The 41,319-nt window shown below is 38.6% G+C and carries 34 protein-coding genes; 11 read left to right on the top strand and 23 right to left on the bottom strand.

What is annotated here, in order from left to right; all coding sequences use genetic code 11:
- From FJR11_RS22500 to carA, 3 genes are all read right to left on the bottom strand, one after another.
- The coding region (locus FJR11_RS22500; protein ID WP_168507777.1) for a ribonuclease III domain-containing protein at positions 1-461 on the bottom strand (461 nt) is incomplete at its 3' end.
- 635 nt (positions 462-1,096) lie between these two features.
- The gene (locus FJR11_RS22495) at positions 1,097-1,468 is read right to left on the bottom strand and encodes an STAS domain-containing protein (protein WP_371417610.1); all 372 of its coding nucleotides are present in this window, start codon (positions 1,466-1,468) and stop codon (positions 1,097-1,099) included.
- A 129-nt stretch (positions 1,469-1,597) separates the two neighbouring features.
- Positions 1,598-2,755 carry a glutamine-hydrolyzing carbamoyl-phosphate synthase small subunit gene (gene carA, locus FJR11_RS22490; RefSeq protein ID WP_168507776.1) on the bottom strand — a complete coding sequence of 386 codons (1,158 nt, stop codon included), beginning with the start codon at positions 2,753-2,755 and terminating at the stop codon, positions 1,598-1,600.
- A 231-nt stretch (positions 2,756-2,986) separates the two neighbouring features.
- Here carA and FJR11_RS22485 point away from each other — a divergent pair, with 231 nt between their 5' ends.
- Positions 2,987-4,039, top strand: a complete 1,053-nt coding sequence (locus FJR11_RS22485; protein WP_168507774.1) for a TIGR02281 family clan AA aspartic protease — start codon at positions 2,987-2,989, stop codon at positions 4,037-4,039.
- Here FJR11_RS22485 and trpD read toward each other — a convergent pair.
- Together trpD and FJR11_RS22475 are read right to left on the bottom strand one after the other, a co-directional pair.
- Positions 3,969-5,015 (bottom strand): anthranilate phosphoribosyltransferase, encoded by a 1,047-nt coding sequence (gene trpD / locus FJR11_RS22480; RefSeq protein WP_168507772.1) that lies wholly within the window; start codon positions 5,013-5,015, stop codon positions 3,969-3,971. The two genes, FJR11_RS22485 and trpD, sit on opposite strands and share 71 nt — an antisense overlap.
- Before the next feature lie 116 nt (positions 5,016-5,131).
- Positions 5,132-5,983 carry a DNA adenine methylase gene (locus FJR11_RS22475; RefSeq protein ID WP_168507770.1) on the bottom strand — a complete coding sequence of 284 codons (852 nt, stop codon included), beginning with the start codon at positions 5,981-5,983 and terminating at the stop codon, positions 5,132-5,134.
- 92 nt (positions 5,984-6,075) lie between these two features.
- Here FJR11_RS22475 and FJR11_RS22470 point away from each other — a divergent pair, with 92 nt between their 5' ends.
- Positions 6,076-6,801, top strand: coding sequence for a cytochrome b/b6 domain-containing protein (locus FJR11_RS22470; protein WP_168507768.1), 726 nt, complete (start codon positions 6,076-6,078; stop codon positions 6,799-6,801).
- A 273-nt stretch (positions 6,802-7,074) separates the two neighbouring features.
- On the opposite strand, the gene FJR11_RS22465 is transcribed toward FJR11_RS22470, so the two are convergent.
- The 4 genes from FJR11_RS22465 to FJR11_RS22450 all read right to left on the bottom strand — a co-directional run bounded on the left by FJR11_RS22465 (position 7,075) and on the right by FJR11_RS22450 (position 15,300).
- Positions 7,075-8,169 (bottom strand): hypothetical protein, encoded by a 1,095-nt coding sequence (locus FJR11_RS22465; RefSeq protein ID WP_168507766.1) that lies wholly within the window; start codon positions 8,167-8,169, stop codon positions 7,075-7,077.
- 167 nt (positions 8,170-8,336) lie between these two features.
- On the bottom strand, positions 8,337-11,750 hold the full coding sequence (locus FJR11_RS22460) for a virulence factor SrfB (RefSeq protein ID WP_168507764.1): 3,414 nt from the start codon (positions 11,748-11,750) through the stop codon (positions 8,337-8,339).
- 124 nt (positions 11,751-11,874) lie between these two features.
- Positions 11,875-14,433 (bottom strand): dynamin family protein, encoded by a 2,559-nt coding sequence (locus FJR11_RS22455; protein WP_168507762.1) that lies wholly within the window; start codon positions 14,431-14,433, stop codon positions 11,875-11,877.
- A gap of 111 nt (positions 14,434-14,544) precedes the next feature.
- Positions 14,545-15,300, bottom strand: a complete 756-nt coding sequence (locus FJR11_RS22450; RefSeq protein ID WP_168507760.1) for a GDSL-type esterase/lipase family protein — start codon at positions 15,298-15,300, stop codon at positions 14,545-14,547.
- A 344-nt stretch (positions 15,301-15,644) separates the two neighbouring features.
- On the opposite strand from FJR11_RS22450, the gene FJR11_RS22445 reads away from it, so the two are divergent.
- Positions 15,645-16,841, top strand: a complete 1,197-nt coding sequence (locus FJR11_RS22445; protein ID WP_168507758.1) for a family 10 glycosylhydrolase — start codon at positions 15,645-15,647, stop codon at positions 16,839-16,841.
- Between the two features lie 49 nt (positions 16,842-16,890).
- Here FJR11_RS22445 and FJR11_RS22440 read toward each other — a convergent pair whose 3' ends face one another.
- Entirely contained in the window at positions 16,891-18,849 is a 1,959-nt protein-coding gene (locus FJR11_RS22440) for an FHA domain-containing protein (RefSeq protein WP_168507756.1), read from the bottom strand.
- Positions 18,850-18,881: 32 nt separating this feature from the next.
- On the bottom strand, positions 18,882-19,433 hold the full coding sequence (locus FJR11_RS22435) for an FHA domain-containing protein (protein ID WP_168507754.1): 552 nt from the start codon (positions 19,431-19,433) through the stop codon (positions 18,882-18,884).
- 85 nt (positions 19,434-19,518) lie between these two features.
- Here FJR11_RS22435 and FJR11_RS22430 point away from each other — a divergent pair, with 85 nt between their 5' ends.
- Positions 19,519-19,953, top strand: coding sequence for a hypothetical protein (locus FJR11_RS22430; protein WP_168507752.1), 435 nt, complete (start codon positions 19,519-19,521; stop codon positions 19,951-19,953).
- An 8-nt stretch (positions 19,954-19,961) separates the two neighbouring features.
- On the opposite strand, the gene FJR11_RS22425 is transcribed toward FJR11_RS22430, so the two are convergent.
- The 9 genes from FJR11_RS22425 to FJR11_RS22380 form a co-directional block, all read right to left on the bottom strand.
- The gene (locus FJR11_RS22425) at positions 19,962-20,498 is read right to left on the bottom strand and encodes a salt stress protein, Slr1339 family (RefSeq protein ID WP_371417609.1); all 537 of its coding nucleotides are present in this window, start codon (positions 20,496-20,498) and stop codon (positions 19,962-19,964) included.
- A 129-nt stretch (positions 20,499-20,627) separates the two neighbouring features.
- Positions 20,628-21,233 (bottom strand): VWA domain-containing protein, encoded by a 606-nt coding sequence (locus tag FJR11_RS22420; protein ID WP_168507750.1) that lies wholly within the window; start codon positions 21,231-21,233, stop codon positions 20,628-20,630.
- Positions 21,234-21,268: 35 nt separating this feature from the next.
- The gene (locus tag FJR11_RS22415) at positions 21,269-21,874 is read right to left on the bottom strand and encodes a VWA domain-containing protein (protein WP_168507748.1); all 606 of its coding nucleotides are present in this window, start codon (positions 21,872-21,874) and stop codon (positions 21,269-21,271) included.
- Between the two features lie 139 nt (positions 21,875-22,013).
- On the bottom strand, positions 22,014-24,644 hold the full coding sequence (locus tag FJR11_RS22410; protein ID WP_168507779.1) for an HD family phosphohydrolase: 2,631 nt from the start codon (positions 24,642-24,644) through the stop codon (positions 22,014-22,016).
- Between the two features lie 662 nt (positions 24,645-25,306).
- Entirely contained in the window at positions 25,307-26,209 is a 903-nt protein-coding gene (locus tag FJR11_RS22405) for an ADP-ribosylglycohydrolase family protein (protein WP_168507745.1), read from the bottom strand.
- 101 nt (positions 26,210-26,310) lie between these two features.
- On the bottom strand, positions 26,311-26,754 hold the full coding sequence (gene aroQ, locus FJR11_RS22400; RefSeq protein WP_168507743.1) for a type II 3-dehydroquinate dehydratase: 444 nt from the start codon (positions 26,752-26,754) through the stop codon (positions 26,311-26,313).
- 449 nt (positions 26,755-27,203) lie between these two features.
- Positions 27,204-29,849 carry a type I DNA topoisomerase gene (gene topA, locus FJR11_RS22390; RefSeq protein ID WP_168507740.1) on the bottom strand — a complete coding sequence of 882 codons (2,646 nt, stop codon included), beginning with the start codon at positions 29,847-29,849 and terminating at the stop codon, positions 27,204-27,206.
- Between the two features lie 455 nt (positions 29,850-30,304).
- On the bottom strand, positions 30,305-30,706 hold the full coding sequence (locus FJR11_RS22385; protein WP_168507738.1) for a type II toxin-antitoxin system VapC family toxin: 402 nt from the start codon (positions 30,704-30,706) through the stop codon (positions 30,305-30,307).
- Positions 30,697-30,897, bottom strand: a complete 201-nt coding sequence (locus FJR11_RS22380; RefSeq protein WP_168507736.1) for a hypothetical protein — start codon at positions 30,895-30,897, stop codon at positions 30,697-30,699. The genes FJR11_RS22385 and FJR11_RS22380 overlap by 10 nt, the downstream gene beginning before the upstream one ends.
- A 280-nt stretch (positions 30,898-31,177) precedes the next feature.
- Here FJR11_RS22380 and FJR11_RS23685 point away from each other — a divergent pair, with 280 nt between their 5' ends.
- The 3 genes from FJR11_RS23685 to FJR11_RS22365 all read left to right on the top strand — a co-directional run bounded on the left by FJR11_RS23685 (position 31,178) and on the right by FJR11_RS22365 (position 33,619).
- Complete coding sequence (locus FJR11_RS23685; protein WP_168507734.1) at positions 31,178-31,471, top strand: DUF6516 family protein; 294 nt, start codon at positions 31,178-31,180, stop codon at positions 31,469-31,471.
- The gene (locus tag FJR11_RS22370) at positions 31,468-31,821 is read left to right on the top strand and encodes a MarR family transcriptional regulator (RefSeq protein WP_168507732.1); all 354 of its coding nucleotides are present in this window, start codon (positions 31,468-31,470) and stop codon (positions 31,819-31,821) included. Before FJR11_RS23685 ends, FJR11_RS22370 begins: the two co-directional genes overlap by 4 nt.
- Positions 31,822-32,056: 235 nt before the next feature.
- Entirely contained in the window at positions 32,057-33,619 is a 1,563-nt protein-coding gene (locus FJR11_RS22365; protein ID WP_168507730.1) for an NAD(P)H-quinone oxidoreductase subunit N, read from the top strand.
- A 133-nt stretch (positions 33,620-33,752) separates the two neighbouring features.
- On the opposite strand, the gene FJR11_RS22360 is transcribed toward FJR11_RS22365, so the two are convergent.
- A complete protein-coding gene (locus tag FJR11_RS22360) occupies positions 33,753-35,063 on the bottom strand; it encodes a response regulator (protein WP_168507728.1) in 1,311 nt (436 codons plus the stop codon).
- A 163-nt stretch (positions 35,064-35,226) separates the two neighbouring features.
- Entirely contained in the window at positions 35,227-35,805 is a 579-nt protein-coding gene (locus FJR11_RS22355; RefSeq protein WP_168507726.1) for a response regulator, read from the bottom strand.
- A 333-nt stretch (positions 35,806-36,138) separates the two neighbouring features.
- Between FJR11_RS22355 and lipA the strand changes: the two genes are divergently transcribed.
- Both lipA and psaX read left to right on the top strand, forming a co-directional pair.
- A complete protein-coding gene (lipA, locus tag FJR11_RS22350; protein ID WP_168507724.1) occupies positions 36,139-37,035 on the top strand; it encodes a lipoyl synthase in 897 nt (298 codons plus the stop codon).
- A gap of 190 nt (positions 37,036-37,225) precedes the next feature.
- Positions 37,226-37,345, top strand: coding sequence for a photosystem I protein PsaX (gene psaX / locus FJR11_RS22345; RefSeq protein WP_096663287.1), 120 nt, complete (start codon positions 37,226-37,228; stop codon positions 37,343-37,345).
- Between the two features lie 21 nt (positions 37,346-37,366).
- Here psaX and FJR11_RS22340 read toward each other — a convergent pair whose 3' ends face one another.
- Positions 37,367-38,245 carry a branched-chain amino acid ABC transporter permease gene (locus FJR11_RS22340; protein WP_168507722.1) on the bottom strand — a complete coding sequence of 293 codons (879 nt, stop codon included), beginning with the start codon at positions 38,243-38,245 and terminating at the stop codon, positions 37,367-37,369.
- Positions 38,246-38,451: 206 nt separating this feature from the next.
- Between FJR11_RS22340 and hrmK the strand changes: the two genes are divergently transcribed.
- Positions 38,452-40,290: a hybrid histidine kinase/response regulator HrmK gene (hrmK, locus tag FJR11_RS22335; RefSeq protein ID WP_168507720.1), complete on the top strand. Its 1,839-nt coding sequence runs from the start codon at positions 38,452-38,454 to the stop codon at positions 40,288-40,290.
- A gap of 182 nt (positions 40,291-40,472) precedes the next feature.
- Positions 40,473-41,297, top strand: a complete 825-nt coding sequence (larE, locus tag FJR11_RS22330; protein WP_168507718.1) for an ATP-dependent sacrificial sulfur transferase LarE — start codon at positions 40,473-40,475, stop codon at positions 41,295-41,297.
- Positions 41,298-41,319: the final 22 nt, after the last annotated feature.

The raw sequence follows: 41,319 nt of genomic DNA, 5'->3' as shown, positions 1-41,319 counted from the left end.
GGTTGTAATAACTCGGTTAAACGGGGGTAATCAGTAAGATATAAGTAGCCAACTAAGGTTTCTAGACTAGTTGCCTGTTGATAAATTTCGGGATTCAGTCGTTTATGACGACTTGTGGCAGAGTTACGACCTCTGCGAACAATTTCTAATTCGTTACTCCTCAAGTAAGGAGTTAACATTCGCAAATGTAGCGCTTGTGTTTCTGCTCTTACCTGATCCACTACGGAACGATGGTAATTTTCCAATCGCTGTTGTGGCCACAGATAAAACATTCTAACATATAATTCATAAATTGCATCCCCCAAGTAGGCCAAGGCTGAAGGAGTTATCTGTTTTATTTGATCTGGGGATATTTGCTGGGGCAGTTGCGTCGCATTTACCAACCATTGGTTAATATCTGATGAATGCTGTGTAGCAGTTTCATCTTCTTCGTGTTGGCCTGTTTCCTCCTTCGACTTCACAGATTAATCATTCCTTAAAAAAGCACTACATCGGGAGACAATTTTTGCCAACATTACTCTGATTGCAAAAGTAATGTTCGCGTACCTAGCATATTCCAAACTAGCAACAATTACCAAAAATTACTGATCTTGTTTGATTGACCCTTGGGATTTATTCTTGTCTGTTGCCTTAATCAAATAACCTTTCCAGTTATCTGGTGTGTTTTCTGATAGCGTGGCGGAAGCCATATAATTCACGATTATCAACATCCAGTATTTTTGACTGGGAAAGTCAGGCTATCAAAATTTAAGAATTCCAATTATATTCCAATATGGTTCAGTGAAAAATAAAGCCTAAAATTCCAGGTTTATGTAGGTTGGGTTGACGAACAAAACCTCATCAAGTCTTGCAAATGTTGGGTTATGGCTACGGAAATCTCCGCTTTAGCATAGCTTCTCGGAATGAAGCACACTTCGTTGAACCCAACCTACATTTCTCTAAATGAACTGTATTGAATTATATTCAACTTTTAAGATAGCACATTAAATTAGGTGTGATTACTTTATCATCAAGAGATAGATTTTTTCTATAGCTAAAAATTAAGCTATCCAGATGTAACATCGGATAGCTTAATTTAGATTTTACAGCCAAGCAATCAAGGTGCTTTGATGTTATCTAGGGCTGCATCAACTGATACTTGTAGGGAGAGAAACTTTTCTAAACGAACAAGCTTAACTGTTTGGGTAACGCGGGCATTCGTGACAATTTGTAAAGTGCCTTCAGCGGTTTGCGCCTGTTTGGCAAGCTGTACCAACGCACCTAAACCAGAACTATCGACAAAGTCAATCTGTGAAAGATCCAAAATTATGTTTTTTGGACCTTCATCAATTTTACTACCGAGTACCTTCCGAAATGTCGGCTCAGAGAAAGCGTCTAATAAACCTGTGAGGCGGAATAGCTGGCAGTTTTCGCGGGCTTCGCGTGTACCTCTCAGGCTCACGGTTAGATTTAGTGGTTCAGCTATGATTTCCTCCTCATTCTCTTTTACTAAAAGTAAACGTTCCAGTGTAGATGATTTGCAAGCAAGTTGTCTATGTTGGTTATTGGCAAAGATTTTTACTAATCACCAATCATGACATTTTTATTTTTACTCAAGTTAGGCTATCGCGCCTTGACGTGCTGCTTGCATTTTTAGCACAAACTGCTCAAACAAGTAATCAGCATCGTGAGGTCCAGGACTGGCCTCTGGGTGATACTGGACAGAAAACACAGGTAGAGACTTGTGACGGACTCCAGCGACAGTTAGATCATTGAGGTTCAAATGGCTGACCTCGACTGTGGCTGTGGGTAAGGAGTCTGGGTCAAGGGCGAAACTATGGTTTTGGCTGGTAATTTCCACTCTTTCTTGCAAGCCAGCAGGTTGATTTAAACCCCGATGTCCAAATTTTAGTTTAAATGTTTCTGCACCAAGGGCATGACCTAAAATTTGGTGTCCCATACAAATGCCAAACATGGGTTTTTGGCTTGATAGCAAGGCTCTAGTGGTGTTGATACCCTCTGTCACTGCTGCGGGGTCTCCTGGCCCGTTGGAGAGGAAAATACCATCTGGATTGTATTTGAGAATTTCTTCTGGTTGTGTATCGGCAGGAACAACTATGACGCGACAACCATAACTGGCTAACCGACGCAAGATATTCCGCTTGACACCAAAGTCTAAAGCTACGACGGTGAAAGTTTCTTTGATTTTAGCTACTGCTTCGGGGTTGAATTCCCAAGGAGCGGTTGTGGCTTCTTCCCATTCATAAACGGCGGGTGTCGTTACTTCTTTAGCTAGGTTTAAGCCTGTCATGTTGGGGGCAGCTTGTACCATTTCTAACAATTCTGTTTCGTCCAGAATTGCTGTGGAAATGCCGCCATTCATCGCTCCAAACGTCCGAATTTTCCGAGTCAGGGCGCGGGTGTCTATGCCGTAAATAGCTGGAATTTGGTGCTGTTGCAGGTAGTTAGGTAAGGATTGGGTGGAACGCCAGTTACTGGGTTTGTGACATATATTACGAGCGATCGCTCCCTTCACATGAGGTTTTGTTGATTCCTCATCTTCGGGATTAATACCAGTATTACCTAATTCGGGATAGGTAAAAATGACAATTTGACCACAGTAACTAGGATCGGTTAACACTTCTTGATATCCGGTCATGCCAGTGTTAAACACGATTTCTCCAATTGCGGTTCCCGTAGCACCGAAAGACCAACCGCGATAAGTAGAGCCATCTGCTAAGACAAGTAGAGCAGGTATTGCGTCAGATAGGGGCATAGGTAATTGGGGGGCAGGGGGCAGGGGCAGGGGGTAGGGGCAGTTTTTTTAAATTTTGAATTAATTTTTTTCCCAGTCTCCGACTGCGACTGTTTATTATCCCATGAGTTGAGGCTTTTAGATTTGTGACGGGAATTAATAAAAAATTAAATGATTCAACAGTCAAGCATTTTTAATTCGGTGGGAGGAGTACACTTGGTAAGAGCAGCCAGGGCGGTTAAAACATTCACTATGCTTCAGTCTTTTTTGTCCCGCACAGCCCTCATTTCTTGTTCCGTTAGTTTAGCGGTTTTGACTGTTGCCTGTAGTCAAGATCAACAGACAACGACAACTGGTGAATCTCAGCAATCTTTGTCAAATGGGAGTTTGGCCGCGATCAGGTCTTCTCGTCCAGCCAAACCATTATCAGGTAATCTAGCACCAACCCCCATAGAACCTTCTCCCACTCAATTAAGTGCTTTTGAAATGGCACTGGATAAAGCTGCTGGGGCTACAAGTATTAGCCAATCCGCTGTATCTAAGGATGATTGGAATTTGGTGGTGAGTCAGTTGCAAGATGCGATCGCTTTGATGAAACAAGTCCGGCGTGATAGTGGCAATTTTTCTTTTGCTCAACGCCAAATTGTTGAATACCGCCGTCAAATTGCATTAGCCCGTCGAAAAGCTCAACCTAGAACTTTGGCATCTTCCGTAACTCCGCCACAAACGGTGGCAATTGATGTTCCTAAACCACAGAGTAATGGGATAGTTCCCTCCCGTCCCACTGTTAAAGCTCTGAAACCATCTTTATCTAAGTCTACTTCGCCACCATTAGCCATGCTCCCCCGCAATAATGAGGTATTTATTGCCCCCATTAAGCGGCGAATTGGTGGTACACCGATTATTGAAGTTACCTTCAATGGTACACAACGATTTGAGATGATTGTGGATACAGGGGCGAGTGGGACTGTAATTACCCAGAGGATAGCAGCGGCTTTGGGAGTAGTAACTGTGGGAACGGCTAAAGCTAATACGGCTAGTGCTAAAGCTGTGGAATTTCCCATTGGCTATCTTGATTCTATGGAAGCTGGGGGAATGACAATCAATAAAGTTCCAGTAGCGATCGCTGGTAAAGAGTTAGAAACAGGACTTTTAGGACATGATTTTTTTGGTAACTACGACGTAACTATCAAACGGAATGTTGTTGAATTTCGCCCTCAAGCTTACTCAGAAGCTAATCCCCCAAGAATTCAATTAAATGTTCCAACTTTGTCCAGGGACTACCGCTTTGTAAAATTTCTTTAGCTAAAGTCACTCCTTGACTATGATTTAGCCAGGGAACTGCACCTGCTACTTGCAATGCTAAGGAAGCATTTAACGCCACTATATCCTGTTGCGCTTGTGTTCCTTTCCCTTGCAGAACTTCTTTGAGAATGATGGCATTTTCTTGGACGTTACCACCTTTAACAGCGGTAATGGGAGCAGGTGTCACACCTACTTCTTGAGGATCAACAGTAGTTAAGTATACTTTGCCATCGTTTAATATTGCCAAATCGGTAATATCTCCTAAACCAGCTTCATCTAATTTTTCTCTCCCATGGAGAACAATTGCTGTTTGTGTTCCTAAAAGATTTAAGGCTTCGGCCATGGTTTCTATCAGTTGGGGATCAAATACACCAATTACCTGACCTGTGGGATTCAGGGGATTTACTAAAGGGCCAAGTAAATTAAACACGGTTCGCACTTTGAGATTTCGCCGTAATGGCGCAACTGCTTTCAGGGCTGGATGCCAACCAGGGGCAAATAAAAATGTAATTCCTACCTCTTGGACTGCTGCTTGAATTTTGTCACTGGCAGCAGTCAAATTAATTCCCAAGGCTTCTAAAACATCGGCGCTTCCTGTGAGACTGGAGGCAGAACGACTACCATGTTTAGCTACAGGTACTCCAGCAGCAGCCACCACAAAGGCCACTGCTGTGGAAATATTAAATGTTGATGCCCCATCTCCACCTGTACCACAAGTATCAATTAACGGGACAAATGGGGTATTCTCGCTTTTATTTATGGGTACGGAAGACAGAGATTTTAAGACTTCTGCCATTCCTGTTAATTCTTCTGCACATAAGCCTTTGAAGTTTAAGGCCATTAAAATTGCCCCTGATAATTCTGGGGGAATTGTTTCTTTGATCCATCCCTGCATCAGTTCTGCTGCTTGGGTGCGGGATAGTGATTGGTGTTCTAATAATTGTTTGAGTAAGTTAGACCAAATAGTAAAATCCATTGTTCGGGTTTTTTATGATGTTGAATGTGATTTTACCGAAAAATGGCTTTTTATTTCGCGCTATTGCTGTTGGTGGATATTTTATGGAATGAGAACGAACCGCAGAGGCACAGAGGTCACAGAGGTAGAGAAGGAAGAGATTTTTCGGGTTTTGGTTTTATTTCATAATTACTAATGAATAGTTCTTTACCTTTTTCGGCTTTTTTTTGTTTATAGTTATTCATTCCATATTGTAATTCCCATTCAATGATATTTGCCCATTGAAAGTTTTCTCTAATTTCTGGGCAATCGTCATAGGTAATTAACCAGTTATGGGGACATTGCTTTAATATTTCTGCAAGTCTTTGATGATCAAATCCTGTATGTAAATCTCCTTTTTTACCATATAATTTGGATTTTTCAGCTTTAAAATAAGGAGGATCTAAAAATATGAATACGTCTTTTCCTGGTTCATTAATAAGATGACTATAATCTAAGTTGGTAATTTTGATATCTTGTGTTAATATACTTTCTAATTTTTCCAGCCTATCTATTGATGAGTTAGTAAATCTTTTATGAAAAGATTCTAGAGAAAATCCTCCTGATTCTATGGTTCCCGAAAATGTAATTCTGTTAAGAACAAAAAAGCGCACTGCTCTTTCTAAATCTGATAAGGTGTTAACGTCTACATGAGCTAATTTGGTAAAGAGTAATTTTCCATCTTGGGAATTTTCTTTAACTTGAATAACTTCGGAAACTAATTTCGATAAATCAGATTTTGCTAAATACCAAAACAGAAATAATTCTGGGTTTAAATCGTTAATGGCAATCTGGAGATGAGGAAATTGTTGTTTGAGATAAATGAAGACTGAACCACCACCAACAAAGGGTTCTCGGAATTCGGAAAACTTTTCTGGGAGACATTCAGAGATGCTTTTAATTGCTCTGGATTTACCACCAGGATAACGGAGAGGACTTTTAATATTCATGTTATTTTAGTTTCAATAAGTGATAATATAAATCCTATATTTTAATGTACTAAGATAAAACTAGCCTTCTTGAAAACTTACCACATCAACTTATGAATCGTTCAGCCCCCTATCAACCATTAATATTACGAATCCTGCATGGTATGAGCGGGATTTTAGTTATTGGCGCAATTATTAGCGGATTCTTAGTTTACAACACTTTTGATAAAAGATTTGGATATATTCCCATTCCCAAAATTAATTCTATCCAGGATATTCACGGGACATTGGCAGTGTTTTTCTTGATTTTACTGCCATTTTTTGCTGTTTATAGTTTTCATGCTGGGAAAAGACGACTATTACAACCAGACTCTATCCAAAACCTAACTCAATTTGGTAAACCAATTTGGTGGGTAAGTCTACAACGTTTAGTAAATACTAAAATGTTACTTGCTGCTGTTTTGGCGGTAGTATCTGGGAGAATGATGAAGGAAGAATGGCTACCCACAGGAGAACTTGATCATATTTGGTATTATGCTCATTTAATAGCTTGGTTAATCATGATTTGTTGTTTAGCAATTCATGTTTTGATGTCAGCTAAAGTTGGTGGTGTGCCATTATTACTGTCAATATTATCATGGAAATTCCGCCCAGAAGATAGCCCCGCTAACTGGTATAGTCGTTTACGTGGTTGGTTGGGTAATTTTTCCAATCATATTAGGGGAGAAATTAATCAGTTTATGGGGGGTAGTTTATTATTGAAAATTATTGAGGTGGTTGTGTTGGGGGGAATTATCACAGCGTTTATCTTACCGTTGTTTTTTTCTGGTGGTCAATAAAAAATTTAATAGTATTATCTTCTTCTTTAACAAGTCGTGTATGTTGCTTGTTAAAGATTATTCGTAAACACAAGAATCCCTTGGATCATACACCTAAATAATAGCATAAAAAGTCAAGAGGTCAATACCCTAGTAACTTCGTTCAATTATTGACAGTATTCTCAATATTCTTGATAATGACCTAGCTATATTCTCAATAAACATAGAAATGCGATTTCTTTGAAAAAGGCATATTTAAAAAACTTATGTTTAGGGAATCTTGTAGATATTATCTTACCTTAGAGTCCTAAATATCACCCTTCCTGGATACTGTTGTTGATTAATTCGGGCATAGACTCGCAAACAAGTTAATACTTCACCTGGATTACCACCACAGTCTAATTGCAAGTCATCTTTAGAAAATTCACAAACATCAGCATACAGTCCTGATAACTGTTTGAGTCGCACTTCATTACCTGCTTTAATAGCTTTGTCAGCGGCTTTTCTAAGCAGACGACGGGATTCTTTTTGTAATTTTCCCCACCAGGAATAACGTTCAGCCGGGGGGATAAATACTAAAGAATGAATGGCTTCATCCATGTCAATCCAAGCACATAAGTTTAAAACTGTATCAGTATTTTCTTCTGATTTTTGAATGCGGTGAAAGCGATCACTTAATGCGTCAATATATTGATGGCGTTGTTCTGATTTAGAGTGTAAAGAAACCACATCAAAGCTAAAAACACTTTTCAAAGCATGATGTAATTCTGTATCTATCTCAATAAATTTAATATATAAAAGTAAAAATCCAGCGATTAAATGTAAATTTTCAGAAAGATGAGTTTGGGCAATTCCTGAATTTACCAAGGCTGTTTGAGATAAACATAGTCCTTTGGCTTTAACTGTACCACTTAACCCCGGATAAATAATTTCATCACGCACAAAAGGCAATTCCTCAAGATTTCTATTATCTACAACTGCACCTAATTCCTGTGCTAATTTTAAAGCTATTTGTCGCCAAGATGTCGCTAAATCTTCAGGGACTTGCAATAGTTTTTGATGAATTTTATTCCATATTTCTGCATCGGTTTGGCTTTGGATAGGAGAATTACCTAGATAAAAATTTAATTCTGAATCACAATTAAAAGCTTCTTGTAATTTCAATAATTTTAATTCATTTTTTTTCTGAGGTAGTTCCTCTATAACTGGTGTAGGTTGTAATAAATAATTAAGTTCTTGGAGGATTTCTTCTGATGTCTGAAATCCGGTATCAAGCGGATATTCTTGATTTGCTTTTGTTAAAGTTGCGGCTAATCCATATAAATTAAACCGTAATATTTTGGCTAATTCTGAGTTTTCTGTATTTAGTAGTTTATGTAAATTCTGCATGATTTTGTCAGGATGAAAATAGCAAAAAGTAGGTTGGGTTAAGCGACAGCGCAACCCAACAAAGGGCGAGAATTGATAATATTGGTTTAAGTGATAGTGCAACCCAATAAAAAGCGAGAATTGATAATGTTGGGTAACATACGTCAACCCAACCTACGGAATTAAAGCTAATGAATACCGCAAAATGGATCACGTTCTTTATCAACTTCATTAGGTTGTAATTCCAATTCTGCCCGATAAACACATCCTTCTTGTTCTAGACATTCTTGATTATTAGATGTCCAATAAGGAACTGCACCGGCGTGCATTCTTAATATGCCTGTATTATCAAGAGTTACATGATATTGACAAGGATAATCTGTGATAATATCCGGTCTGCTGAGTGTACCAATCCGTAGCCATTTTTTAGTATTTGTCTCACTATCAGTTTGATAAATATAGAAGGTATGTTGACCACTTTGGGGAAATGGTGGCAAGGGTTGACTAATTAATCCTGTTCCTGGTTGCTTTACACCGTCTTGTAAATAATGAAATGTTTCCATAATTTTACTATGATTATTATCAACTGCAAATACTAAATGATAAGCATGAGGTTGATCAACTGTGGCTGATTCTAAAACATTGACAGCAATATCACCATGATTTAAGTTATGTTGATGATTTTCAATAGCGATATTCCATTTCAAATTGCCATCACTAAATAAGGTATTTTCAGCAGTTTTAGATATGACTGAATTAATATCAATGCCAGCCACATCTATTAAATAATGGGGATTACCTCGACATAGCAAAACGCTAAATTGTAAAGCTTGGTCAATCTCAAATTGCACTTTAATTTTTTTGAGAAATTCCTGTTCTTCCATGCCTAATTTATCCATCAATACTTTACCATCGAAACTACCCCAGAGGCGAAAAGTTCCGTTTTCATAATCTTGACGATGGATAATATTAGTTAATTGTATCCCCTGCCAAGGTGTCCGCACTTTAGCCACAGTGTCCCAAGGTGCAAGTTGATATAGTTCTTGTCCCGCACTAAAAATGGCTAATGGTTCATTACTTTGGGTTTTGCGTTTGAAGTTGCAAGGAAGATAATAAAACAGGTTTTTGACATCAATTTCTAATTGATTTGCACCCTTGCGTAACAGATTTTTAGATTCTTCTGGATCAAATCGAAAGCGCCGCAGTTTTTCGGCATAACAAGCACCTGCGGAAGTGGCAATTTTTGTAAATTCTAAAACAAAGGTAATTCGTTCAGGATTCCAAACAAAATAAGGTGATTGACTAAATTCTTCGTAAATTTGTTGTTGAACCAGATCAAGACTACAAGTTTTTCCAGAGAGAATCAACCAATCTACTTTTTGATTAGTTTCCGAACTGAGACGGCTTTCCATTAAACCTTTAGCAATACCAATTGCTTCTTTAATGGAAGACATGGCAGCCCGATCAAATTGCTGGTTATCTAAAGTTAGAGAAATAGATTCAGAACTTCTAACTTGAAATTTAACGGCACTTTGGGCAAGAAGTTCGCCAATTTGTTGTTCATTTAAAGTGAAGGTTAATAAAGAAGTATCTGTGGGTAGTTTTTGTCCTAATTTGAGTTTAGCAGCTTCGGCATGATCCCACAATGTGTAAAAGGTTTGCAGGCGTTGGGTTGCTTGTTGCCAACGAGTTGGTAAGACTTTTTCGGCTGTATCTAGGGCATCTTTAAAGGCAACGTCACCTTCGGGATTTTCTTTATCTATACATTTCAATAAACTACCAGTTTTAAATTTTCCGTCTTCTAAAAAACGTTCGTTTAATTCGGAGTTGATTAAGTCTTCTAATTTGTCGCTTTCGATGTCACCTGTAGTAACTGCGGTGAGAAGAAAATCAGAAATAGCCACTTTTAATAGGCGGAAAATTCGTAAAGTAATTAATTCACCACCTAATTGTAAATGTCCAGAAGAACCTAATAATTTAGGGGTAAGTTTATAGTAACGTCCTCCTAAACCTCGATCTTCATTATCTGCAAAGAAGGGCGTTTTATCTTCCAGGGTAAGTTCAATTAAAGCTAAGTCGGTTGTTCCCCCACCAATATCTAAAACTAGGACATTTTGTGACCATTTATTGCCATTTTGACGACAGCGAGTTTTAAAAGATTCAATGCCAATATTGAGATTTCCGCCAAATTCTCGCCACAGGAAAAAGATAGCCACAGAAACAGCTTCGTCATAAGCTGTTTGCACATCATCAATGCCTAATTCCTCTACTAATTGCCTGATTTCTTTGCGAACTATGGGAGGGGCAACGGTGGGATAGGTAACAACTGCTGTTAAAAAATCGCCTTCTGAAAATCTCCGTCTAGCCCGTTGCCGATAATCTTCTGTTAATTCAATTAATTGCGCCCAAGCTGCTTGAATGAGGCGATTAACTTGAATATTTTCTTCATCTTCTTCTAAGATAATGGGGAAAGATCGATCTTGTCCAAAATAGCGTTTGGGTGAATGGTGAAATCTGCTAATAATTTCTTTAACTGAAACAGTTGTTCCTTGGGCGATGGCTTTTTTTCTATTATCTCTAGCATCTCTTCCCATGCGTAGTTTTAAGGGAATTAATTGCGATACTTCCATTTCACTGGGAATTTCTGTACTGCGTCTATCAATATCTAAAACTACGGGAATTAAATTTTGTGATTCTAATGTGGGAACACGGAAAACTTCATGATATATCGCATAAAGTTTTTTACTAACAGCCCGCCGAAATCTATCACTTGTTCCTAAACATAATTCAATTTGCCGAATTGCTTCTAAAAATAATTCTTTGTTATCACTTTCAAAAATTTCACTTAATTCATGTGATTCTATTTCTAAGTTTTTGCTAATATCAGCCAGAAATTTGTCCCATTCGCCGCCACTCACATCTGGTAAGGCTAAATCAGAAGAAGAATTTAACCATTCAGCCATGCGTTCTCTTAATCTCAGTTCTTGTTCTCTGGGTAAAACTTCGGCAATGGGGACTTCTATGGGGTCAAAAAGTGTCACGGTGGAGTTAGAAGTACCAAAATCTAAAGCTAACCAACCAGGAAATCTTTTTCTTTGTTTTTCGTTGAGTTTTTCACTGAGTTGTTGACTTAAATTATGCAGGTAGTGATCAAATTGCGAATTGTTCATGGCCGGATAATTTTCTGTAGGTGGATTTGATGATTCTTGTAAATTGGGTATAAACCAAAGATCACATTCAGCACATACATGATTAGATATAGACAAATTTGGTTTTCCCCCAGCGTCGGAATCAAAATATTCCACAATTACCTTTAAAGTACAGTCAACTATGGTGATTAAAGGTGAATCTAATTGACAGGAATCTTGTCCTAATTGACAAATATTAGTAATTTGTTTGGGTGTGGCTGAGTGAAATTGTCTATAGGTTCTTTGAATTTGTGCTGCTAATACGTTTGGTGTGCCTCTAACTATGCAGTTAATCCGAGAAATGTGCGGAATGTTGCTGTTAATAGGGATAATTTGGATGGAGGGTAGATGCAACTGTGCATTTTCTTTTACACCTAATTTAAAGCTAGGTAGAAGCCGAATTTCCACAGGCATTTTTGATGTTCCTTATCTAATTTAATGACAAATAATTCATTGATAGTAAAAGCCCCTAATTTTATCTATGAAGTCAATCCAAAATCCAAAATCCAAAATTGTTTGATGACTGAATATTCACCAATTAAATACAGGTAAATAATTCAGCTTCATTAATTGCGGCAATATCTGCTAGAATTTCCAACCAAGCGGGAATAGCTAATTCAGTTTGTGAATCTCTCGCAGCAATATATCTGAGTAGTGCTTCTTTTTTGGAAAGGTTTTGCAAACTGGGAATAATTTGATCTAAAATCCCATTGATTTCTATATTTACGTGCTGATTGCTTTCGCTGACATATTGCACAAGGTGAAGACTAGCACTAGCAGTAATTTCATCTCGTAGTCGTAAAACGAAAAGTTGATGATTCGTGCTTCTAGATGGGTTTTGATTCCTTTCTGGAGACCAATCAAAAATTTGTCCTACACTGTGTTTTTCATCTTGTCTGGCTAGGGGAAAAATATTTTCTGGTTTGATAGTTTGATCATGGTTATTGATTTCGGCAATAATGGCTTCTTTCCATTGACGAGGATCACATCCTAATAAAAGTTTATAAAATAAATCGGCTTCTTCAAGTCCAAATTTCTCTTCAATTTCTTGTTCCATTTCTGGGAGAAGAATGGCTTGCAGTTTTTCCCGTTCTAAGGTGATTTGATGTGCCAAGGAGCTTAATAAGTCTATCACGGCTTGACGAATGCGATCGCTGGCAAAGTTCTCCAGTTCTTTAACTGTTTTTTCAAAGGCTGGATAAAAGTCATCACTTTTAGTTGGTAGAGAAGTATTTACGCGATTTCCTCTATCAAATAATTTCCCGGCTGCACCTTTAAATTCAGCTAAGGTAATTGTGCCATTTTGGACTTTATTAAATAGTAATGTCCACTGACTCCAATTCAAAATTCTCAAAGTTAGCTCATCTTTAATAACATCACTAACTACAATTCCTCTCCGATCTTTCAGTTGTTCTTTACCTAAATCTTTTTGGAAGTTTCTGTAGATTTTATCTAAACTTTCTATGGCTGTTCTCAATTCCATTAAAGCCGGAGTATCAAGTGTGGGTATGCCTTGTTCGTGAATTTCGGCAATAATTTCTTTGAGATATTCTTGTTGTTGACGGATACCATCAGCAGCCCGCCGGGTATCTTCATATAATTGCTTTAAGCCATGATTAGTAACATGAGTTTGAATTAATTCTCTTAATTTACTAATCCCACCATCTTGAGCAAAATAACCTAATTGTTTACCTAATTGATTCCTCCCATCTACTGCTAATAAAGCCTCACTTAAATCACCCCATTTCTGTTGTAACTTTTTCGGTCTTTCCAGATAATCGGGATAATCTAAATTAGCGAGAAATTCCTCTGAACCTGCTTTTACTTGACTAGAACGTTTGGCAAATTCAGCTAATCCTAACAGTGGTGATAATAAAACAATTCTGTCTTTTTGAGTAGTAAAAGCCTCAGCCCCATCAATAATGGTTTTGAGAACTTTCAATTTTTGGAAAACTGTATTGGTTTGTAACGGTTGAGAATTAGATTGATTAGCAATTAATAAATCTAGTTCCCTTTCCCCACCTTCACTTTCTAAAGGTAGTTGATCAAAACGTCCCACACCGACAAGAATTAAATCCTTCAGGTCTTGTCCTGGGCGTTGTTGCTGCATCATTGTGAAAATTTTATTGGCGCGATCGCTCCCTGGCGATTTACCATTAAGTAAGACTAAAATTGTCTGTACCTGTGCCAATTCTCGCAATGATAAAAATGTATCTCTAGTCCCAGAATTAGCTGCACCTAAACCCGGAAAATCTAACAGGACAAATTCTTCTGCACCTGTAACATCCCAAATTTCTCGTGATATTTTCACTTCAATATCAACGCGACGAATTAAGGGAAAACTGTTTTGTAATAATTGCGTTCCTAACTTTTGAGGAGCATTAGGTAAGCGAATATGCGCTGCTGGTAAATCCTCAAATTTGAGAGATTGAATCGCCATGGGCATTTCTGCCAGTTGTAAACCTTCATGGGAGGTGATAGCATCAATTTGGTAAAAGCGACCGCATAAAGCCTCACCATAAGCCTGATAAGCCCGCAAAAATGACACTAACTCCCGCACCAAATAACGCAATTCTAAATTATTTGAGCTTTTCCAAACTTCCTCACACCAAATACTGATATCTTTACCAGTTTTAATTTTAGCTACCTGTAAAGGTGTCACCCCGGCAGACGTAGCGCGACGGTTTGCTTCTTTGAGCATGAAGTGTAAGCACTCGTTTACCCCTTCATGGGATAAATATTCCACCGTGTAATTATCTACTTGGGTAGTTGCAAAACCATCCTGGGGTTTAATGTGAATCGCTGTAACATTACCAGTTGTCGGATTTTCACTCACTGGTAAAGCGTCTGCGTAACCAATGAGACTTCCTAGCAGCAAACTTTTACCGCTGCTAAATTCCCCCATTACGCCAATTTTTACCGGTGAGTTGGCCAATTCTACAGTTTTCTCCGCCGCCTCTCGCAGCCGTAGCAAACAATCATCAAGGCTAGTGGGAACCCAATCTTCCTCTTGGGAAGGGCGTTGGGGTACAGAGTCAATTTTGCGGAGGATAAATTCACCGTACTCTTTCAATCGCGCCAGCTTATCTGGTTCCATAGAGTAGTCTTTCGTTTGAGTTCATTTTCACAACTGGGTTATAACACAAAACTCAAAAACTATTCCTATGTGGTACAACGCGTCCGGGCTAGAAGCAGGGGAGAAATATTTTTAATTTTTAATTGGTATGACTCCTGACTCCTGCTGTAATTCTGCCCCATAATCAGCTTGACAATGATATTGTGATAATTCTCTCCAGTTGAGTACAGCTTCTAATAAGTCTTGATAACCCAGGGTGTTGGGGTGCAGTCCGTCACTGGTAATGCGATCGCTTCTCCAAGCTTGACTACGTTGCATCCATTGATCAAAAATGTCTAAATAGGGAATTTGTCTTTGTTCACAAGCTTGCCGTGTTGCTTCTTTGTAGCAGTATTGGTCGGCGTGATTGTAGAATAAACAATCAAGGAAAGGCATTTTGGTTTCGTCTACGGGAACCATCCCCACAAACAGCACAGGACAGAGTTGTTGGGCTTGGTCTAGTAACGTGGCGATTTCTGATTCAAATTGACTAAAATCTGTGTAATTTCTGCCGTTGGGACTTCTTAATCGGGGCGTATCGTTGACACCGACAGATAAAATAATCAAGTCTGGTACACGATTGCGGATTTCTCCCCGGTGACGAAATTCTCCTTCTAATCGTTGGGCAATTTGCTGTGTGCGATCGCCCCTGACTCCCAAATTATAAAGTACATGACCCACGCTATCCGGTAACATCCACCACCGTCGCAGTTGTTCCACCCAACCGCCTTTCTCTGGATCACCGTATCCATATACTAAGCTATCTCCCAAGGCGACGATCTTTAAAGGTTGACAGAGTTTTGGCGATACAGATAGTTGCATGGATTTATAAGGCTGAAAACTTGGCATTTTAAACAGCAATGTAATGGATATTTGGAAAATATTCTATATATTTTTACACTATTATATGGTATATTTATGATCTTTTTACGGAATCATTCCCCAGCTACCTTGTTAAAATTCATGATTAAAGAGCCGCAGGCATAAACCACAAGACTTAGATCCTCGACTTATTTTTTGATCTTGTTAATAAATTATGAATTGATACAAGAAGTTAGGGATATTATTTTATTCAAGAATTTATTTTGATGATCATTTAGTAAAAAAAAATTGCAATTCAGGCACTACTTCTGATTAAATACGTCAAAGATATTGAATGCTAGTAAATCTCATTAGAATATTATCAAGTTAAAATGAAATTCAATTTCCATAAGTTCTTTTCCCAGAAATTACTTAAACAGCTATTTCTGCCTTTGTTCTTAATTTCCTTACTCACAGTCTTTTGGGGAAATATTTTCACACCCGCTATTGCTCAAATACCACGTCAAGAAATTCGTGGTGTGTGGATGACAAATAATGATCTAAATATTCTCAGAGATAAAACTAAAGTTCAAGAAGCTGTAATACAACTACAAAAACTCAATTTTAATACTATTTATCCTGTAGTTTGGAATTCTGGATATGTCATGTATCCTAGTGAAGTAGCCAAACGGTTAGAAATTCAGCCCTTTGTATTTCGAGGCTTAGATGGCCATGATATTCTCGCTGATTTAATTGAAAAATCTCACCGTCAAAATTTACTGGTAATTCCTTGGTTTGAATTTGGGTTTATGGCTCCACCAACTTCAGAATTAGCCATGAATAAACCAGAATGGTTTACACAAAAACAGGATGGTAGTCAAACATCTATTAGTGCTGCTGGTGAAGTTAAATGGTTAAATCCATTTCATCCAGAAGTACAAAAATTTATCACCGATTTGCTGGTAGAACTTAGCAATAAATATGATCTTGATGGTATTCAATTTGATGATCACATGAGTTTACCTCATGAATTTGGCTATGATAAATATACAGTTGCTTTGTATACCAAAGAAACCAAAAAGACTCCACCCAAAGATCCTCAAGATCCAGAATGGGTAAGTTGGCGGGCAAATAAAATTACAGATTTTATGGTGAAACTTAACCAAACAGTTAAGCAGATAAAACCCAAAATGATTTTCTCTGTCTCTCCTAATTACTATGATTTTGCTTACAAATTTCAACTACAAGATTGGTTAAATTGGGTGCGATTAAACATAGTAGATGAATTAATTGTGCAAGTCTATCGGGAGAATTTGGATCATTTTACTGCTAAACTTTCCCGTCCAGAAATGGAAGAAGTTAAACAACTAATCCCTACTGGGATTGGCATTATGGCAGGTTTAAGAACTAAACTCGTCACAATTCAACAAATTCAAGCTCAAGTCCGAGCCGCCCAACAGCAGGGACTTGGTGTAGCTTTTTTCTATTATGAAAGTCTTTGGAATGCTGCACCAGAACCATTAAAAGAACGCTTGGCTGGATTTAAAACCTTATTTCCATATCCGGCATTACGAACAGCATTAGAATGAGAAAATGAAGAAACAAAAGACCAGGAACAGATTAAAGGTAAATTTTGGTTCATGATGGTGACTGGTTAAAAACCCACTTTAACCATTGTCCCAAAGAACTAACACCATTTAATCTTTTAACTCCTGGTGCATGGGCAATGTATAATCCATCAACTGCGACCAATGCCGCATATTGTAAACCCAAAAAACTATCAACAGCGGCATAGGGTCCGCCCAGGGTAATTGCTCCGGCTGCATACATTTGTCCTTTAGTATTTCGCATTTCTACTAATTCAAAATTATTCGCTACTATTAATCTTCCTAAATAATTTAGAGGTAAATTGTAGTGTTTAACTAAATCTTCTAATAAAGGACTAGCTTCTACTTTGGCATCTAATCCGGTAGCATCAATAATAAAGTCTGCGGTTAATTTTATTTCTCCTAAACCTTCCGATTGAATGTCGGTAATAGTGCGATTTTGTCCATCTTTTTCTACTCTTAATACCTGACCAAAGGTGATTTGATACCAACCTTCCTTTAAACCTTGTTCGGTGATATTTTGCCAATCTAAACGGTCAGCAGTAGTTGTTCCTCCCCAGTCGGCTAAAAAGCTTTTACGTTCTTCCGGAGTAGCTTTTTCTAGCATTTCCCGTAGTTCACCACCCCAACAGGCCTTTGGCCAGTTAAAGGGTTGAAATTCATAATGATTTTTAACAGTCCGTTGTGCTTTTTGAAATTTATTACCTTGGGGTTTAGGCGATCGCATTAAATGTAAAACTGTAATCTGCTGATTTTGTTTTCTCGCTTCATAAATTCGCTGGACAACCCGTGAAGCCACAATTCCCCGTCCTCTAATCAACACCGTACCACCTTGGCGTTCTAATTTTTCATAAACATGATTGTGATCTTCATAGGCATTCACTACAGCTTGAAAATCTTGATATTTTTCTCGATAAGTTTGCAAATCTGGAAGAAACTGAATGGCTGGGTATCCCGTAGCTAAATGTAAATAACGACTAACTATAAAAGCATATTCTCCTTGTCCTAAAGCATAAGCAATACAATATCTACCATCTTCCGTTTTGCGGATTCCTCTAACTCTGCCATAATGATAAATTTGCTCCCAACCAATGCGTTTTGCTTCCCTATCTAGAGAATTAAAAACATTCCCAGCCCTGGGAGTATAGGTTTGGGCAAAAGTTGGTTCACTAAAAACTTGCCATAAATGTTTAAACGTCGATTTAAAATTACCTTGCATTAAATCATGCCAAGATTCCCGCAAAGCATAACTCGGCCAACCCCAAATATTATCAGGACAAGAATCAGAATTAGAACGCAATCTTTCCTGTAAAGGAATTTGGGAATTAAGACAAAGGCGTTGATAACGGGCATAGGGTTGCGCTTCTAATCCCACCGCCATAATTTTATTAGCTTTGACACCACTAATTCTGAGTAAATTAACCCAAATAAAACTACCCAAACCTGCACCAATTGCCAGATAATCACATTCATTAACTGGTAAACCTGTAGCATGAATTGCCTGAATTTCTACTTTTTCGGCTTGAAAAAATGGGGGTGGAAAATTACTACCTACAGGTGTAACTACAGGTAAAGGTGATACACTAGAATCTGGAAGATTAGTATGGGGATTAAATTGAATTGTTGAAGGATTACGAGGAGGAGAAATAAGAGTATTAATACCAAACTGGACAATAATTAAATATGGCCCCATTTGCACAGTATCGCCATTAGCTAACTGACAGCGTGTTTGTTTTTGACCATTAACATAAACTCCATTCGCACTATTTTGATCAATTACAACTAAATGGTTTTCTTCCCACTCAATTAGTGCATGATAACGAGAAACTTCGTGACTATTTAACAGCATTCTCGAAACACGCTGTCCTTGAATTTCTGTAGGTAAACGCGCAAATTCTCGACCAAAAGCAATAGGTATATTTAACTTTGGTTCTCTTCTTTCTCCTGTTGCTGGATCTTCCCAACTTAATTGAATTTGTAAGTTAGTCATTTGTTCGTTGTTAATTGTCAATTATCAATTGTTTAATTGCTGGGTGCAAATAGAACACTAACTGCTGCTGCTAAGGATGTACCACACCAAGGACAACCTATTTTCAAATTTTCGGCTGGAGAAACTTTATGGCATCTGGAACATTGCAAACCATAAATAGGTTTTGGTTGTGTCACTGGGGTAGGAGAGTGTTGTGGATATCGAGGGTGTATTTGTAACTGTGGTGGTGTAATAATTGTTGGGGTAATCTTGTGAACAGAAATAGCAGTAACTTCTAATTTTTGTTGTCCTAAATAAATTAGGCTACCTTCTCCTAAAGCCATTTCTCCTCGAATTAATGGTTTATCATTTATCTGAGGAGGATTTGATTCACGTAAGTTTCTGAGATAAAATTGTTGCTGTTGTGAGTGAAAAAATATTTCAACGTGCAAACCAGATACAGTTGGATGAGTTAGAATAATGTCGCATTGCAAGGGATCTCTTCCAATACGGACAGTACCTGGATTCTTACTGGGCTGTTGTTCGTAAATGTTGTGAGTAATATTTTGATTTGTATCTTGCCACTGTAAAGTTAATACGTTCATTGTCTGTCAGTAATTGTATATTTCCCTAGTTTAATTTTATGTGGTGTAAATGTTAATTAAAAGTTAAGTAATTCAACACATTTTTATGACTCCTACTTTACTTGGTCGTTGGCAAACGCGATTATTATTACTAGCAACCGTAGGTGTATTGGTATCTATTCCTTTCGCCATAGGTTTAATTAGTAACAAACCTAATTTAATATATTTTTGGATACTTGCCTATGTCGCCATTTTCGGACTAGGTTGGGATATTTTATATAATTATCTGCAAAAATCTCGTTGGGATAGGGACTGGCCAGCAGTTTATCAGCTTTTCGCTGGGATTTGGGAAATGGTATTTGTATTTTGTGGGGTAAAGATATGGGGATTTTTACCCATACCTATGCCTAAAAATGAATTATCACCAAGTATATTTTTGCTGCATTATAGTATTGTTTGGTTAGCAGTTTTTATCAGTTCACAAAGCTTAATGAGAATTATTTTCCCTCGGTGGCGGTTTCGAGGGGGAAAATGGTTGTAAATTGAGAGTTAGGAATTAGTTTGCAAATAATCAATTGCGGCTGCTAATTTGTCAGGATAACCTTCAGCAAATCTTTCAAACCACAATCCTTCTGATGATAATGGATCTAATTTAGCTAACCATGCTTTGGCAGGTTTTTGTAAGGCTAATTTTTGTTTAGCTTTCAGTTTTTCTTGACGGATTTTCTCCTGTACTAATTCTTCCTGTTTTCTTATTTCCTCAGCCGCATCTTGTTCCAAAAAATCAGCTTGTACATCTGCTAATAAGTTATCTATAAATCGATCTGACTTAGTAGCAGGTGATTGTACAAATTGAATGGGAGGTAATTTATTGTTTGATTGGGTAGACTTGTATTGAGTATATTCAGTTTTGGTTTCTGGAAAATCCGCTTCCACTTCTGATAATAGGCTATCTATGGATACATTAGATTTTGGAGTATTTGAAATCACAGATTTAACTGGGGTTAAATTATTCTGTGGTGGTATGGTTTTTGATTCTGTATATTCAGTTTTAATTTCAGTTAATAACTTATCAATGGAATCCATATTTATAATTCCTAACTAGAGATAAGATCCCCGACTTTTTTTATTTATCAATAAATTATGAATTGATGTCAGAAGTCGGGGATCTAAATTTTTTAATTTCTAATTTCTAATTTCTAATTCACAGAGATACTAGTCATTAATGGCATTGAGAAGAACTTCTGATAAACTCATATCTTCCATATCATCCATTGTGATAGTGTCGCAAATATCAAATTTAGCCCCTGCACTTTGCAGTTCATCATCCAAGATTTTCAAGAAGCGGGTAGCTTGAGCATCATTACCGACTTGAATAAAGGAAATAGCTAATTCTTCATCTCTATCGAGACGACGAGAAGCTTCAATAATTACCTTCATTACGGCTTTACGATCATCTGGTTCACCATCAGTAACTACTAAAATTGTTTCCCCATTGGGTTTAGTTGTACCGGAGGCTTTGCGTTGCAGATAATCATCGGTAGCGTGTTTTAAAACTCCAGCTAAATCTGTTGTTCCCGACGGATCATTTTCCATGAAAATTTGTGAGACTTTGGCTGATGTGACATTTTCATAACGTTTAAATCTTCCAGAAAACAAATAAATAGTAATGCCATCTGGATCAAATTGTTCACATTTACTTGCTAGTGCTAAAGTAGATTCTTGGGCTGTTGCCCATCTAGTTCTACCACCTTTTTGATCTGGGGTAGCCATGCTACCGCTTTTATCAATAATTAAGGTGTAATCACGGTTTTCTAGCATGACTAAACTCTCCAGATATTAGTAATTTTTCTTAATTAATCAGTGATGGCATTCATTAAAACATCAGCCAAACTCATGTCTTCTAAATCATCTAAAGTAATGGTGTCGCAAATATCGAATTTAGCACCAACACTTTGTAATTGATCGTCTAAGGCTTTGAGAAATTTGGTTGCTTGAGCATCTGAACCGACTTGAATCATGGAAATTCCTAATTCTTCATCTTTTTCCATTTGTCGGGTAGCACTGATGATAATTTCAAATACCGCTTTGCGATCATCTGGTTCACCGTCAGTAATGACTAAAATTGTTTCTCCATTAGGTTTAGTTGTACCTGCTGCTTTGCGTTGAAAGTAATTATTCAGGGCATCTTGTAAGACACTGGCTAAGTTAGTTGTACCGGCGGGATCATTTTCCTGAAATATTTGGGCAACTTTGGCAGTTGTTACATCATCGTAACGTTTAAATTTGCCAGAAAACACGTAAACTGTGATGCCATCAGGATCAAACTGTTCACACTTTCTCGCTAAAGCAATGGTAGATTCTTGGGCTATTTCCCATCTACTTCTCCCACCCACTTGGTCGGGGGTGGACATACTACCACTTTTGTCAATAATTAAGGTATAGTCACGATCCGTCATCATAATCTTCCTTTTGTTATTTTTCTATCTCTAGTTTAACTGTTAAAATCCAAATATAATTCATCCATCTTTATCTGCGTTTATCTGCGTTTATCTGCGGTCAATTATTCCTAAAGTCTGATTCTATGCAGCTTCATCTTAATTACGAATTACCAGCTTTCGCTTTAGGGTAAGCAATCCGTTTGTGATGAAATTGTTGCCAAACATCCACAAATATTTGGGCAATTTTTGGCATTTCTTCCCTGGTCAATCCTGAATCTATTAATTGATCATCTTGCCATTTTGCCCGCAGAATATTATTCAGCATATTTAATGCTTTTTCTGGAGTTGCATCTTTAAGACTACGTAATGCGGCCTCACAAGAATCTGCTAACATGACGATTCCTGTCTCCCGTGATTGGGGTATAGGTCCGTCGTAGCAAAAATCTGCTTTATCTACTATTATACTAGGATTTTCCTGGGCTATTTGCTGGGCTTGGTGGTAAAAATAGGCGATCGCCATTGTTCCTTGATGTTCGGGAATAAAAGCCTGAATTGCCGTGGGTAAACTATGTTTCTTGGCCATTATCAACCCTTGAGTCACGTGCTTTTTAATCAGTTTTGCACTTTCCCAAGGATCTTTAATTTCTGTTTCATGTTTATTCGGACTATCAATTTGATTTTCAATAAATCCCAAAGGATCGTGCATTTTGCCAATATCATGATATAAAGTTCCCGCCCTCACTAATTCCACATTACACCCCAATTGTTTAGCTGCGGCTTCAGCAAGGGTAGCTACTAATAAAGTATGTTGAAAAGTTCCTGGAGTTTCCGTAGCTAGTCGCTTTAATAATGGGCGGTTGGGGTTAGCTAATTCTGCCAAACGAATGGGGGTAATAACATCAAATAACGTTTCCAGATAAGGACTTAAACCCAAAGCGACAATACTCCAAGATAAGCCAGATACTGCAAATAAACCTGCTTCTTGGAAGATATACCAACCTGAACCGAATACCCCACCAGTGAGGATTTTTAATAATAAGAATACACCCCCTTGGGTTAATGCAGTAATCACACCTAATAATGCTAGTTCTTCACGCGATCGCAATCTATGGGCTACATAACTGCAAAACATTCCACCCACAGCCCCAGATAGTAGTAGCAGAATACTTGTATTTACGGTAATTGGTAGTATGAACGATAGTAAGCCGATCACCACTACACCTACAGTTGGTCCATAAAAACTGCCCAATAATAAACCAATAGCACTCCAGGTAGTATAGGGTAAACCCATTGCTAATACTCCGGGAACAGTGAGGGTAAGTAGTAAAACTAATAAGCGATCACGTTGTCGTAAATAGTTATTACTTTTTGTTTCTAACCACACAAAAACCTGAATTCCTACAGTCATAATCACTGCTAGAATTGTTAACCTCATCCAATTTATCTGGCGGCCAATCAGGTGATAATGTTCTAATACCTGAAATTTCCATTTTGTAATCTTTTCTCCTTTACTAACAATTACTTCTCCTTTTTTTACTTGCAGGATTATAGATGGTATTTCTTGCGCTGCTAATTGAGCTTGTTGTTTGGTTTGTGCTTCATCTTGTTTGAGGTTTGGTTGTATTACCGCTAATAATACATTGGTTGCTAAAGATTCAGCTTCACTAGGTACGGATAATTGCACCTGCAAATTCACGGCATTATTCAAAATATTTTTGGGTAATCCAGCCGATATACCTTGGGCAAGAATTCGCTCTGCACTTTTACGGATTCCTACTTGTGTTTTCACCCAATCATTATCAGATAACTCCAAAATAACGGGTTGTGTATAAATTTGTTTGAGTTTTTCAGTTTCTATTTGTGATGCTTTCGCAATAGCTTGACTATATCCTTGCCTAACTTGTGATATTTGAGTAATTAGCTCTGAAAAATTAGCTTCTGATGCCGTAAATTGATAAATTTCTATTTCTGATAATGCCTGAATAAAGGCAGCTTCATCACTCTGTTTTTCATGATTGGGAGCAGGTATGGCTAATGATAATGTGGGAGAACTTGATGAATCAGGGGTTTTTTTGCTATTTCCTAAACTTCGCTGCGATAACAAAAATTTTGCATTTTGTTTTTTTAAGTTTTGGTTTCTATTCTTTTCTAAAGTTACTTTGAGCTTTTGCCATTCCGATTCAGGAAAAGCTCGAAGATAACGTTGGCTAAAAATTGATAAAACTGAAGTATCAAAAAATGGAAAAGTGCCAGCTATCCCGCGAATTTTATTACTTGTATCTAAAATTATTTCCAATTCATCATTGATTTTTTCATTTATATGGTTATCAATCATCAAAATCGGTACAGACTTATCTATAGCATCTTTTCTTTTATCTTCTGTCTCTTGCCGATCTTCAATATTATCCGTATAAGGAGCAGTAAATGTTTGTAAGGCAATATTATTAACTTTCATTCTTGGTTGATTATATAAATCATGACCCACCACAGTTGTCAGTGATAATATTGCCAAAACCAAAATTATTGAGGATCGTTTTTGATGTACCCATCTGAAAATAACTTTATCAATGCCAGCTTTTTTTTTAACTAATTTAGCAGTTGATTTTTGTGTCTGTTTCTGTTTGCCTTGTTTTCCTTGATGGTTATTTGCTGATAAATACAGAAGTAGCTTGTTGAAAAAATTCCTATGCAGTTTCTGATGGTGCTTTCCTTGACGGAATAGCACTTTATACTGTCGCTGCCATTGCCTTAATTGCTGACTCAAGGACTGCAAAAATTGCTGCGTTTTCATCTTTCCTGCCGCGAAATACCCCAAGTATGGCTGATGCCTCTGGCACGCTACCGCGAAAGCTACCCAAGCTATGACAACTTGGGGAGGGATAGCGATTCGCATTTAATCCCATTCAGGATTAAATACAACAGTCTCTAAGTTTACTACACGATTAATTTCGTGCTTCGCAAAAATCATAAGAATACCCGGTAAGTAGGAAACTCAGACACTTCAGTGCTGAGAGGGAAACGACACTTTGACAAGCTCAGTGACCGCTCGTGCGGTTTTAACCGTCTTGAATATTTTTTCATTACCGCCTTGGAGTTGGGAAATTCGGGGTACTGTTGTGATGTACTTTCAACGGGACAATTACCGATTCAAATTTTCCAACTCTGTACGCATAATGTTTTGCTCCCAAGAGCCTCCCATTTCTGGGGTAATGTTAGCTAGATGCCTCCGGCACGCTGGCGCGAACGACCTGTTATAAGAGCTTGTTAGACTTGCAACACTGTTTCAGTGACCTTAAAACTGTTTAATTGCAAATGACAGAGCAGGGAACTAGCTTCGCATTCCGGGGTGTCGTGACTCAAATAACGGCTACCCTTCGACTAGGCTTAGGGTGGTCTGGTCAGTACGGCTTGCTTGATTACTCTTGCAAGCCCAGTTGGGTTACTGACATCACTTCAACGTCTACGGATAATATGAGGAGCCGCAAAGATAGTATATCCTGTCTCTGCAAATTCGCCATAATTATCGCTAAAGTCATAGACTCCAGACCACACCGCCATCATTGTATCCGTTAACTTTAACATCTGCTCAAAACTGTCAATTCCCCATCCCGGAGAGTTGTTGAGTGCAGGAGAATTTTGCCAATTTACAGGTATACCTACTGTACTGTTATATGCGCCTGATAATGCTCCAGCAATGGCACCTGTAACACCTTGATTTTGATTAGCTCGTAATACAGTGAGGGAAAAGTCTTCTAAGGTACTCAGAAAGCAGTAAAAAGCTAAACCAATATTGCTAGTTAATTTTTCCGATAGTTTGTATGGTGTAGCCATACTACTCAATTCCCTGACTGCTGTTTCTAGTCCCGCCCCTTTTTTTAATAAATCATTGACTTTTATTAATTGTTGTGATGTAGAAGTTGATGTTTTATCTAAAAAACTAACTATTTCTAAAATCAGGGTGCGGGGATCAAGTTTTTCATTGAGGGATTGAGCGATCGCATATCCTAGGATTAAACTAGCATCTGTTATAGCTGGCTCATATTGCCAGTTGCATATTTTTAGCAGTTCTAAAATATTTTCTCGCATTTTTACAGGATTTTCATGAAAAAAGATCACCACTGGTAATGTAGCGAGAATGATTTGTCCCCAGGAGTTAATATTTGTTTCTAATTCAATACCTGCTTGTTGTTGACGTTTTAACCAGTCATCTACATCTAACTTACCCAAACTGATTAAACTTTCCGTACCCAAAACAGCAATTTTACCCAAATTACAAATCTTCGGGTTAGATAAACTCTCTCCTAAGAAAGCTCCTAAAAAAGCACCCCTAACCCGATTGAGGAGAGAATAACGCATAATTTAAATTGGTAATTGGTAATTGGTAATTGGTAATTGGTAATTGGTAATTGAAATAACTCTTTCTTGCCTCTTGCCTCTTGCCTTTTGCCTCTTACCTCTTACTGCCTTAAAGAGTACACCAGTGCTTGCAAGCCTAACAAATAACTTTGAGCGCCAAAGCCACTAATTTGGCCAATTACCACTGGTGCGATATAAGAATGATGGCGGAAATCTTCCCGACGATAAATATTACTTAGATGTACTTCGACAGTAGGTAAATTAACAGCAGCGATCGCATCTCGCAAAGCTACACTAGTATGAGTGTAAGCCCCAGCATTAATAACAATCCCCTGATGTTTTCCTAATGCCCCGTGAATAGCATCTACTAAAACCCCTTCATGATTTGACTGCACGGGTAATATTTCTACTTGTAGTTCCATAGCTTTGGACTCTAACAAGCGATTAATCTCTGCCAAAGTTAAAGAACCATAAATTCCAGGTTCTCTGAGTCCTAGCAAATTTAGATTTGGCCCGTGCAATACAAGAATACTTAAAGCTGGCAAATTCAACCCTCACACCTTCAGGATTTTAGCGACGGCGCATAGAACGTTCATGTACAGGAATCGGAATCAGTTCCGGTTCCGGTTCACCCTCCGGACCTAGCAGGCTATCAATTAACTTCCGGGCTAATTCTTTCAGCTTTTCCAGTACCTTTTCTATATAATCCATTAAACTGACCGCTCCTGAGATACTACCTCAATTTTATTTAACAGGGTCGCAGAAACTGGCGTATTATCGCACCTTTAGCCTATAACAAGGTTGACACATCTCCATCGGTATGGTATTGACTACTAGGAAATTTTAATTCTGTGTTCTGCCTTACTTATTAGATTATCACATCCTTAATTAGTAATGGGTAATTAGTGATAAGGAATAGAAGTTTGGGAGTCAGTGGTCAGTTATCAGGAGGAAGAAAACAGAAAAAATTTCCCCTGCTCCCTGCTCCCTAACTCTAACTGGCTGCGTCTTTCTTTTTTCCTCTAGTAGCTGTGGATTTAGTAGTAGTTGTTGACTTAGTAGTTGATTTAGTGGTTTTGCGCGGAGATTTTGTAGATGCTTTGGCTGAAAGTAATTCAATAGCGGTAGATAACGTAATATTTTCTACTGATTCACCTTCAGGAATGCTGACATTAGTTTTCCCGTGTTTAATGTAAGGCCCATAGGGTCCATCATAGATATTGATTGGTGAATCATCTTCTGGATGTGTACCCAACTCCCGTAAAGCTTCTTTAGACTTACTCTTGCTGGCCGCACGTCCTTTTTTGGGTTCTGCCAATAATTCTAAAGCACGATTCAAGGAAATTGTCAAGACATTATCCGTGGATTTTAGAGAACGGTAATCTTTCCCCTCTTTCCCTTGATCATGAACAACATAGGGGCCAAATCTTCCTAAACTAGCTTGAACTTTGCCACCAGTTTCTGGATGAGTTCCCAAGGCACGGGGGAGGGATAATAGACCCACAGCCATATCTAAAGTGACCGTTTCCGATGTCACACCTTTGAGCAAAGAAGCTTGTTTGGGTTTAGGATTTTCCTCAGTTTTATCGCCTAACTGAACGTAGGGACCATAAGTACCAAGTTTGATATAAATTGGTTCTCCAGTTTCGGGGTGACGACCAAGTTGGTCAGGTCCGGAAATTTTTTGTTTGAGCAGGATTTCCACCTGTTTGGGGTTCAGGTCAGCCGGAGTCAGGTTTTTAGGGATAGAAGCGGTAATTACTTCCTCACCATTGGTAACTTCGATGTAAGGCCCATATTTACCAATGCGGACTTTAGCATCTAAATTTTCTAATTCTACAGTTCTAGCTTTACTAGCATCAATTTCGGTTTCCCGTTCCCGCACTAAAGTTTCTAAACCTTGTTCACCAAGATAAAATTTCTTTAAGTATGGTAGCCATTGCGCTTCACCTGTGGAAATTTCATCCAAGGTTTGCTCCATTTTAGAAGTAAAACTAGGGTCAACAATATCTGGAAAATGTTTTTCCAGTAAATCAGTCACAGCGAAAGCGGTGAAAGTGGGAATTAGGGCATTATTTACCAATTGGGCATAATCTTTATCAATGATTGTGCCAATAATGCTGGCGTAGGTACTAGGACGACCAATACCTTCACTTTCTAAGGTTTTCACCAAAGTTGCTTCAGTGTAACGGGCGGGAGGTTGGGTTTCGTGTCCCACTGCTTCCAGTTCATTACATTTAGGATGATCACCAACTTTAAGAGCAGGTAGAATTACTTCTTGATCTTCTAAAGCGGCTTCAGGATCATCAGAACCTTCGACATAGGCGCGGAGGTAGCCGGGAAAATCTATGCGCTTACCAGAGGAACGAAAACCAGCGTCTTCAACTTGAATTTGCACAGTAACTTGAGTTTGGCGAGAGTCAGCCATTTGACAGGCGACGGTACGCTTCCAAATCAAATCATAGACAGCAAATTCTCGTCCACCTAAGCCGGTGTCTTGGGGGGTGCGGAAACTGCTACCAGCGGGACGAATGGCTTCGTGAGCTTCTTGTGCGCCTTTAGACTTGGTGGTGTATTGCCGAGGCTGGGGACTAAGATATTGTTTCCCGTATTTTTGTTCTACACAAGCACGGGCGGCGGTAATCGCTTGGTCAGATAGATGCACCGAATCTGTTCGCATATAGGTAATATACCCTTGCTCATACAAATTCTGTGCCACCCGCATCGTATCCCGTGCCGATAAGCGCAATTTGCGGTTAGATTCTTGTTGCAGTGTGGAAGTTGTGAACGGTGGCGCTGGTTTGCGGGTGACGGGACGTTCTTCCATGTCCGCCACTGTCCAAGGTTTCCCTTCTAGGCGGGCTTTTAGGGCTTCTGCTTGTTCTTCGTTGAGTAAGACGACATTGCGCCCAGCAGTAATTCTGCCTGTTGTCGAGTCAAAATCACTGCCTGTAGCAACTTTCGTGCCGCCAAGAGTTACCAGAACTGCGCTAAATGGACTTTTTTCCTGTTCTAAACTGGCTTTTAAATCCCAGTATGCACCTTCATGGAAAGCCCGACGTTGACGTTCTCTAGTAACTAATAATCGCACTGCTACAGATTGCACTCGTCCAGCGGATAACCCCCAGGCAATTTTTTTCCACAGCAGTGGCGATAGGGTATATCCTACTAATCTATCTAAAATTCGCCGGGTTTCTTGGGCGCGAACTACCTGCTCATCAATGTTACGGCAGTCTTTCAAAGCTTTTTGAATGGCTTCTTTGGTAATTTCGTGAAATACCATGCGCTTTGTCGGGACTTTGGGTTTGAGCAATTGGTATAAATGCCAACTAATGCTTTCCCCTTCTCGGTCTTCGTCTGTAGCTAAAATCAGTTCAGTTGCGCCTTTGAGGGCTTCTTTAAGCTGAGTGACAATTTTCTTTTTGTCTTTGGGAACGACATAAATCGGTTCAAAGTCGGCTTCTACATTGACCCCAAGCTGCGCCCATTTTTCTCCTTTGACGGCTGCGGGAATTTCACTAGCCGACTGGGGTAGGTCACGGACATGACCCATTGAGGCTTCTACCAGATAGTCTTTTGGTAGGTAGTTGCGAATGGTGCGCGCTTTTGTGGGAGATTCGACGATAACGAGAATTGACATGGAAATTTAAAAAGAATAATAGCTATGCAGCTAAATAGTTAAGTTGAGTTAATTTTTGCGAAATGTCAAGATGAAATATCACGCCTAAGCAGTGATTTTATACTTACACAAACTGCCTAACAGGGGGGAAATTCCTCAATTTTTAGGTACAGTGATTCTTTTGAGAACGGGAAAAGCAACCTTTGAGGGTTAATAGTCCCTTATTTCCATCTTTAACTGATCTAGTACATAGTTGGCGACGATAGTTTGTAAAATATTCCTGGAATTTAATGGTACAAGACTCACAGTTGTTAAGGGTTGGGGAAATAAATAATTTTAAATTAGCTTAATTTTCCCAATTTGCCATTTTTTTATAGTTGTTACGTTAAAACTAACTTATACATGAAGAAGTGATAAAGTTATATAAATTACAACTGCAAACTTGATTATGAGCGTCTTAATACCTGATGATATTCTTACTTACTTTCAGGAATAATCTGAATTAGCCCCGTCTGAAAGGCTTTATCATAAGTAATCAGAGGTAATATTTCCAACTCAGCTTGAGCCATAATCATCCGATCAAAGGGATCTCTATGGGTAATTGGTAGATTTCCTGCTCTGAGTGCATGGGCTGAAGTAATAGTAAGTTCGATAAATCTTGCTTGATCTAATATCTGTGAATATTGCTCCACAATTTCTTTTGCTTCCGGTAGTTTTCCGATGCGGTATTTAGTTGCAATTTCCCAAGCAGAAACACTACTAACAAAAATACGGTGATCTGGATTACTAATAATTTTTCGACAGGTGTTGTCAAGTTTTGGGTCATCAAAAAGCCACCATAATAGTATATGAGTATCAATTAGGTAGCTTATTCCCATTGCTGGAGTTCCTCTTCCGGTAGTGGTTCAAAAAAAGCTTCGCTAAGTTTTCCTTTTAATAACCCAGGGGTTCGGGGTTGTCTACGTTCTTGATTTAAACCTAGTCGAAAGTAGTGAATGATATTGTATAGTTGGGCTAATTTCTCTTCGGGTATATCTTGCAGTTCTTCAACTATCTTCTGGATCAGCATAGGTCAAACTTTTTGGTAGTGGGTAGGTAGTTCATAGAGTTTTGGCTTCATTTATTATGGCTCATGTTTGAAGTATAGTAGTTAGCGACGGAAATAAGCGATCGCTTATTTCCTTTTTCTTGGTTGTCAAACATAGCGATCGCAATACCGCAAAGCCTTTAGGATTGCTTTGGTAATTATTATGCTACTGTTACTATTTTAAAAAAAATTTAGTGCGATCGCTTGCCCATCCTTCGTCCCATAATATTGCTACTCGACAGAAGTTAAATATATTGCTAAAATGCAATATATGAAGGCCACTCTAATCGCCAAAGCAAAAGAAGTTAATGACGACGGATCAATCGTCGAGGTGGTTATATGGGAATTACCAGAGCCAACACCACCAAGCACACATAAATACAAATACAGATTATTTTACGGGCAGAATGGAAAATGTAGAATTAGATATGACAACGAACGCGGAAAAGGAGATCATAAACATATAAACTCACATGAAATAGATTACAAATTCACAAGCATTGATAAATTGCTTGACGATTTTGAAAGAGACATTGAAACCTGGAGTGAATCATGAAAGCAATTATTGAAGTAGCCAAGCGTGGTTCTGCAATCCGAGCCGCTCGTCAACAAATTAAAGACTCCGAAATTGGAAAGCCAGTAAATTTTAGACTTTCCTTTGAATCTGCAAAATCACTTTTTAGCGAACTAACGCCTGCTCGACTTGATTTGCTTGATACTTTAAGCAAAACAGGGCCATGCAGTATTTACGCGCTGGCAAAAACAGCCGAAAGAAACTATTCAAACGTACACACAGACGTAAATAGACTGGAAGAACTCGGATTAATTGAACGGACAGAAGAAGACAAAATATCTGTACCGTTTGAAGCCATTGAAATATTCATGCCACTAGCGAAAGCAGCGTGAGAATTTGAAAAAACGGTATTAACTCTTTCAAGAAAATCGCCCCACGCTGAACAGTTCAGTTATATACTCGACCGTTTATTTTGAGTTATTGCCGTACATTTGCGGATAGTTAAAATCAAATATATAAATTTCCAACTGTTAAAGATAGAAAGATCAATGCAATTTTAGTCAAGAAGTATGGATAGAATAAACTTGTGTTATCTCTAATGTTTAATCGCTAAAACCTATATATCTCATGGATTTTGCTAATTTTGCATCCCAGTTAAATGCTGGAACGATTTTACCAGAGGGAATCGTCATGATCACCCTCTTGGGGGTTTTGATTGTTGATTTGATTTTGGGACGGACATCTGCTCGCTGGATTGCATATCTAGCGATCGCTGGTTTAACAGCCGCGATTATCGCTCTATACTTCCAATGGGATACAACTAACCCCATTGCCTTTACTGGTAGTTTTAATGGCGATGATCTGAGTATTGTCTTTCGGGGGATTATCGCCCTGTCAGCAATGTCAACAATATTAATGTCAATTCGCTACGTCGAACAAAGTGGCACGCCTTTAGCCGAATTTATCGCCATTTTGATGACGGCGACTTTGGGAGGAATGTTTTTATCCGGTGCTAATGAGTTGGTGATGATTTTCATCTCCCTAGAAGCCCTGAGTATTTCCTCTTATTTGTTGACAGGTTATACAAAACGTGACCCCCGTTCCAATGAAGCAGCGTTGAAATACCTGTTAATTGGTGCTTCCAGTACAGCGGTATTTTTGTATGGTGTCTCCCTGCTGTATGGTTTATCCGGTGGACAAACAGAACTAAGTGCGATCGCTAATGGTATCGCCACAGCAAATGTTGGTCAATCTCTAGGTTTAGTAATTGCCCTAGTTTTCGTAATTGCGGGTATTGGTTTCAAGATTTCCGCCGCCCCCTTCCACCAATGGGCCCCGGACGTTTATGAAGGCGCACCAACTCCAGTAATTGCCTTTTTATCCGTTGGTTCTAAAGCCGCAGGATTTGCCCTGGCTATCCGCCTCTTAACCACCGTTTTCCCTATCGTGGCAGATGAGTGGAGATTTGTTTTCACCGCCCTTGCAGTCCTGAGTATGATTTTGGGTAACGTTGTTGCCCTAGCTCAAACAAGCATGAAACGGATGTTAGCTTATTCATCTATTGCCCAAGCTGGCTTTGTGATGATTGGCTTAATTGCGGGAACTGATGCTGGCTATTCCAGTATGATTTTCTATCTACTGGTATACCTGTTTATGAACCTCTGCGGCTTTACCTGTGTGGTATTGTTCTCTCTGCGAACAGGAACAGACCAAATTTCTGAATACTCTGGCTTGTATCAAAAAGACCCTCTCCTGACATTAGGCTTGAGCATTTCCCTATTATCCTTGGGTGGTATTCCCCCACTAGCTGGATTTTTCGGGAAAATTTACCTATTTTGGGCAGGTTGGCAAGCTGGTCTTTACTGGTTAGTTTTACTTGGTTTAGTTACCAGTGTGGTTTCCATCTATTACTACATTCGTGTAGTGAAGATGATGGTAGTTAAAGAACCACAAGAAATGTCCGACGTAGTTAAGAATTATCCCCAAGTTCGTTGGGATTTACCAGGACTTAGACCTTTACAAGTGGGTTTGATAGTAACTTTAATAGCTACTACTATCTCTGGAATTTTATCTAATCCCTTGTTTACTTTGGCTAACAATTCCGTTACTAACACTCCGATGTTACAAGCAGCAAAAGTTGCCAGTACACAAGTGAGTGTGATTACAAATCAACAGCCACAGGAATTTTAGTTTATTCCTAACTAATGGGTAATGGGTGATTGGTAATGGGTAATTGGTAATTGGTAAAAGGGAATAGGCAATAAATATTCCCCCTTCCCAGTCCCCAATCCCCAGTCCCCAGTCCCCAGTCCCCAGTCCCCAATTACCCATTTTTGTTATTAATTGGTAAAGTAATCACAAATTCCGAACCTTTTCCTACTACAGAATTTACTTCGATATTACCTCCATGTTTGACGATAATTATTTCTTTGACAATTGATAAACCTAAACCTGTACCTTGTCCTACAGCTTTGGTAGTAAATAAATGCTCAAATATTTTTTCTTGAGTTGTCGGTGACATCCCGACTCCATTATCTTTAATTTCAATAATTACAGAATTACCATCTTCACTGAGATTAGTTTGAATATCTATTTTGTTAGGATTTGCTAAAATATTTTCTAATGTCCGTCCATAATTAGATTCGTCAATAGCATCAATGGAATTAGCTAATATATTCATAAATACTTGGTTTAATGGCCCACTAAAGCATTGTATTAGCGGTAATTTAGCATAGTTTTTAATTACTTGAATATCGGGACGATTAGCAGTAGATTTTAAACGGTGTTTGAGAATAATTAAGGTACTATTAATACAATCATGAATATTGCAAAGAACTTGGCGATCTTTATCTCCCCTAGAAAATGTTCTTAAACTGGTAGTAATATCCCGAATTCTGAGTACACCTTCCTGCATAGAAGCAATCAAACTAGGTAAATCATCACGGATAAAATCTAGATCAATATCTGATATTTCTGCTTGTAATTCGGGAATAGGCTGGGGATAGTAACTTTGATAAAGATCAATAATATGAAGCAAATCCTGTATATGTTCTATAGCAGGTTGCAAATTTCCCGCAATAAATCCTAAAGGATTATTAATTTCATGGGCTACTCCAGCCACTAAATTCCCCAAAGCAGACATTTTTTCTTTCTGGACAAGTTGGGCTTGAGATGCTTGTAATTCTGCTAATGCTTTAGTAAGTTCCGATGTCTTTGCAGCAACTCTAAACTCCAATGTTTTTGTTAAATTTCGTAATTGTAAATGGGTTTTAAGCCGGGCTAATACTTCCGTCGCCTGAAAAGGCTTAATAATGTAATCTACTGCACCTAATTCAAAACCCTTAACCTTGCTATCTGTATCGGCCATACCAGTCATAAAAATTACTGGAATATCGCTAGTGGTGGGGTTACTCTTCAATCTTTTACAAATTTCAAACCCATCTATCCCTGGCATCACCAAATCTAATAAAATTAAATCAGGTGGTTTACATTCAACCTGTTGTAAAGCACTTTCTCCGTCACTAGCTATAGAAACATCAAATCCTGAATACTTTAGTAAATCAGAAATAATTAGCAAATTGGTGTAGCTGTCATCCACTACTAAAATTAAACTATTTTCTTGTATAGTAGTCATGCTTCTTATTAAGAGTCATACAGTAGTAAAACTCAAACTAACTAATCGGACAAATGACAAAAAAATCCTGCCGTTTTTTAGCTAAGTAAAACCTAGCATTGCTCAATCTATATTCTATCAGACTGAGGATTTTAGACGGCAAGAATAATTATTAAAAACAAAACTACTTAATTTTCTGTTTAATAAAAGTCACAATTTGATTAAGCTGTTTTTTCAAGCTATCAATTTCTACTTGCATCTTGACAACTTTATCATTTAGTAAATTTATTTCAGCGGATGAATCTACTGTATTAACAGCAGTTATAACTGGGGTAGCTTGTTGGTTTGCAGGAGTAACTGGGGGTGTGATTAAGTCTGGGCGCGGAATTTTGGACTTAACCATTGCTGACTTAATAGCCCCAATCAGTTGCTTTTGATCAAAAGGTTTGCCCAAAAATTCAAAATATTCAAATGGTTCTATGAGTTTTTCTGTTACCTCTTCCTTACGGCCTGACATGATCACCAAAGGAATTTTCCGCAACTCTGGTTGTGCCTGAATGTTTTGAAAAACTTCCCAACCACTCATTTTCGGCAACAGAAAATCTAGCATGATCAAGCTAACCTTTTCCTTGAGGATCAGATTGTATCCTTCCAACCCATCCTTTGCTTCGATTACCTCAAAATTACCCGGAGGTAACATTTCTCGTACTTTTACTCTGACAACGGTAGTGTCGTCAATAACTAAAATTTTGTTACTTGCCACAACTGATTACTCTACTAAAAATTTTATGTTTAGATGGCTGATTGCCGATTGCTCTTAAGAATTCTCTCACTATATCCAAAATTTATGTAGATTGGGAAAGAGGATTTTCTGGTGGAAATTTCAAAAACACAAGTGTTGTAGGAAACTTCTACTGACGTTCTCATCAATTTGTATCATAGTTGTGTAGACTACACATCACTAACATCCTGTGCTGTTAAAAACTTCTTCACCCAAGTTGCCGATTAGGGGTATGGTTTCCGCCACACTACGCCAATGTAATTCATAATTACTCCTTCTTGACTTTTACCTCTTACCTAACTAACAAATCACTATATGAATTCTCCACAACAAGTTGATATGAAGTCAGAAATTATGACTATGCCTAGCTGGTTGCGTCGCCCCATTGGCAAAGCTAGTGAAATCTCTACTGTCCAACGTATCATTAAGCAGCGACAAATTCACACAATTTGTGAAGAAGGGCGTTGTCCGAATCGGGGTGAATGCTACGCCCAAAAAACGGCGACTTTTTTATTAATGGGGCCAACTTGTACCCGCGCCTGTGCTTTTTGTCAAGTAGATAAAGGTCATGCCCCCATGGCTTTAGATGAGGAAGAACCGCAAAAGGTAGCTGAATCAGTACAGCTTTTAGGATTGCGGTATGTGGTGTTAACTTCTGTAGCCCGTGATGACTTGGCTGATGGGGGCGCAAGCCATTTTGTGAGAACAATGGAGACTATCCGCCACATCAACCCCGAAACTCAACTTGAGGTACTGACATCAGATTTTTGGGGTAGTGGGGGTGTAGCCAGCCAACGTCATAGCCTAGAGATGATTGCCAAGGCTCAACCAGCTTGTTTTAACCATAATGTCGAAACAGTCCGCAGGTTAACCCCAACCGTGCGCCGAGGGGCAAAATATGACCGCTCTTTGGCTGTATTAGCGACAGTTAAAGAATTTAATTCCATGATTCCTACAAAGTCAGGTGTGATGGTGGGACATGGAGAAACAATAGAGGAATTGATTGAGACAATGGCGGATTTACGATCTGTGAAATGCGATCGCCTCACTATTGGCCAATATATGCGCCCTTCTTTAGATCATCTACCCGTTAAAAAATATTGGACACCAGCCGAATTTACAGAACTCGGTAATATAGCCAAAGACATGGGATTTAATCACGTCCGTTCCGGTCCCCTGGTTCGCAGTTCCTACCACGCCGGGGAGGAATGAGGGGTGTAGGGGTTGTAGGGGGCAGGGAGTAGGGAGCAGGGAGCAGGGAGCAGGGGGAAGAAGAAAATTGTCCACTGACAACGGACAACGGACAACTGACCAACCTTACAAAAACATTTTTAAAGAATTTGCAAAATTGGCGCATGAGTTTGGTATTTCTTAAAAAGTCACTAAATTAGGAGAACCGCTTATGACTGCTAAAGGCAAACCTGCTGCTAAACCTTCCTACGTTTTCCGTACTGGTTGGGCATTGCTACTTTTGGCTGTGAACTTTTTGGTAGCAGCTTACTACTTCCACATCATTGAATAGTTAGAAGTAGACTGGTGCTGCTCAAATCGTGCCTTTGAATAAACCCTTGGGGCGAATGAGCAGCACCAAAATCATGATCAATAGGGCGACACCTTGTTTATACTGTGAACCTAGCCAAGGAGTGCTAACTTCCTGGGCAATACCAATAATAAAGGCTGCGGCGATCGCTCCGTAAGGATTCCCGATACCTCCCAAAATTACCGAAGCAAATAAGGGTAAAATCAGAAACCAGCCCATATTTGGGCGCACAGCCGTAATTAGCCCGTACATACTGCCACCTAAAGATGTGAATGTCCCAGCAATTACCCAAGTCCATAGAATTACTCGATCAACATTAATACCAGAGACTCTAGCTAAATCTAAATCATCAGCCACTGCCCGCATTGCTTTACCAATTTTGGTATTTTGCAGCAAGTAGTGAAGGGATAAAATGGCTAAAATAGCTAATCCCAGTACCAATAATTGATTTTGCGGTACTCTTAATGTCCCAAATTCTAAAGCCGGAATCACAGGCAAATTATAATTTTGGTTTTTACCTCCCCAGAGAAAAATAATCCCATTGCGAAGGAATAAAGCCAGACCAATAGAGATAATGATCAGAGTTGTCGAACTAGCACGGATAGACCGCATTTTCGACCACAGCAATTTTTCCGCTAGTAACATTCCCCCGACTGTTCCCAAGGCAGCGACAATCATTGACAGCCAAATATTTAGACCCATACCATTGACCATGAGGGTCAAATAAGCTCCCAATGTCAGAAAATCACCGTGGGCAAAATTAGATAACCGTAAAATCCCATAGGTTAAGGTCAGTCCGACCGCTGCTAGGGCAATAATGCTACCAACGGCAATACCATTGATGATTAATTGAGCAAATTGTTGTACAAGTTGTATATCCATAATTATGAAGTTACTGTGAAGTTATGAAGTTGCTGTTAAGAAAATGGGTAGTAAGTGATTTTATTCAATGATTTTTGGGATCTTCGTCACATTCATCACTACCAATTATGAGTTATATATAAAAGGCATTCGTAAGTTAATATACATAAATACTGTTTACATTTTTATGTGTGGGCAGAACATTTTTTTGAGCGGTCTAGTTGACCATGCAGCAATCTTCAAGCTTACCAGAACGAAACTCACAAATAGACAGCAAGCCACTTTTGTCAACAATTGAACATTTGCGGTATCAGTTGTGGCTAGAAACCACCCTGAATAAGTTGCAGATTCGCCTCAAAGATTATCTAATTTCTGTGGCTACTACGAACTCATCAGGAATGGCTACAGAAGCGGAAATTTTGCAAATCGTTGTCAATGAACTTCATAAAGGTTTAAGTGATAGTCTCATTGGGTTTACCCAGTGTATCGTAGGCATTGCCCTATTTGAACCACAGCAAACAGTTGGTCAAATCTCCTATATTGCCCATTCACCATCATTGACTCCCAATTTAGAGGTAATACCTCAAACTGGGAAAAAGCTAACTCTGAGAGTCAATAAATCTATTAAACTTAAAGATTTAGAGCAAATGGAGACTCAAGAATACCAAAGTGCTTGGTATTTATTTGAGGATAGTAGGGGTGTAAAAGGATGGTTGATGATCAATACAAGCAGTTTTTCATTTGATTGCAGGTTATTCAAGGATGCCTTTGCTCCTCTAAAATTGCAATTGATTACAAAAACTGTCGAAAATTGTCGTGCAGCTTTAGTACAACTTCGACAAATACAATCTTGGCAGCAACATTGTCAACAGTTAGCTAATTTTAATCAGGAACTAGAACGCACTAATCAACTTAAAAATCAGTTTTTGGCTAATACCAGTCACGAAATCCGCACACCCCTGAGTTCGATTATTGGTTTTACTCATCTGTTATTAGCGCAGGGTTATGAACCTGACAAAGCCCGTCATCAAGAGTATTTACATATTATCCAATCTAGCGGTAAGCATTTACTAGGGCTGATTAATGATATTTTGGATCTCTCAAAAATTGAAGCTAATCAGCTAGAAGTACAATGGGAAATTGTCGATGTTTCTACCTTGTGCCGGAATGTTTTAGCTTTAGTGAAAGAGAAAGCAGCGCATAAAGGTTTAACACTGCGTTTAGAAATGGAGGCAGATGTTAAAAATTTGATAGCTGATCCTTTGCGACTTAAGCAAATGCTGTTGAATTTACTCTTCAATGCAGTTAAGTTTACCACAAAAGGCACTGTTGGGTTGCTGATTGCTAATCAAGACGGATTTTTGCGGTTTACAGTTTGGGATACTGGTACAGGTATCTCTGACGAAGATCAATCTCGACTATTTCGACCCTATAGTCAAGTAGTTAACCCCGCAGCAGGTCGTAATGAAGGCACAGGTTTAGGCTTAGTAGTGACTCAAAAATTGGCAGAAATTCATGGTGGTTGTTTGGAGTTAGAATCTGTAGTTAATCAAGGTTCTCGTTTTAGTATTTTATTGCCAATCAAGCCCACAGGAAAAGTTTTAGCAGCAATAGAAACAACAGCAGAATATGATTTAGAGATAGTAAGTCATCCTTGCGCTAATGACACTATGACTTCCCCACCAGTAATTTTGCTGGTAGAAGATGATTTACCCAATGGGGAATTAATGGGAATTTATTTGAAAAGATTAGGATATCAAGTAAATTGGGTGAAAAATGGCGCGGAAATGTTGACTAATCTCCAAGAAATCGAACCAGCAGTGATTTTAATGGATGTGAGTCTACCTGATGCCAATGGTTTAAATTTAGTGCAGCAATTACGAGAAAACCCCAAATATAAACATATACCGATTATTGCTCAAACAGCAATGGCAATGAAAGGAGATAGAGAAACTTGTCTAGCTGCTGGTGTCAATGAGTATATTTCCAAACCGATTGATTTACAACTTTTAGCCAGTCTGATAGCTAAATATAGTCAAATTATTTGTCAGAATCAGGATTTATAGGATTTAGGGATTTACAAGATAATTTTTTAGATTATTTGTCTCTGATTTGTTAATTTAATTAGTTAATTCTAAATATCCTGAAAATCCTTTAATCTTGGGCATCCTGATTAAGACAATATTTGTTGTATGGGAACGAGGATGACTAAAATAGAAGTGGTTAGGCGTTATGGGGTTTTAGTCGGATGAGTTGGACAGAAAAACTAGAGCAGTTAAAAGAGTTATTTACAGAAATGGAGCAGGCTTTAATAGCCTATTCTGGGGGAGTTGATAGTACACTAGTAGCTAAGATTGCTTATGATGTGTTAGGTGATCGCGCTTTGGCTGTAACTGCGGTTTCTCCTTCTCTATTACCAGAAGAATTAGAAGACGCGAAAATTCAAGCCGCAACTATCGGAATATCTCATAAAATTGTCCAAACACAGGAAATGGACAATCCCAATTACACATCTAACCCAGTCAATCGTTGTTATTTTTGCAAAAGCGAATTACACGATACTCTTAAACCCTTGGCTTTAGAGTTGGGTTATCCCTATGTGGTGGATGGTGTAAATGCAGACGATTTACATGATTATCGTCCCGGAATTCAAGCTGCAAAAGAAAGAGGTGCGCGATCTCCTTTAGCAGAAATCGGTGTTACCAAAGCCGAAGTTCGGCAAATTTCCCAACAACTCGGTTTACCTTGGTGGGATAAACCTGCTCAACCCTGTTTAAGTTCGCGCTTTCCCTACGGTGAAGAAATTACCATAGCCAAATTACAACGAGTAGGAAGAGCAGAAATTTATTTACGAAACCTGGGTTGGCAAAATTTACGAGTTCGTTGCGAAGGTGATACAGCCAGAATTGAATTATCACCAGATAAAATTAAAGATTTTGTGATGACGACAGATTTACCAACTCTAGTAGCTGCATTTCAAACTTGGGGATTTATCTATGTCACCTTAGATTTAGAAGGTTATCGTAGTGGTAAATTAAATCAGGTTTTACCTGAAGTCGCTTTGAGGAAATAACAAACCAAAAACAAAACCCCCT

The organism is Anabaena sp. UHCC 0187, assembly GCF_009712035.1.
GTDB lineage: Bacteria > Cyanobacteriota > Cyanobacteriia > Cyanobacteriales > Nostocaceae > Dolichospermum.
This window is presented reverse-complemented; position numbering and strand designations above follow the sequence as displayed.

Bases quoted from the DNA above. Each gene is read 5' to 3' on its own strand.
- carA (WP_168507776.1), bottom strand. From the start codon at position 2,755: ATGCCCCTATCTGACGCAATACCTGCTCTACTTGTCTTAGCAGATGGC.
- FJR11_RS22485 (WP_168507774.1), top strand. From the start codon at position 2,987: ATGCTTCAGTCTTTTTTGTCCCGCACAGCCCTCATTTCTTGTTCCGTT.
- trpD (WP_168507772.1), bottom strand. From the start codon at position 5,015: ATGGATTTTACTATTTGGTCTAACTTACTCAAACAATTATTAGAACAC.
- FJR11_RS22475 (WP_168507770.1), bottom strand. From the start codon at position 5,983: ATGAATATTAAAAGTCCTCTCCGTTATCCTGGTGGTAAATCCAGAGCA.
- FJR11_RS22470 (WP_168507768.1), top strand. From the start codon at position 6,076: ATGAATCGTTCAGCCCCCTATCAACCATTAATATTACGAATCCTGCAT.
- FJR11_RS22465 (WP_168507766.1), bottom strand. From the start codon at position 8,169: ATGCAGAATTTACATAAACTACTAAATACAGAAAACTCAGAATTAGCC.
- FJR11_RS22460 (WP_168507764.1), bottom strand. From the start codon at position 11,750: ATGCCTGTGGAAATTCGGCTTCTACCTAGCTTTAAATTAGGTGTAAAA.
- FJR11_RS22455 (WP_168507762.1), bottom strand. From the start codon at position 14,433: ATGGAACCAGATAAGCTGGCGCGATTGAAAGAGTACGGTGAATTTATC.
- FJR11_RS22450 (WP_168507760.1), bottom strand. From the start codon at position 15,300: ATGCCAAGTTTTCAGCCTTATAAATCCATGCAACTATCTGTATCGCCA.
- FJR11_RS22445 (WP_168507758.1), top strand. From the start codon at position 15,645: ATGAAATTCAATTTCCATAAGTTCTTTTCCCAGAAATTACTTAAACAG.
- FJR11_RS22440 (WP_168507756.1), bottom strand. From the start codon at position 18,849: ATGACTAACTTACAAATTCAATTAAGTTGGGAAGATCCAGCAACAGGA.
- FJR11_RS22435 (WP_168507754.1), bottom strand. From the start codon at position 19,433: ATGAACGTATTAACTTTACAGTGGCAAGATACAAATCAAAATATTACT.
- FJR11_RS22430 (WP_168507752.1), top strand. From the start codon at position 19,519: ATGACTCCTACTTTACTTGGTCGTTGGCAAACGCGATTATTATTACTA.
- FJR11_RS22425 (WP_371417609.1), bottom strand. From the start codon at position 20,498: ATGGATTCCATTGATAAGTTATTAACTGAAATTAAAACTGAATATACA.
- FJR11_RS22420 (WP_168507750.1), bottom strand. From the start codon at position 21,233: ATGCTAGAAAACCGTGATTACACCTTAATTATTGATAAAAGCGGTAGC.
- FJR11_RS22415 (WP_168507748.1), bottom strand. From the start codon at position 21,874: ATGATGACGGATCGTGACTATACCTTAATTATTGACAAAAGTGGTAGT.
- FJR11_RS22410 (WP_168507779.1), bottom strand. From the start codon at position 24,644: ATGAAAACGCAGCAATTTTTGCAGTCCTTGAGTCAGCAATTAAGGCAA.
- FJR11_RS22405 (WP_168507745.1), bottom strand. From the start codon at position 26,209: ATGCGTTATTCTCTCCTCAATCGGGTTAGGGGTGCTTTTTTAGGAGCT.
- topA (WP_168507740.1), bottom strand. From the start codon at position 29,849: ATGTCAATTCTCGTTATCGTCGAATCTCCCACAAAAGCGCGCACCATT.
- FJR11_RS22385 (WP_168507738.1), bottom strand. From the start codon at position 30,706: ATGGGAATAAGCTACCTAATTGATACTCATATACTATTATGGTGGCTT.
- FJR11_RS22380 (WP_168507736.1), bottom strand. From the start codon at position 30,897: ATGCTGATCCAGAAGATAGTTGAAGAACTGCAAGATATACCCGAAGAG.
- FJR11_RS23685 (WP_168507734.1), top strand. From the start codon at position 31,178: ATGCAATATATGAAGGCCACTCTAATCGCCAAAGCAAAAGAAGTTAAT.
- FJR11_RS22370 (WP_168507732.1), top strand. From the start codon at position 31,468: ATGAAAGCAATTATTGAAGTAGCCAAGCGTGGTTCTGCAATCCGAGCC.
- FJR11_RS22365 (WP_168507730.1), top strand. From the start codon at position 32,057: ATGGATTTTGCTAATTTTGCATCCCAGTTAAATGCTGGAACGATTTTA.
- FJR11_RS22360 (WP_168507728.1), bottom strand. From the start codon at position 35,063: ATGACTACTATACAAGAAAATAGTTTAATTTTAGTAGTGGATGACAGC.
- lipA (WP_168507724.1), top strand. From the start codon at position 36,139: ATGAATTCTCCACAACAAGTTGATATGAAGTCAGAAATTATGACTATG.
- psaX (WP_096663287.1), top strand. From the start codon at position 37,226: ATGACTGCTAAAGGCAAACCTGCTGCTAAACCTTCCTACGTTTTCCGT.
- FJR11_RS22340 (WP_168507722.1), bottom strand. From the start codon at position 38,245: ATGGATATACAACTTGTACAACAATTTGCTCAATTAATCATCAATGGT.
- hrmK (WP_168507720.1), top strand. From the start codon at position 38,452: ATGCAGCAATCTTCAAGCTTACCAGAACGAAACTCACAAATAGACAGC.
- larE (WP_168507718.1), top strand. From the start codon at position 40,473: ATGAGTTGGACAGAAAAACTAGAGCAGTTAAAAGAGTTATTTACAGAA.